Annotated in this window: 43 protein-coding genes and 5 pseudogenes (1 of these 48 running past the window's edge); 31 read left to right on the plus strand and 17 right to left on the minus strand. The window is 58.6% G+C overall.

The window, feature by feature from the left end; translation table 11 throughout:
- The 9 genes and pseudogenes from QA648_RS36560 to QA648_RS36600 form a co-directional block, all read left to right on the plus strand.
- Positions 1–535: the final stretch of a helix-turn-helix transcriptional regulator gene (locus QA648_RS36560; protein WP_283055089.1), read on the plus strand. It extends 578 nt beyond the left edge of the window; 535 of the gene's 1,113 nt are visible here — the last part of the coding sequence; the start codon falls outside the window, past its left edge; its stop codon occupies positions 533–535.
- Between the two features lie 255 nt (positions 536–790).
- Positions 791–1,084 carry a hypothetical protein gene (locus QA648_RS36565; RefSeq protein ID WP_283055091.1) on the plus strand — a complete coding sequence of 98 codons (294 nt, stop codon included), beginning with the start codon at positions 791–793 and terminating at the stop codon, positions 1,082–1,084.
- 35 nt (positions 1,085–1,119) lie between these two features.
- On the plus strand, positions 1,120–1,899 hold the full coding sequence (locus tag QA648_RS36570) for a hypothetical protein (RefSeq protein ID WP_283055092.1): 780 nt from the start codon (positions 1,120–1,122) through the stop codon (positions 1,897–1,899).
- A 508-nt stretch (positions 1,900–2,407) separates the two neighbouring features.
- Positions 2,408–3,536: pseudogene (locus tag QA648_RS36575) on the plus strand (IS5 family transposase).
- Positions 3,537–4,304: 768 nt separating this feature from the next.
- Positions 4,305–4,478, plus strand: coding sequence for a hypothetical protein (locus tag QA648_RS36580; protein WP_283055093.1), 174 nt, complete (start codon positions 4,305–4,307; stop codon positions 4,476–4,478).
- 152 nt (positions 4,479–4,630) lie between these two features.
- Entirely contained in the window at positions 4,631–5,107 is a 477-nt protein-coding gene (locus QA648_RS36585; protein ID WP_283055094.1) for a hypothetical protein, read from the plus strand.
- Positions 5,108–5,340: 233 nt separating this feature from the next.
- Entirely contained in the window at positions 5,341–5,802 is a 462-nt protein-coding gene (locus QA648_RS36590) for a transposase (protein ID WP_283055095.1), read from the plus strand.
- Positions 5,799–6,155, plus strand: a complete 357-nt coding sequence (tnpB, locus tag QA648_RS36595; protein ID WP_283055096.1) for an IS66 family insertion sequence element accessory protein TnpB — start codon at positions 5,799–5,801, stop codon at positions 6,153–6,155. The genes QA648_RS36590 and tnpB (QA648_RS36595) overlap by 4 nt, the downstream gene beginning before the upstream one ends.
- A 48-nt stretch (positions 6,156–6,203) precedes the next feature.
- Positions 6,204–6,392: pseudogene (locus QA648_RS36600) on the plus strand (transposase); the annotation flags it as partial.
- Positions 6,393–6,815: 423 nt separating this feature from the next.
- Here QA648_RS36600 and QA648_RS36605 read toward each other — a convergent pair.
- Positions 6,816–7,802 carry an IS110 family transposase gene (locus tag QA648_RS36605; RefSeq protein ID WP_283055160.1) on the minus strand — a complete coding sequence of 329 codons (987 nt, stop codon included), beginning with the start codon at positions 7,800–7,802 and terminating at the stop codon, positions 6,816–6,818.
- Positions 7,803–8,084: 282 nt separating this feature from the next.
- Positions 8,085–9,101: an IS110 family transposase gene (locus tag QA648_RS36610; protein WP_283055075.1), complete on the minus strand. Its 1,017-nt coding sequence runs from the start codon at positions 9,099–9,101 to the stop codon at positions 8,085–8,087.
- A gap of 317 nt (positions 9,102–9,418) precedes the next feature.
- On the opposite strand from QA648_RS36610, the gene QA648_RS36615 reads away from it, so the two are divergent.
- The 5 genes from QA648_RS36615 to QA648_RS36635 all read left to right on the plus strand — a co-directional run bounded on the left by QA648_RS36615 (position 9,419) and on the right by QA648_RS36635 (position 15,151).
- Positions 9,419–9,808 carry a transposase gene (locus QA648_RS36615; RefSeq protein ID WP_283055097.1) on the plus strand — a complete coding sequence of 130 codons (390 nt, stop codon included), beginning with the start codon at positions 9,419–9,421 and terminating at the stop codon, positions 9,806–9,808.
- A gap of 29 nt (positions 9,809–9,837) precedes the next feature.
- Positions 9,838–10,194, plus strand: a complete 357-nt coding sequence (tnpB, locus tag QA648_RS36620; RefSeq protein ID WP_283055098.1) for an IS66 family insertion sequence element accessory protein TnpB — start codon at positions 9,838–9,840, stop codon at positions 10,192–10,194.
- A gap of 48 nt (positions 10,195–10,242) precedes the next feature.
- A complete protein-coding gene (locus QA648_RS36625) occupies positions 10,243–11,814 on the plus strand; it encodes an IS66 family transposase (RefSeq protein WP_283055161.1) in 1,572 nt (523 codons plus the stop codon).
- 711 nt (positions 11,815–12,525) lie between these two features.
- Positions 12,526–13,212, plus strand: a complete 687-nt coding sequence (locus tag QA648_RS36630) for a response regulator transcription factor (protein ID WP_283055099.1) — start codon at positions 12,526–12,528, stop codon at positions 13,210–13,212.
- 10 nt (positions 13,213–13,222) lie between these two features.
- On the plus strand, positions 13,223–15,151 hold the full coding sequence (locus tag QA648_RS36635) for an ATP-binding protein (RefSeq protein WP_283055100.1): 1,929 nt from the start codon (positions 13,223–13,225) through the stop codon (positions 15,149–15,151).
- 323 nt (positions 15,152–15,474) lie between these two features.
- Here the strand turns inward: QA648_RS36635 and QA648_RS36640 are convergent, their stop codons facing one another.
- The 4 genes from QA648_RS36640 to QA648_RS36655 all read right to left on the minus strand — a co-directional run bounded on the left by QA648_RS36640 (position 15,475) and on the right by QA648_RS36655 (position 20,512).
- Positions 15,475–17,643 (minus strand): putative Ig domain-containing protein, encoded by a 2,169-nt coding sequence (locus tag QA648_RS36640; RefSeq protein WP_283055101.1) that lies wholly within the window; start codon positions 17,641–17,643, stop codon positions 15,475–15,477.
- A gap of 398 nt (positions 17,644–18,041) precedes the next feature.
- Positions 18,042–18,347, minus strand: coding sequence for a hypothetical protein (locus QA648_RS36645; protein ID WP_283055102.1), 306 nt, complete (start codon positions 18,345–18,347; stop codon positions 18,042–18,044).
- Positions 18,348–18,483: 136 nt separating this feature from the next.
- Positions 18,484–19,188 (minus strand): outer membrane protein, encoded by a 705-nt coding sequence (locus QA648_RS36650; protein ID WP_283055103.1) that lies wholly within the window; start codon positions 19,186–19,188, stop codon positions 18,484–18,486.
- A 184-nt stretch (positions 19,189–19,372) separates the two neighbouring features.
- Positions 19,373–20,512, minus strand: coding sequence for a helix-turn-helix transcriptional regulator (locus tag QA648_RS36655; RefSeq protein ID WP_283055104.1), 1,140 nt, complete (start codon positions 20,510–20,512; stop codon positions 19,373–19,375).
- Between the two features lie 301 nt (positions 20,513–20,813).
- Here QA648_RS36655 and QA648_RS36660 point away from each other — a divergent pair, with 301 nt between their 5' ends.
- Positions 20,814–21,488, plus strand: a complete 675-nt coding sequence (locus QA648_RS36660; protein ID WP_283055105.1) for a hypothetical protein — start codon at positions 20,814–20,816, stop codon at positions 21,486–21,488.
- A gap of 313 nt (positions 21,489–21,801) precedes the next feature.
- On the opposite strand, the gene QA648_RS36665 is transcribed toward QA648_RS36660, so the two are convergent.
- Together QA648_RS36665 and QA648_RS36670 are read right to left on the minus strand one after the other, a co-directional pair.
- Positions 21,802–22,545 (minus strand): hypothetical protein, encoded by a 744-nt coding sequence (locus QA648_RS36665; RefSeq protein ID WP_283055106.1) that lies wholly within the window; start codon positions 22,543–22,545, stop codon positions 21,802–21,804.
- Complete coding sequence (locus QA648_RS36670) at positions 22,536–23,390, minus strand: hypothetical protein (RefSeq protein ID WP_283055107.1); 855 nt, start codon at positions 23,388–23,390, stop codon at positions 22,536–22,538. Before QA648_RS36670 ends, QA648_RS36665 begins: the two co-directional genes overlap by 10 nt.
- Positions 23,391–24,302: 912 nt before the next feature.
- On the opposite strand from QA648_RS36670, the gene QA648_RS36675 reads away from it, so the two are divergent.
- The 5 genes and pseudogenes from QA648_RS36675 (at position 24,303) to QA648_RS36695 (ending at position 27,903) form a co-directional block, all read left to right on the plus strand.
- On the plus strand, positions 24,303–25,955 hold the full coding sequence (locus QA648_RS36675) for a transposase family protein (protein WP_283055108.1): 1,653 nt from the start codon (positions 24,303–24,305) through the stop codon (positions 25,953–25,955).
- 5 nt (positions 25,956–25,960) lie between these two features.
- Positions 25,961–26,838, plus strand: a pseudogene (locus tag QA648_RS36680) (TniB family NTP-binding protein).
- Positions 26,835–26,978, plus strand: a pseudogene (locus QA648_RS36685) (hypothetical protein); the annotation flags it as partial. The pseudogenes QA648_RS36680 and QA648_RS36685, both read left to right, overlap by 4 nt.
- A gap of 49 nt (positions 26,979–27,027) precedes the next feature.
- A pseudogene (locus QA648_RS37145) lies at positions 27,028–27,243 on the plus strand (TniQ family protein); the annotation flags it as partial.
- 285 nt (positions 27,244–27,528) lie between these two features.
- Entirely contained in the window at positions 27,529–27,903 is a 375-nt protein-coding gene (locus QA648_RS36695) for a hypothetical protein (RefSeq protein ID WP_283055163.1), read from the plus strand.
- Positions 27,904–27,905: 2 nt separating this feature from the next.
- Here the strand turns inward: QA648_RS36695 and QA648_RS36700 are convergent, their stop codons facing one another.
- The gene (locus tag QA648_RS36700) at positions 27,906–28,430 is read right to left on the minus strand and encodes a DUF6428 family protein (protein WP_283055109.1); all 525 of its coding nucleotides are present in this window, start codon (positions 28,428–28,430) and stop codon (positions 27,906–27,908) included.
- Between the two features lie 42 nt (positions 28,431–28,472).
- Here QA648_RS36700 and QA648_RS36705 point away from each other — a divergent pair, with 42 nt between their 5' ends.
- The 6 genes from QA648_RS36705 to arsK are packed head-to-tail and all read left to right on the plus strand — an operon-like array spanning position 28,473 to position 32,399.
- Positions 28,473–28,829 (plus strand): metalloregulator ArsR/SmtB family transcription factor, encoded by a 357-nt coding sequence (locus QA648_RS36705; protein WP_283055110.1) that lies wholly within the window; start codon positions 28,473–28,475, stop codon positions 28,827–28,829.
- Positions 28,826–29,356 carry an arsenate reductase ArsC gene (locus QA648_RS36710; RefSeq protein WP_283055111.1) on the plus strand — a complete coding sequence of 177 codons (531 nt, stop codon included), beginning with the start codon at positions 28,826–28,828 and terminating at the stop codon, positions 29,354–29,356. The genes QA648_RS36705 and QA648_RS36710 overlap by 4 nt, the downstream gene beginning before the upstream one ends.
- A complete protein-coding gene (locus tag QA648_RS36715; RefSeq protein WP_283055112.1) occupies positions 29,356–30,051 on the plus strand; it encodes an MIP/aquaporin family protein in 696 nt (231 codons plus the stop codon). Before QA648_RS36710 ends, QA648_RS36715 begins: the two co-directional genes overlap by 1 nt.
- A complete protein-coding gene (gene arsC, locus QA648_RS36720; RefSeq protein WP_283055113.1) occupies positions 30,048–30,470 on the plus strand; it encodes an arsenate reductase (glutaredoxin) in 423 nt (140 codons plus the stop codon). The genes QA648_RS36715 and arsC overlap by 4 nt, the downstream gene beginning before the upstream one ends.
- Positions 30,463–31,170, plus strand: a complete 708-nt coding sequence (gene arsH / locus QA648_RS36725) for an arsenical resistance protein ArsH (protein ID WP_283055114.1) — start codon at positions 30,463–30,465, stop codon at positions 31,168–31,170. The genes arsC and arsH overlap by 8 nt, the downstream gene beginning before the upstream one ends.
- Positions 31,167–32,399, plus strand: coding sequence for an arsenite efflux MFS transporter ArsK (gene arsK / locus QA648_RS36730; protein WP_283055115.1), 1,233 nt, complete (start codon positions 31,167–31,169; stop codon positions 32,397–32,399). Before arsH ends, arsK begins: the two co-directional genes overlap by 4 nt.
- Before the next feature lie 152 nt (positions 32,400–32,551).
- On the opposite strand, the gene QA648_RS36735 is transcribed toward arsK, so the two are convergent.
- Positions 32,552–33,037 carry a GNAT family N-acetyltransferase gene (locus QA648_RS36735; RefSeq protein WP_283055116.1) on the minus strand — a complete coding sequence of 162 codons (486 nt, stop codon included), beginning with the start codon at positions 33,035–33,037 and terminating at the stop codon, positions 32,552–32,554.
- 106 nt (positions 33,038–33,143) lie between these two features.
- On the opposite strand from QA648_RS36735, the gene QA648_RS36740 reads away from it, so the two are divergent.
- Positions 33,144–33,836, plus strand: coding sequence for a gamma-glutamyl-gamma-aminobutyrate hydrolase family protein (locus tag QA648_RS36740; protein ID WP_283055117.1), 693 nt, complete (start codon positions 33,144–33,146; stop codon positions 33,834–33,836).
- Between the two features lie 294 nt (positions 33,837–34,130).
- Here QA648_RS36740 and QA648_RS36745 read toward each other — a convergent pair whose 3' ends face one another.
- The 3 genes from QA648_RS36745 to QA648_RS36755 form a co-directional block, all read right to left on the minus strand.
- Complete coding sequence (locus tag QA648_RS36745; protein ID WP_283055118.1) at positions 34,131–34,820, minus strand: SMC-Scp complex subunit ScpB; 690 nt, start codon at positions 34,818–34,820, stop codon at positions 34,131–34,133.
- Between the two features lie 10 nt (positions 34,821–34,830).
- On the minus strand, positions 34,831–35,691 hold the full coding sequence (locus QA648_RS36750) for a DUF1403 family protein (protein WP_349254347.1): 861 nt from the start codon (positions 35,689–35,691) through the stop codon (positions 34,831–34,833).
- 561 nt (positions 35,692–36,252) lie between these two features.
- Positions 36,253–36,660 (minus strand): hypothetical protein, encoded by a 408-nt coding sequence (locus QA648_RS36755; RefSeq protein WP_283055120.1) that lies wholly within the window; start codon positions 36,658–36,660, stop codon positions 36,253–36,255.
- Between the two features lie 264 nt (positions 36,661–36,924).
- Here QA648_RS36755 and QA648_RS36760 point away from each other — a divergent pair, with 264 nt between their 5' ends.
- Complete coding sequence (locus tag QA648_RS36760; protein WP_283055121.1) at positions 36,925–37,047, plus strand: hypothetical protein; 123 nt, start codon at positions 36,925–36,927, stop codon at positions 37,045–37,047.
- Positions 37,048–37,391: 344 nt separating this feature from the next.
- Here the strand turns inward: QA648_RS36760 and QA648_RS36765 are convergent, their stop codons facing one another.
- Both QA648_RS36765 and QA648_RS36770 read right to left on the minus strand, forming a co-directional pair.
- Complete coding sequence (locus QA648_RS36765; RefSeq protein ID WP_283055122.1) at positions 37,392–38,177, minus strand: TniB family NTP-binding protein; 786 nt, start codon at positions 38,175–38,177, stop codon at positions 37,392–37,394.
- Positions 38,178–38,182: 5 nt separating this feature from the next.
- Positions 38,183–38,323 (minus strand): hypothetical protein, encoded by a 141-nt coding sequence (locus tag QA648_RS36770; RefSeq protein WP_283055123.1) that lies wholly within the window; start codon positions 38,321–38,323, stop codon positions 38,183–38,185.
- Positions 38,324–38,412: 89 nt separating this feature from the next.
- On the opposite strand from QA648_RS36770, the gene QA648_RS36775 reads away from it, so the two are divergent.
- Positions 38,413–38,604, plus strand: coding sequence for a hypothetical protein (locus QA648_RS36775; RefSeq protein ID WP_283055124.1), 192 nt, complete (start codon positions 38,413–38,415; stop codon positions 38,602–38,604).
- Positions 38,605–38,616: 12 nt separating this feature from the next.
- Here QA648_RS36775 and QA648_RS36780 read toward each other — a convergent pair whose 3' ends face one another.
- Both QA648_RS36780 and QA648_RS36785 read right to left on the minus strand, forming a co-directional pair.
- A complete protein-coding gene (locus QA648_RS36780; protein WP_283055125.1) occupies positions 38,617–38,820 on the minus strand; it encodes a Mu transposase C-terminal domain-containing protein in 204 nt (67 codons plus the stop codon).
- On the minus strand, positions 38,817–39,872 hold the full coding sequence (locus tag QA648_RS36785) for a DNA-binding domain-containing protein (RefSeq protein ID WP_283055126.1): 1,056 nt from the start codon (positions 39,870–39,872) through the stop codon (positions 38,817–38,819). The genes QA648_RS36780 and QA648_RS36785 overlap by 4 nt, the downstream gene beginning before the upstream one ends.
- Before the next feature lie 328 nt (positions 39,873–40,200).
- Here QA648_RS36785 and QA648_RS36790 point away from each other — a divergent pair, with 328 nt between their 5' ends.
- Both QA648_RS36790 and QA648_RS36795 read left to right on the plus strand, forming a co-directional pair.
- The gene (locus QA648_RS36790) at positions 40,201–41,238 is read left to right on the plus strand and encodes a site-specific integrase (protein WP_283055162.1); all 1,038 of its coding nucleotides are present in this window, start codon (positions 40,201–40,203) and stop codon (positions 41,236–41,238) included.
- 393 nt (positions 41,239–41,631) lie between these two features.
- The gene (locus QA648_RS36795; protein ID WP_283055127.1) at positions 41,632–43,197 is read left to right on the plus strand and encodes a hypothetical protein; all 1,566 of its coding nucleotides are present in this window, start codon (positions 41,632–41,634) and stop codon (positions 43,195–43,197) included.
- The last annotated feature ends 385 nt before the right edge of the window (positions 43,198–43,582 follow it).

The raw sequence follows: 43,582 nt of genomic DNA on the forward strand, positions 1-43,582 counted from the left end.
CTTCTTCGATCGACATGGGCGGGTAACGAGGATCAATCAACGCGCAGAGAAGTTGCTCGGAAGCGATATCCGACTATCGAACGGCGAATTCCTTTCTCGAACCACGGCGGAGACCGTCGCGCTCCGCAACCACCTGAAGGCTGTCCTCGATCGTCGTCCGCTGACCGATCAGGCGGCGTCCTCCCCGGTCATGTTCTCGCGGGAAGGAAAACGGCCGGTGGTGTTTCGCATTCAAAGGCTCGCCGGGGCGGCTGCGGGCATCTTCAGTCACACAGCCGCCGTGGCGGTCATCACCGATCTCGGAATGAAATCGACGCTTCCGAGCAATGCGCTGCGCCGGATGTTCTCGTTGACGGCTCAGGAAGAGGCGATGGCGAGCCATCTAGGAAACGGTGTCGGGGCGAAGGAAATCGCCGACGTACACGAGTTGAACTACGAGACCGTCAGAACCCATGTGAAGAGCGTCATGCGCAAGATGGGGGCGAGCCGCCAATCCGAAATTGTCGCGTTGCTCGCACGACTGAACACCGTATGACCAGGCTTTGGCTGCGCCCACCCGCCCCACAGCGCTCTATTTGAAACGCAACTGGTAGGCGCAGCTCTTTTCATTCCGACGGTCCTCGGCCAGTTATTTTCCGCCGTCTCCCCCGATCAGGGGATTTCCGCATCGTCCGCGTTGGTATCGTTGATCCGTCATTAAACCAGTTGCTAGCCGACCAGGTCGACGGAGCAGCCAGACGCGTCGGGTCCCCATGAACTCAGGCGTTTGGAACAACAGGATACGGCAAAGATGAGGGCGTATACGCTAATTGCGGCAACAGCATTTCTCTCCATACCAACCAGTGTTCTAGCCTGTGACGACAAAGCGCTGGGCGACGCGCTGGCGGCCAAATGGAAGCCGAAAATCGAACAACAGGCGGGCAGTATTTGCGGGTCGGCCAAAGTTATGATCGATTTCCTCAAGGACTCCAAGAAAGCCATGGCCGCGTGTCTCCATGGGAAGTCGCTGAACGACGCCGACAGCGCGTTGGATGCTTCGATCCAGCAATGGCAGCAGACCAAGAACGACGCGTGCTCAGGCTAACTGCGTGATACCCCTTGATGTCGGAGCGGTACCCTATGACAAAGTTGAAAAGCATGCGAGGCTTCTTTGCCAGAATATCACCCGCGGCTGGGAGCTCCGACATCAAGGCCCTCGTGCCATCCGTCGCGACAATTCTCGGAACAGCATTCTTCGCTGCGAGTACGCTTTCATCCTCCCCGGTCCAGGCGGCTTGCTCTGACAGCCAACGCCTGCTCGCGGCGTCGAAGGAGGATTGCGCGAGAGACAGCAGCTATTGCGAAGACGTCCCTCTCTACCAGGAAGACGTAAACCGAGACTGCGGCGTGAGCCTTCAGGCAACCCGCAACAGGACGGCGGCAATCCAGCATCGTCAATCGATTGAAAGATCTCAGAAGCTGGCCGCAACGTCAAAGTCAAAGACAACGCTGACCTTGAAGTCCGGTTCCAAGGCTAACAACAATGGGGCCACCGCCGGGACAAGCACGACATCATCCGGTCTGACCCCGAAGCCTTTCCCCGTCCCGGACCCGAGTGAAAACGCCGAGAAGAACCTGCCTGCCTCCTGCGCCTATTTTACGAAACCCCCAGTCGACGCCAGCTACACCCACGTGTACTACCACCAGCCGGGCGCTCTGGTCTGCTACAATGGGAACGTCTACGAATGCGCAGAAAATAGGGAATGGAAGTTCAAGATGACCTGCGATCATTACTGGGGTGACGTCAGGGATATCGACGTCAACAAGCTCGAGAACAGCTCGATCAACACCAACATCTACTCGTCGGAAGGATCCAATTCACCTCCCGACGGAGATGCGGGAGAGGGGTCGGGAAATTGAATTTGTTAGAGCACAACTATCCACGACCGTCCGGTAGGTGCCCAGGAGCACCTGCAGATATTATGCCGGCACCTGAAGCAGGCCGCTCCGATGTAGCCAAGACATCACTCAATGCGACGCCTGCCAGTGAACCGTCGATGGTCCCAGCAAACTGCTATGGTTCGTACTCACGGAGCTTTTCTGGCTTTCGGGCGCAGAAGCGGGATCTTGCACAACGCGTACAGACCTCTATTTTCCGGCTTGGAGGATCGTTGCATGGCAATTAGAGAAACCAATTTTAGGATGCTCTCCGAGGCCGTTCAAGCATGGTATCGCTTTTAGGAAGTCCAGCCCGAAGATACGGTGTCATACGCACTATGCTCGGCTGCCCTTGAATTTTTCAGCGGCGGGTACCGCACGCTCGACGATCTTTCGATGGTCTCTATAGGAACTTGGACGCCTCTAAAAACCTCCCCTTCAGCCAATTTTCGTGATCAATCCGGCTTGCGTGATTTGCAGGGATCGGATGATGCGCGGGCAGCCAGGCTTTTGGGATTTGGACGAGCGTTACGAGCTGCTGAGTGCGGTCGGCGACCCTCTGGAGAAGCTTCACAGCATCATTCCCTGGCCTGCGTTTGAGAAGCCGTTGGCCAAAGCGCTGAAGCGTTCCGACGGATCGAAGGGCGGGCGTCCGCCGTTTCCGGCTGTGCTGATGTTCAAGATCCTGGTGCTGCAGGCGCTCTACAATCTCTCCGACGAACAGGCCGAGTTCGTCATCCAGGATCGATTGTCATTCATGTCTTACCCGACAGGCGATGCACGCATCGCCGATAGGGCGGTTTCTCGGGCTCGGCCTTTCCGGCAAGGTTCCGGATGCTAAGACGATCTGGCTGTTTCGCGAAAGCTTGGTGCGGGCCGGTGCCATCGACAATCTGTTCGTCCGTTTCGACAAGCATCTCTCACGGTCGGGCTACCTAGCCAAAGGTGGTCAGATCGTTGATGCAACGATCATCCAGGCTCCCAAGCAGCGCAACAGCCAGGACGAGAAAGACGCGATCAAGGCGGGTGAGATCCCGGACGAGTGGAAGGACAAGCCCGCCAAGCTCGCGCAGAAGGATCGGGATGCGCGTTGGACGGTGAAGTATTCCAAGGCAAAGCAACCGACGGAAACGCCGACATCAGCCGCGACCCGGCAGCATGACATCGCCATTCCGATGTTTGGTTACAAGAACCATGCCGGCATCGACCGGGCGCATGGGTTCATCCGGGGATGGACGGTGACGAGTGCGGCCGCCCATGACGGCGCTCAACTCAGGAACGTCGTCGCAAAGGACAATACTGCCTCGACCGTCTGGGCCGACAGTGCCTATCGCTCGAAGACCAATGAGGAATGGCTGAAGCAAAATGGCCTAAAGTCGGACATCCACCAGCGAAAGCCGAAGGGCAAACCAATGCCGGAAACGATGTCGCGGGCAAACGGGCGACGATCGAAGATCAGATCCGCCGTCGAGCATGTCTTCGCCAGGCAAAAGGACAAGATGAAGCTCTTCATCCGCACGATTGGCATCAACAGGGCGACGGTAAAGATCGGTATGGCCAACCTCGCCTACAACATGCTCCGCTACGTCTTCCACGAAGGACGCCGTGCGGCCATATGACCCCGGCTGTCCCGAAAGGGCGGCGACACCACGAAATCCAGCATGATATCGGAGGCGAAAGCCGCCAACACACATCAGGACGCGCCGCCCATCACCAATTCACCGGTATTTCGAGGTCTCCACTTGCGTAGGTACCCTACGGCGTACCGTTGTCCGTGCGCAGGAATTGATCCTCCGTCAAGACGCCGGCATTCAGGAATTTTCCCACCAATCCTGTCACTGCCGGTCGGCAACGCATGTGCGCAGCCTGTCCATGAAATGGTGGCGATTGATGTTATCGAAACAGCCTTTTATGCCGCCTTTTGGTGCCGTCGACTATGGATCAGTTACACTTAAGGTTGCCGCTAAGATACTCGTCGAATCCAGGCGAATTCACAATGAGACGTTCGTCTGTGATTAAGGTCGACAGTCGTCTAGCGACATGCATTATGGAGCCGCATGGACTGCCTTTCGCGCGGGGGCCGCAGTTTTGATAGCTCTGTCTCGACACTCGTTCAATGAGTCTCGCAGGACATGACGGATGTGCCAGAATCCCAGTCACAGCCCCAGGTCTTATTGTAGTCGTTCACCGCAAAGTGGCATTCCTGATGGAGGGTGTAGCTTCCATTGCCAGAGTTGGTGACCTCCATCCGACTTGTTCGTCCGCCAGCAATTGAGCATCTACCGCTCACCTCCCCCATGAAGCCGCCCTTGCTAATTCGTTCCTGAGCGTAGGCTGCCGTTGATAACGAAATCGCCAATAAAGACAGTGTCAAGCACCTGTATTTCATGGAAGTTTTTTCCTCGAATTGGATGGCTTTTGAAGCGGCGTTGGCTCGCTTGCCGCTTGATTATGGTCGACGCAAACAATTGTCGCCTCCCCCGATCGGGGGAGGCGTGTTCGAGTTTCTCGGTATTAAATTCGGCAAGCGCATCCACCCCAGCATGATATTGATGGTCTAGTTGGTGGCCCGAAAATAGCTTGGAATTATTTGGGAGAGGTCATGAGATTGAAGACTGTTGGGGCTGCTTTTCTCCTCTTGTCTTGCGGAGACGCGTGGGCGCACGAATGCAATTGGGAAAAGAAAATCGGAAGTTGCTAAGGCGGCGTGCGCTTGGACCGATCCTATGGGTCAAAGCCAAGTTATGGCGCGGAATATACTGTCAATTCCAGCGTCGAATGTTCAAGGGTGTACTACTATATCGAAAATACTGCAAATATCGCAGTATTTGAAAATGAAACATGGATCTCCGAAAGTACTTTTGGCACCAAGCCAGCCTCTCAAAGCACTTTCACCTACCACAGTTGTGATGCCTTTGAAATCAAGGGCGAGCAGGCCTGTCAATCCCGCGCAAGTCTTCAAGAAGCGGCGTCGAAAGAACAGGAGCTCATGACGACAAATTCTGAACATTTGGGCATGGCCATAAAAAATAGGGACGACGAGGCAAACTCCGCCAATCCGCATAGGGACTACATTGCGCAAATGGGCGCCTTCATTCAAAAATGGTCCCCTGAGATTGAAAAAGACAGACAGGTCTTAGATAACATCAACAAATGCTTAGGCGACAGAAACTGCGTATGCGACGAATAGAATTGATCGAATCTCTCGATGCGTGTTCTTGTCGTTATGGATCTGTCGGTCGATGTATTGGATAACGGTCGAGCATTGCGGCTCGTCCTTGAAGTCGGTATGCGAGAGCGATCTCGCAGATTTCCGTAGCCGTGGTAGTCACGTCGATTGTTCGTGAGCGCAACGAACAGCCCACCTTTTCTTTCGTGATCTGAGCCGCGAGATAGGCTCGTTGATCGATAGGAGCGTGACGGATGGTTGGAGACCGCGCTAATGCCATGCTTGAAGCCATGGATGAAGCCAGGCACGAGGGCGATTACCGGCGAATCGAGGTGATTACCGGTAGGCGCCGGCGTCGGGATTGGAGTGACGAAGAAAAGGCGCTTATTCTGGCGGAGAGTTCGGAGCCTGGCGTGAACATCTCGGCCGTTGCGCGGCGGTGGAGCGTCAATCGAGGCCTCCTGAACACGTGGCGGCGGGAAGCAGGATTGATCCGCCGGCGACCCGAGCACGGCAGTACGCGGCAGGCAACGTTTGTACCGGTGACGGTGGTTGGCGATGCAGCGTCGTCCCCGCAAATCTCGCTTTCGAATGTTGTCGACACTGCCGCCGGTCGTATTGAGATCGAGCTTGCTGGTGCGCGCATGACGGTTATTGGCTCGGTGGCGCCCGAGTTGGCGCAGGCGATGGTGGCGGCGTTGCGAGGGCGCCGGTGATCGGACTTTCACCAAGCGGTGTGAAGATCATGGTTGCGACGCAGCCTGTCGACTTCCGGCGCGGCATGAATGGGCTTGTGGCCTTGGTGGCGTCAGCGCTTGCGGCCGATCCTTATTGTGGGGACGTGTTTGTGTTCCGCGCCAAGCGCCTCGATCGTCTTCGCTGCATCTATTGGGATGGCTCCGGCATGATCCTGGCAACGAAGTGGTTGGAAAGCGGAAAGTTCGTTTGGCCGCCGATCCGCGATGGCGCTATGCAGATGAGTGCCCAAGAGTTCTCGCTTTTGCTGGCCGGCATTGACTGGACGCGCGTCAAACGAAACGCGGTGAGGAAACCCTCAAAAGCAGGCTGATCCTATTGGTTTTGCTTGAAGATTCAGGCCCAAATGGTAGGGTCTGTCATGCCGCTTCGACCCGATCCCTTGCCCCAGGATGCTGCGCAATTGACCCGGATCATTCTCTCGCTTGACGAAGAGAATGCCGACCTCAAGGCGCGCGTGGCCTTCCTTGAGCGCCAACTCTTCGGGGCGAAATCGGAGAAGATGACGGTGCTCGATCCGACGCAGGCAATGCTCGATCTTGGCGATCTAAGGTGAGCGTGACGAACAACCCACCTTTCCTTTTGTGATTGAGGCCGCGAGATAAGCTCCTTCATCGATAGGAGCTGAATGGAATGGTTGTCTAATCGCATTGCCTTAGTCAAGGCGTCTGGGCATTGATGCATCATCACCGTGTTGCAGAACAGGCAACGCGGCGTAAATTGATTGGTTGGATCGACCCTTAGCCGCCTGTTCTTCGAGAGCTGTCCAGTGCTGGGAGCAGGGTTGTCTCCGCGGTCGACATAGAGTCGCCGCATAATGGGTTTTCGCAGGTAGGATCTTCCTATGTTGGAGGCGCAGTCTCAATGAGCTGCAGCCATTCAAGCGGAATGATCTAACCACGTCCACAGCAGGGACGCCCAGTGCCTCAAATCGGGTTTGACGCGCTGAGGTGAGAAGGCCGGCCCTTTTCGCCTATGCGGTGGTGCCGGCCAATGCGTTGAACACCTCTCCTGTCTTGAGCATGCTGTGCATGATGACCGCAAGCTTTCGCGCGACCGCCACCGCAGCGCGCTTGAAGCCGAGCCGCTCACGCAGCTTAAGCCCCCAGCTTTTGAGACCGCTGTCGCTCCTGGCACTGGTTCTCGTGAGGAGCACCATCGCGGCTTCATAAAGCAATCCCCGCAAATGGTTGTCACCTCTTCGAGAGATATGGCCGTCATAGTCGACCTCGCCTGATTGATAGCGCCGAGGTGTCAATCCGAGCCAAGCGCCAACCGAGCGCGATGTTCTGAAGTTTCCGGGATCTTCAATCGCTGCGACGTAGGAGACTGCTGTGACGGCGCCGATGCCCGGTATCGTCATCAAAAGCTTTGTCGCCTGACTTTGCCGCGCCGCTGCGAGCAGTTGGCGGTCAAGATCAGCCGCGCGTTTGCGGATGTCTCGCCACGCATCGAGCAGAGGCAAGATAATCCGTGCGAGGTTGTCATTCCCAGCTAGAAGCTCTCTCACATTGCCATCGAACGCCCGACCTGTTCCTTTAGGGACGAGGAGACCGAACGTCTTCATTAGGCCGCGGACCTGGTTGCTCAGCTGGGTTGAGACGCTCAGTAGCTGATTTCGAGCCCCGATTAAGGTGCGCGTAAGCATGCTGTCGAACGCTTTTACCCGGACCACCTTGTAGAAGCCGGCTTCAGCCAACTGGGCCAACCCATCCGCATCATTGGCGTCAGTCTTGTTGAGCGTCTCGTTCAATACCTTTTGCGCATGCCGCGTTTCAATGCAGATCGCGGGAACCCCCTCGGCCATCAGCGCATGATAGAACCACGTCGAAAGCGGCCCTGTCTCGAATAGAACGCGCTTGGCGTGCGGGGCATGTTTGCGGATCATCTGCGCTAAAAGCTTTGGGTCAGAAGGGCATTTTCCCCGCCATATCCGCTGCCCGTCCTGTCGGATTGAGATTGCTGTATCTTCTGTGGTTGCCGCCCGTGGGGCAAGAAGTTTCTAACCCAAATATGCGAGTGATCGAGTGCGGTCTTCTGTCAGGCCTTTAAATGCGGCATGTCAAAAGCCGCTGGCCGGTATGGTGATCTGCGGATAAGGCCCAACTCTTTCAAACGAGCTCAGATGCTCAAGATACTACACTGGTTTTCCTGATCCAGATCTGTTCGATCATTTTGCCCATTCGGGTCGTCGCCTTCTTACTCCCTCTTTATCCGAAACCAAGCAGCAGTGGCATATCGATCATGCAACGGCTGCCTGTGTCGGAACTCGATAATCCTCATTTTTCGTGAGCACGGCCCAAATCGTACGCGCCATTTTGTTGGCCAATGCTATCGCAACAAGCATTCGTGGCTTTCGCGCGGCAATGCGCGCGAGCCATGAGCCTTCAATGATCGCTTTGCGGGTCAGCCAGGTTAGGCGCGACATCGCGCCAATGATTAGGAGTCGGCGGATATCAGCTTGGCCCGCCTTAGAAATGCGTCCGAGCCGCTCTTTTCCACCGGAGGAGAATTGGCGCGGAACAAGACCTAGCCATGCGGCAAAGTCGCGCCCGCACCGAAAGCTCTCCATGGGCGGGGCAAAGGCCTCAACAGCCAGGGAGGTCAACGGGCCGACACCTGGAATTGTTTGTAGTCGCCGCGCTGTGTCGGCTTCAGCCGCCAGCGCCTTGATCTTCACTGTTCGTGCATCGATGCGGACCGTCTTCTCGGCAATCTGGTCCATCAGGTCGCGACACTCCTCGCGCATCAAATTTGGCAAGTCGCTATTTGGGTCATTGAGGATCTCATCAACGCGTTTCAACTGATGCATTCCCTGCGCAATAACATAGCCATATTCATAGAGGCAGCCCCTGAGTGCGTTGGCCAGTTCTGTGCGCTGATGCACAAGGCGCTCTCGAGCGCGAAACAAAATTGCCCTGCTTTGTTGCTCGGCAGACTTTGGATCTACGAAGCGCATTTCAGGTCTCTGAGCCGCGATTACGATCGCTTCGGCATCTGCCGCATCGTTCTTCTGACGCTTTACAAAAGGCTTGACGTAATGCGGGGCGATCAACTTCACCTCGTGGCCATACCTGCTCATCTCGCGGGCCCAGTAATGCGCGCTGCCACAGGCTTCCATCACGACCACCGCTGGAGGCTGCTCGGCCATAAATTTGGCAAAACTCCCCCGTGACAATTTCTTCCGGAACTTCAGCTCCCCAGTCATCGACGCACCATGAAGCTGAAAAGCCGTCTTTGCCAAATCCACCCCGATCATTGTATCTTTCGTCACGGTTGCCGTCCTTTCCGCTCAGTGGCTGTAAACACCACTATCCTGGCACATTGCGATGCCGTCTGGGGAGGGCGGCAACCACTCCATCTTTCAACGAAACGTCGAGCCCTATATATTGGTCCATGGTTGCCTCCACTTGATGTTTGGGCCCGGTGCCAATCGTGAGCCCGTTTTTCCATCTTATCGGGGGCAACCACCCCCGCCAGCCATCATTTTTTAAAAAGGGGCCCGGGACGATCGCGCCGCGATTACCCCATGTTGGAGATCGCGCTGAAGCCATGCTTGAAGTCATGGATGAAGGCATGCATGAAGCCAGGCATGAGAGAAACTATCGTCGGATCGAGGTGATCACCGGTCGGCGGCAGCGGCGGAATTGGACTGACGAGGAGAAGGCTCGGATCCTTGCGGAGAGCGCAGAACCTGACGTGAACATCTCGGCGGTTGCCCGGCGCTGGGGCGTCAATCGCGGCTTGCTGAACGTCTGGCGTCGGGACGCTGGGCTGACCTCTCAACGAACCGCGAAGGCCGGCGCACAGCAGACGATGTTCGTGCCGGTGACGGTGGTTGGCGATCGAACGCCTCCCGGAAGCTCGCCGTCGGATGTCGCCCACTTGGCCGCAGGTCGAATTGAGATCGAGATTGCTGGCGCGCGCATGACGGTTATCGGCTCGGTGGCGCCCGAGTTGGCGTAGGCGATGGTGGCGGCAATGCGAGGACGCCGGTGATCGGAGTTTCGCCAAATGGCGTGAAGATCATGATCGCGACGCAACCTGTCGACTTCCGGCGCGGGATGAACGGGCTTGTGGCCTTGGTGGCGTCAGCGCTTGCAGCCGATCCCTATTGTGGCGACGTGTTTGTGTTCCGCGCCAAGCGCCTCGATCGACTTCGCTGCATTTACTGGGACGGATCAGGCATGATCCTGGCAACGAAGTGGTTGGAAAGCGGAAAGTTCGTTTGGCCGCCGATCCGCGATGGCGCGATGCAGATGAGTAGCCAGGAGTTCTCGCTTTTGCTCGCCGGCATTGACTGGACGAGGGTCAAACGAAACGCGGTGAGGAGGCCCTCAAAAGCAGGCTGATCCTATTGGTTTTGCTTGAAGATTCAGACCCATATGGTAGGGTCTGTCCTGCCGCTTCGACCCGATCCCTTGCCCCAGGATGCTGCGCAATTGACCCGGATCATTCTCTCGCTCAACGAAGAGAATGCCGACCTCAAAGCGCGTGTTGCCTTCCTTGAGCGCCAACTCTTCGGGACGAAATCGGAGAAGATGACGGTGCTCGATCCGACGCAGGCAATGCTCGATCTGGGCGATGTAAGCGACACTCCCGTTGCTGCCAATGACGATGTCGCGCCGGTCGATGACAACAAAACGCAGGCGCGGAGATCGCCAGCCCGCAATATCGGCCGTTTGCCCAAACACCTTCCGCGGTATGACGAGGTCATCGAGCCGGAGAGCAAGACTTGCCCCTGCTGTTCGTTCGAACTTCATTGCATCGGCACGGGCGTCAGCGAGGCACTCGACATCGTGCCCGCGATTGTCCGGGTCAAACGGACGATCCGGCCGCGCTATGCATGCCGGGCTTGCGAAAGTGTTGTTGTGCAGGCGTCCGCACCGGCACGCGTCATGGACGGCGGCATGGTGACCACGGCGTTTGCCGCGCATGTCGCCGTTTCGAAGTTTGCTTGGCATCTCCCGCTTAATCGCCAGGCGCAAATGCTGGCCTCCTGCGGCGTCATCATCGATCGCGGCACGCTCGGCGCCTGGGTGACGCGGGTCGCCTGGTGGCTCGAGCTTCTCTATGATGAGCTGCTTGCCTTCATCCGCTCGCAGCCGCGGATGTTCTGTGATGAGACGCCGTTGCCGCGGCTTGATCCGGGGCGCAAACGCACCAAGCTTTGCCAGTTATGGGCCCAGGAGGTCGACGATCGGCCATGGAATGGTCCGGCGCCGCCGGCGGTTGCTTATATCTTTGCCGAAAGCCGCAGTGCGCGCGAGATCGAGGGGCAATTGTCGTCGTTTACCGGCGTGCTGCAAGTTGATGGATACCAAGCCTATAAAACCATGGTCAAACGACGCGGCAAGAGCAATGTTGCCCCCATGCGGCTGGCCTTCTGCCTGGCCCACGCCCGGCGAAAGTTCGTTGATGTCGTCAAACTAACCGGCTCTTCGGAGGCCTTGTCGATCCTTGCCAGGATTGCCGAAATCTATCGCATCGAGGCAAACCTACGAGGGGAAGATGAAGATACCCAGCTTAGCGGCAGGCGTCGTGAGGCGGCTCCCATCATGAGGGAGCTGAAGATCCATCTCACCGAACTGAGCGACGAGGTGTCGTCGAAATCGGCGCTTGGCAAGGCAGTCACTTACATGCTCAACCACTGGGGCGGCCTGACAGCCTTCCTCGATGGTGGCCGGATCGAGGTGGACTCCAACGTCGTCGAGCGTTCAATGAAATCGGTGGCCTTGACGAGAGAGAACTCATTATTCGTGGGCAACGAGCGGGGTGGCCAGACCTTCGCGGTCCTGGCATCGCTCGTGAACACGGCGAAGCTTAACGGCGTGGACCCCGACGCCTGGCTTGCCGATGTGCTGGAATGCATCATCTCCGGCGAAGTCAAAGCCAACGAAATGGAGAGCCTTTTGCCTTGGGCCTGGAAGGCGGAGCGGAGGAGCCCTTGTCATCGGCAATTTCGGCTCTGACAATCCCTCACGCCCCTACATGGAAATCATCGGGCAGTGGTTTCTTATACATAGAGATATCGAAAACCTTAGATCCCTGTGCTTCGATGTCCAATTCGACGCCTGTGAGGTCTCGGTGTTTTCCGACGAAACCGGGGTCAATCTGTTTCTCCGCCTTGCCAAGCCGCGGGAAGTGCCATGTACGGCTGACCACGCTTCAGAGCATATGCGGCAGGAAGCGTGAGAGGGAAAGACGATGCGCGTGACAGCAACGATATTTTCATTTCCGCCATGGCGATGCCGGTTGTCCAGATGCCGTCCATCGCGCTCGCTGCAACGATCGTCGCGTTGGGGCCATCCAAACCTACTGACGTGGAGTTTCAAGGGTAGAAGACTATCCATTGCAGCATCAGACGATACTTAGTGCAAACGGTATGTGCATCACCGTTCAGAACGTTGGAAGATGGGGCGGCAGCGCGAAATCTACAATGCGCTCGAAACTTGAGTTCAAGCAGTTTCCTCGACAATCCGATCATCAGCGTCTGACCGCAGAGGCTACCAGGGCGCATAAGCTGCTGTGATGATCGAAAGGATCGGCATTGGGTAGGAGGACCCTTGAAGCGCCATAAACTTCGTAGGAACGGCCTTTGATGAAAATCTGCGTTGAAATATTGTTGCGCCGGCGCGAAAGTCTCATTCAGGCTACTTTGGGCAATCCTCAGGGAGGGAACGATGCGACTCTTCGTGGTTGAAGACGATCCGTATTGGCAGCAAGCGATTGAGGCCATTGTCAGCCATCGGCCCGAATTCCGCATTGTCGCCCTTTGTAGCAATCTTCGCCAGGCGTTGCGCAGTATGCGGACGGAGCTCTTCGATCTGATGATCGTCGATCTCGGTCTGCCCGACGGATCAGGCATCGAGGCTATCCGAGCAGCGAGGCAATATCAGCCAGACGCCGATATCCTCGTCGCGACGGTCTTTGCTGACGAGGCAAACGTTGTTGCCGCAATCTTTGCCGGAGCGACGGGATACCTGCTGAAGGAGAGCACGCCAACGCAATGGAGCGCTGCGATTGACGATCTGCGAGCAGGACACTCGCCCATCGATCCGAAAATCGCTCGTCACATTCTCGCTGCCGTGCAACGGCGAACGTCCACGGCTCAGCTCTCTCCCAGAAGCGATCTCCGTCCATCTCCGGTAAACGCGGTTGCAGGTGGTTTCGAAGATCCAAAACTGTCGCCGCGTGAGATTGAAGTGCTCCAACTCGTCGCCAAGGGATTTACGCTTGTTGAGGTTGCTCGCTTTCTCAAGCTATCTCCGCATACGACGCGTTCGCACGCAAAGGCGATCTACCGAAAGCTCGAAGTCAACACGCGTGGAGAGGCCGTCTTCGAAGCCTCCCTTCTCGGGCTCATCTGAACAGGCGAAAATGGAAATATCGACGAACGCGCCCGTCCTGCAGCCCACAAGCCGGCATTTGGCCCTTGTTGCAATCATTATCGCTGTCGTGGCCATCATTCCGCTAGCGGTCGTGCAGATGATGCCGTCTCTCGCCCTGGCCAAATGGCGTCTCGACGAGGCGACGCTCACGCTGCTTTCCCCGGACGATACCCCGGTTCGCGGTGGAATCTCCGGGGAGCCTTCGGAGGCTGCATCGATCAGCCTGCCTGACGCATGGAACAAGACCCATCCCGACTTTGGTGGCATCGGGCGTTACCGCTTCAAAGTGTCCTTGGACCAGAACGTAATCGCCGACCGGGCTCTCTACATTCCCCGTGTCAGCAATCGCTGTGTCATCATAGTCAATGGCGTCCCGCTCGCCGGACTTGCCAGCGGCGACAGTGCTTCCTGGCGTTGGAATCGACCCCTCTATCTTATGATTCCTGCCGACAAACTCCATCCTGGCGACAACGAGATCATCATATCGGTCACCGGCGTGGCAAACAGCAGAGCGGGGCTTTCGGAGAGTTTCTTCGGACCACGGGATGCGCTTCATCAGGCCTATCGCCTCCGATGGTTCTTTCAGGTCGACTTGTTATGGATCGCCAATCTGACGGTCATCGTGCTTGCCATTCCATTGCTGTTCAGCTGGCTCCGCGATCCGGCCGGTTCGGTCAACTACGGATTATTCGGCGCCGGCTCGATGCTGTTCGGGCTGCGCAACTTTCACGGTTTTCTCGATTTCCTTCCGATGTCAGTCGAGTATTGGTGGCCGCTCGTCAGTGCCACCCTGGGCTGGTCCCTCAGCTTCATTTGCGTCTTTTTGCTGCGCTTTTCCGATTGTCGCTGGCGCAGGTTCGAAACTGCGCTAGCGGCATTCACCGTTGCTGGGTCGATCGTTCTCTTTCTCTTGCCGACCGGTCGCTTCATGGCGCTGTCGCCATGGCTCTGGTATCTTCCGCAGGTCCTGATCGGCCTGTTTTGCGTTGGCGTATTTACTCACCGCACGATCTCGAAGCCGACGCTCCATCGGGTCGTCCTTTTGATCGGCGTTCTGGCACAGATCGGACCTGCTATTCATGATGTCCTTTGGATTGGAGGTTTTGGCTCTTTTTCGAGCGTACTCTGGATGGCGCTGAGCTTTCCTGTCACTCTGATCCTCACGAGTGTGCTTCTCGCTGACGATATGGCGCGGACCAGAGCAACACTCAGCGGCGTGAACAAGATTCTCGAAGCACGCGTTGCTGCTGCCCGCCAGGATCTCGAAATGGTCTATGAGAGCAGGCGGATCGCGGAACGGGAAGCTATCGGTGCGGAGGAAAGGTTGCGGCTGATGCGCGACATGCATGACGGTGTCGGCACGCGGCTATCCCTGCTGCTGAGTGGTCTGACACGAGGCGAAATTTCGGCGATTGAGGTCGAGCATGCCGTGCGCGCGTCGCTTGAAGAGCTTCATCTGCTCCTCGATGCGCGCGGTCCCAGCACTACGACGCTGATCGACGCACTGGCAAACCTCCGCTATCGGCTAGGTCCGCGTTTGACGGCGGTCGGTGTCGAAACGCGCTGGGAAATCGATCCGGGCGCAGAAAATCTCACGCTTTCCGCCGAGGCGACCCTGCATGTGCTTCGCATCATACAGGAATGCATCACCAACTCCGTCCGGCACGGACAGGCAAGGGTCGTAACCCTCAGGCTCGCATGTCCCGACAAGGCTCAAGAGCCAAGCGCAAGTGATGCGAAAGTGGAGTCTTGCGTCGTAATGGTAATCGATAATGGGATAGGCATTGAAAATGCTACGGCCGCCACAAAGGGTGGAGGGCGCGGCCTCGTTAACATCAAAGCAAGGGCCGACGCCCTTGGCGGGACGTTCACGCTATATTCCAATGCGGCAGGAACAGTGGCGCGCCTGAGCTTGTAGGCCATCCGTCCGGCGATCTATCTCTCGACCATGGCGGTGTGCGGGCAGCATAGCGGCAAACCCGCAATGGAATATGCGGCGGCGAGATCGGTCGGCGTCCCAAACGTCTCGGTCTCGTCGTGACCGATCCGGAATCTAGCTATTTGCCGCATTCGTCGACTGGAATTTCAAGAAGGACGCTTTTGCCGACCCCATCAGCCGCAACGGTATTTCAGGCTCGAGTCCGGTTCGATCATGGAGCATGCCGCAACGAAAATAATTTGCGATCTATCTCATAGGATCCGCCGGGTGTGATCGATCCCGACCGATCTTTGAGGCATCGCTTAAAACTTCTTCGCTGCAGCGACCTTGGCGCCGACGGATTTCTTACCGTCGCCCTCGATATTGAAGAGCAGGCTTGTATCGAGCATCCAGAAGTTCATGGTCTGCAGCGACACTCCGGCGGTAACCGCACCAAAGGCGCCGGCGCCGTCAATACCAGAGAAGCCGCCGGTAAGGCCGAGCTTCGGTTTCAGTTTGGTGCCGTTTTCCAGCACGAAGGAGCGGGCGATCTCCGCTCCCAGGCTGACACGGAACTGATCCTCGTTGAAGCCGTCGATGGTTATGGCGTCACCGGAGCTATTCTTGACGGTATAGTCGTCGACCTTTTCCGAAAAGTAGATCGCCCGCAGCTTCGGTGAGATCGTCGTCTCCTCGTCGAGGTTCCACTGACCCTCGAGTGAGGTATCGGCCATCCAGCGCGTCGTCTCGAAATTTCCGTCCCAGAACTCGGTGTTGATCGTGTTGCTGGAGCCGCCGTAGCTCAGGCTGCCGTTCCAGAACACGCCTTTGCCGATCTCCAGCGAGGCATAGGGACCGACGAGCCAGCCGTTGCCCGTCAGCTCGGCATCCTCATCGGTCGGATCCGTCATGCGGTCATAATGGAGGGACAGGCCAATCAGTGCGCGCTCGGAGAGCAGATAGTCCGCCCCCATGTTGACCATGGCAAAGCTACCCCACTTGCCGCTGCTGTCGTTCTTCTTGTCATCATAGGCAAGGAAGGCACCGCTGACCCAGACGTTGAAGGTCACAGAAGCAGCCTCCGCATCGCCGTCGGCCGCCTGCATCTGCGACAGGCTGGTGGAAAAGCCGAACATCATGCCCTCTTGTGACGGCGTCATGCGTGCACTGATCGGATCGGTCGCCTTTAGCATCTGCCGACGCTGCAGCAGGCCCGGTACTTCGATCGTGTTTGCGATCATGTTCTGGCGGGACTGGACGAAGCCATGCACGAGCCCGTCGATGTCCTCGGCAACCTTGCCGGCGTCATAGCTGAGGTTATAGGTGACCGTGCCCGTGTTGGAGGCTCCGAGCGCGCTGAGGAGCTTGTAGCCGACGCGGGCCTGGCCGGAATAGGCCGGGTTCGGCGTATAGTGCAGATACCAGCCGACCGGGGTCGTGACGGGTCCTGCCTGCGCCAGCTCGCCTTGGATGATCATCGCGGTGCCGGCATTGGCCGGTTCCACAAACGCAAGGACCGCGGAGGTAAACGGCCCGCCGGTCGCGCCACCATTGAGATAAACGTCGGCGGGCGTCGATCCCGCGGGCACGTTGATGACCTTATCCAAGACACTGATGGATCGGGTCCGCACCTTCAGCGTATAGGAGGCCGTTCCGGTTGCGCCGTTGCCGTCGCGACCCTGGATGGCGAAGCTGTAGTCGCCTTGCGTGTCAGGCGCCAGCGGGCCGGTCAACTCTCCGGTCGAGATATTGAGCACCAGGCCGTTCGGTAGGCTGCCGGAGGCAAGACTGTAGATCTTCACTCCGGTGCCGCCGGTTGCCGAGATCTGCTGGCTGTAGGCTTCGCCAGCCATGGCATCGGTCAGTGCGGCGCCGGCCGGCGAGAAGACGAAGGTGGTCGGCGGCGGTGTAATCGCGATCGTATAGGCGGCAGACGTCGTGGCGCCGTTGGCGTCGGCGGCTGTGACGGAGAAACTGTAGTCGCCTGAGGTCGTCGGCGTGCCGGTGATCGCACCGGAAGAAAGGTTGAGCGTCAGCCCGGGCGGCTGCGTACCGGTGGTGCTGTAACTGTAGGGGCTGGTTCCACCCGAAGCAGTGACCGTCTGGCTGTAGGCGGTGCTGACAACGCCGGCGGGCAGTGCTCCGCTTGCCGGCGAGAATGACAGCGTCGGCGGCGTGATCGTCACGCTCACCGTTGCGGGCGCAGAGGTGCCGGAGCCATTGGTTGCGGTATAGGTGAAACTGTCCGAACCGCTGTAGCCTGATGCCGGCGTGTAGGTGACGGATGTTCCCGATGCGATCGCCGTCCCATGGCTGGCGCCGGTTGCAATCGCAACCGAGGCCGCTACGCCGCCCGTGATGTTCAGCGTGATCGCATTGTTCGACGAATTGGCTGGGACTGTGGCAAAAACGGCATTGGAGATAGGGATAGCTTCACGCACGATCAGCGTATAGGTCGCGGAGCCAGTCTCGCCGGTAAATATGTTGGTCACAGCAAATGTGAAACTATAGCTGCCCGCCGTTGTTGGGGTGCCGGACAACGAAGCGGTCAGGTAGGCAGTTGAGCCAGAACAAGCTGCTCCTCCGAAGGCAGCGGGTTCGCAACCAGAAATGTCGATGCCCGGCGGCAAACTGCCGGCGCTGAGGGAATAGCTGTATATCTGACCAGCTATCGCCGTGTAGGTGAAGGTTTCGCTGTACGAACTGCCTACAATACCGGAAGTTAGTGCGCCGCCGGTGGGAGAAAATGAAAATTCGAGCGTGTTAGCAAAAGCGGGCGACAGAGAGATCACAAGCGCTGCCAGAGCCGTAAAAGCACTTGTCAGCGTTTTGAGGATTTTCCTGGCGGCGCAAATTTGCAAGATGCGTCGCTGCGGCGAGCGGCAAGGTGTCAACTGCAATGCCCTTTGCCGGTGTCATCGAATTTGCAAATCGAGCCGTTTGCCAGCTTGACCGAGTGGGCATCGAGCATCTCGCCGCGGATCGTTGGCTTGCCTTTGAATTCTGGGGGGCACGATGTTCCTTGCACGACGATTTTTCCTGTCGCCTTCCAGGTCTTGCCCGCTTTCGTCGTGAATTTTTTGCATCCGTCGATCTTGGTGTCCTTGAGTTGGAGCACAGAGGTTGCTGCCTGCGCCATCGGCGTCGCAACGGTGATGAGAAGGGCGGCGATGATAGGTAGTGCGGTGGGTTTCATGGAATCCTCTTCTGTTGGAGCAATTACTTGGAGTTGAAAGTAAAATCGTCGCGAATGCGTCCCCGCATCTCAGTTAGAAGATGCGAGGATGCTCTACGGTCCGATAGACCGAGGCAGAGACAGTGGCCCTTCGCGGTTAGAATTTGTAGGAGAGCGCTACGCGGACGGTGCTCTGATCGAAGCTGACCCTGCGGTTGGCAAACGAGCCAGGCAATGACTGGAAATCATAGGTTTTCTTGCCGAAGCCATCGTAGATGTATTCCAAGCGTCCGATCCAATTGGGGGTGAACGCGTATTCCGCTCCGGCGCCGACGTTCCAGCCCACCAGATCCCTCGTGATCGAATTGGAGACGCCGACGAAGTTATTGGTTTGGGTCACCTTGTCGTCGGCAAAGGAAACGCCGCCGGCTGTGTACAGCAACAGATTGTCGATGGCATAGCCGACGCGGTCGCGAACGCGGCCGATGTAAGAGCCTTCGGATTCAGCGTGGCGGGTTCCACCGCGGGCGTTGAGATAGTCTTTGCCTTCCTTCCAGCCGTCATAGCCAAATTCACCTTCACCGCCGAAAACGACGGAGCCCACCTGATAGTTGAAGCCGACAAGACCACCGCCGGTGAAACCGTCAGGCGAGAGGGAAACGCTCGTCGATCCGCCGAGGCTTTTTAACTTGTTGGTTCCAAAGGAACCGCCAGCATAGCCCCCGACGTAGAAACCCGTCCAAGTGAACGGCGAAGTTGTCGCCGCCAGTGGCTCGGGAGATTGAGAGCTAAGGTCAGCGGCGAGACCCGCTACTGGAGAAAAGAGAAGCAAGGCGGCAACAAGAATGGCATTTTTCGTCATGGCGATCCTTCATTCAGCAAGAGATTTTCAACAGCGCCACGGGACGTGCACGATGTTTCGCATGACTATTTTTTGGGATGACGGGATGTACTCGCATCCCGCATTTGAGGGGTCTTGCTATTTGATTGCGCATCGCCATGGAGGTCCGTTGTAATTCCGCAACAGAACGGTGCAGGATCCGCACCTATAAAGCGCCAATAAGGGGGTGAAGGACGGCGACCAACTCGCTTTGACGGTGCACGCCAAGCTTTGCGAAGACGGCTTTCAACTGCGACCGGCTCGTCTGATAGGTAATCCCCAAAAAGATAGCCGTTGCGGACAAAGAAGCGCCTTTCGCCAATCCGATTGCCAACCGTGCTTCCGCTGCGGTCAGTCCAAACGTTGCGCGCAATACCTCTGAAGCACTTGCCTCTAATGCGAGCAATGGGCGAATGATCAACAAAAGGCATGGCTCCGGAGATGCGAGCAGATCGAAACCAGCCCGTGCACTTGGCGCCATCGGATGAGCAGCAATCGAGTAAAGGGCGCCTTCATGACGAGCTTGTATGGTCTCGTGACCAACAGGGAGCAACTGTCCGCGCATGACCTTCGCCACCTGCTCCGTAACGGTTGCAGCCGTTTGTGGGAATAGGAACTGTAGGCGGTCGCCAGGTGCTATGCGCAAGAGCGTAGCTTCGTCTGCGAGTGCCCGCGCCGCTCTGTTTGCCGCCAATACGCGACCTTTGGAAGAAAGCACAAAAGCCGGATCGAGAATCGCTTCAACAATGTTTGCGCGGCTGGCCGCCCTTCCATCAGCCACTCGGATGCGCAGCATTGACAGAGCTTGCTTCATCGCTGGCGCCAGCGTTCGCATCACTGGCTCAACGGCCAAGTTGATCCGCTCGTTATCCTGTGCGGCATAGTGCACGACAAATTCGGCACTTCGTTCGCGATCAGCACTAAGCTTAATAGCCGTTGCCGCGTCACTATCGGGCAGGTGTCGTAGAAAATCGGTGTAGAATTCGGTGTTGCGGAACGAGGAGGATGGAAGATAGTCCTCGGTTCTGCGCAGCGTCATCACCGGAAGCGCGAGATTGAACGGCGTCCAGCCGCTAATCGTACCATAGTGTTCAGCAAACTTCTTTATCGCGTCGTTTTCAAAACCAGAATGAACCAGAGGTAAATCGCGGTAAGCCTGTCGATCATTGGCGAGGAAAAGGGCTTTTGCGCCAGGGATTAGTTCGCAGAATCTGTCGGCAAAAACTTGCCAATGATCGGGATTGAACGCCGCCTCCTCGATAATAGTTGAGAGATCGTCGATGATACGTCTGCGATGATTGTTCAAGTTCAGCACTGTCTCCGTAAGGCGGTATCTGCGTCAAAGGGGACGTGCCTACTGTAAGTGCAGGAACACTCGAACAATGCCATGCCGATAGCAGAGCCGATGTTTCAGAAGGTTGTCTACCCAGGTTGGATCCCGAAATCTCCTAGCGCAGCGGCTATGGACATACCTCATTTAGGGGATGCGTCCTGCTACTCTGGTCTTGCATTGTTGGAGACTGATCGGTCGTCGTCATTTTGAAACGATGGATGATGCCGCACGATGTTGTGGGGAATGCCCCGGAAATAAATGCTAGGAGGGGTTCGTGGGGTCAAAATTATATTTGGTAATGATTGCGTACAGCGTTGCCATGGTGGCGAACGCTGCCGACTGTGATTTCGGTAGACCGATCGGTAAATGCACACCAACGATCACGCTCGAGCGGGCATATGGCTCGGCACCAAGTTATGGCGCGGAGTTGTTAGTTAGAAGCTCTGCCCGTAATTGTTCCAAGGTCGAATATTTCGTCAATTCGACCCCCTACGAAACTGTGCTGAAAAATAAGAATGCGGACACCGAAAGCCTTTTTGGAACCAAGCCTGTCTCAAGCCGGGACATTCGGATCAGCGGATGCACGGCCTATGCGAATAAGAGCGATTCATCCTCACACGGTGCAGCGCCGGCGACCGGCATGGTGGCAAGCGGATTTTCCGGTCATTGGGCGGGGCAGGTGCGCTGGCTATTTGTTGCCGACCCCGCAGACATCGTCATAAGCACCCGAGGTTCTACTGTAACCGGTACATGGCATGATGGAAAAAGCGGCTTCAACACGCCGTTCTCTGGGTCCGTTAACGGCAATACTCTGACGTTCAACTATGTTGCGCAAGGTGACGGGTCGCACGGGACCGCGACCATGACGATGACGGGACAAAACACCGCGACCATAAGGTTTGCGGCCGCTCCCGCTACATTCTCGGGAGCGCTCACACGCTCTCCGTGATCGCCTCTGGTTCATTTCCGCCAGGAATTGAACCGAGGTTAGAATGTCGTGAAACTCGACAGGCAGGGCTCGTGCCGAGCCTTTAAGTGGCGATGGCTAATCGGTATCGTAGCGGCCTCGGAGCTCGGCGATTACTGTCGGATTACCCGCGCCACCGTCTCGGCCAGATTCAACAATCGCAATTGCATTCTTCAGCTTGGCAACATCGGTTCCGACGAAAGCGGAGTATCCGGACCCGATCGGAATTGATGTCAGTGCCTGCGGCGCGTTCTGACAAGATCAGGTTCCTTGTGGAGCGACGCCGGCTGCGCTCTCAAAATTTCATCGACTTATGGGTTTGCAACGATTTCTTTCCCGCCCTGTCCGAAAAGAAGGTGTTCATATTGCTTAGAAGAAGCTTCATTTCGCTGATCGAGCCTGCGGGGAAGGAATTTGCCTGACAATAGGCAATTGCGTTCTTTAGCAGCGTAATTTGACGCGCCTTCAGATCAGCGTAGTTTTCGAATATGTTGGCCTTCTTGCTTGCCTTATACTTTTCAAGAAGATCGTTGTTGACTCGCATGAACGGCTCTATCACCGTATCAAAGAACTTTAGCCGCTGCGCTGCATATGCATATTTATCGGGGTCCGACAGTTTTGGATTCTTCTCGGCGAATGAAGCTTGATTGCGAAAATACCAATTGTGAAGCTGATCGATTTCGATATCAGACCTCACCTTCTTCATAGCTTGGCATAGATAAAAGACGTCGACGTGCTGACCGAATTCCGGTTGGTAATGCATAAGGACTTCGAAGCTGTAACGTATTTGGATCGCACCACAAAGTGGTAGATAGTCCGGCATGATACGATCTTCGATGTCAAATAACTTCACTGTATTTCCGGTATCGTTCTCACGTAGAAATTCGCCCGGCATTGTGGCGTGACCGTGCGATGGCAGTACGACAACGGCTGAAATCGTCCAGATTGCGAGGAACGCCATATGCGCCAACCCAAGCAAACAAGATAAGCGCTTTTTAACTTGGCGGCTGCCAGGCGCGCCCTGCAAGGTCATTGACATGAGTACCTTCTCGCGTTGATGTATTTCGGGATGCCGGGCGCCTCGCAGGCCATGGTGATCAATTCAAAGGGATCGTCGCTTTCGGGAACGCCGGCGCCCATGATGGCCGCCGTTTTGCCAGGCGCGATAACGTCGCCGCCCCATTGGTTGTTTCCACAGGCAAAGGCACCTGTGTTCCTCGCACTTCTGGTACAGAATCCAACTGACACCGCAAATGAACACGTGTTTTGCAGGATGTTGCCCAGCATCTCAGGACCCGCCTTGACGACTGTCACGCAAGCTTCCGCTGCTCGGTAGTGAGGCTTCTCCTTAGCATCTTCCGCCCGCGGAGACTGCGCGGATCGAGCCGACATTTTTCCAAACGGATTGAGGCTTGGATCGGCAAGCGCGGCAATTTGCGCCGCCTTCTTGATGGCAAGGCCTCTCTTCAACACGGACGGATCTTCGAAAGGTGCGCCATCTGCTGAACTTGGGTTGTTTTTCTGCCCGTCTGATGGAGGTTCTGCGGTTCCCGATCCGCGATCTTGCGGAACGGCAATACCACGTGCCGCAAGATTTTGTCGGCACTGGAAGGATTCAATCAACTTCAAACCGAATTCGCGAAAATTTCGATCGGCCCAATCGGGGTTATGAATATCCGTTCCTGCTCCAGCAATACCCCTTCTGACCTGTTGGATGATTGCTGAATAGTCGGATGCGGTCCAATCTTTTTCCGGTTTGCCTTTGAGATATTTCACGCCGTCATCAGGCGCACCGAACCCCAGCAGGCCAACGCCACCGGCGTTTCCGGTTGCGATCTTGTCCACGACATGGTTGACCGAACCGTCACCGATGTCGCCTTCCATACGATGATACGTGAAGTGATCGAAGCACCCAGCGGCGTGACAGGAACAAGCTGAGATGACCGCAAATATGAGTGCAAGAAAAGTGGTTCTTCTACCTATTGGCTTCACAGCCTACCCTCAGAAACCTTGCTAGCGAGAGGCGCTGTTAACGTAGACTTGTCCCCTGTAGGTCGCCACGTGGTCGCCATGATGACAGTCGTAAAAGGTCGTACCGTCGCTGTTGAAAGAGACACGTGGCGTGTCGTGGTAACAATCGAGACACATTCCGATGAACTCACTCGGCCCTCGCTGAATGATGTGATCTTCGCAAGATCCTGCCAATGCTAGGGATGGCAGCGCTGCTGTTGCGGCGAGGAAAACGTAGTACGTGGTTTGTCTGAAATAGCTCTTTACCGACGACATTTTGTTGTCCTCCTTGAGGTTGCCACTAACCGAAAATTTGATCAAATCCCGGGCTAGCGAAGAGACTATATGGAAGACACCCCTGACAGACATACCGCAATTGGGGGATGCACGCTCCCGCTGCAGAAATTCCCGCTCGCCAGAATGCATGCAGTAAACCCTATTAAGGGGGACCGCTTTCTCCTTAAAAATGACCGATGAGGGGGTCAGATCAATCGTCGTCCGATCGGATCGCGGCACACCGGTCAGGTTGAATTCAGCCGCCGTCGATGTAAACTCGCCGAAGGCAGCCTATGCTTCCTCACACCCATGACGGTCATGAGAGCGTACGATTTCGCACTTCTCTTGTTCCGCCCCCCAATTGCCTGACAAACCGGCACCGCCAACAAATCTGCCCCACGTTGTGGCTTTTACTTTACGATTTCAATCTGGAAAATGTCATACTGCAGTTAAGGTTTAGCCGATAAAAAGGAAACGATTTTCCGCTAACGATTTCAATGAAGTCCACCTTTGCCAAAGCGATTGCACGATCGAACGTCAGCTGGTGCTCGCGCGATTTCGGGCGAGCAATGGACGACGGCGCGCCGTATAGCCCGCGAGCTGGACAAGATTCTCGATGAGGACGGTCCGAGGCAACCTGCTATCGCGCGCGCGGCGGCGGAACTGTGCCTATCCTCACGGCAAGTATACAATCTTCTTGCACGCTATCGCGCCGATCGGAGGGTGACCGCCTTGCTCCCCCGCGTTGCCGCGACCCGGCGCAAGCGGCTTTCACTTGAGATCGAAGGCATCATCAACGAAACGCTGCGCGAGCAATGGTTGACACTGGAGGCCCCGCCGCTTGCCCCAGTCGTCGCCGAGATCCGCGCCCGCTGCGAGGAGGCTGGCCTTGCCTCGCCTTCTCAGGTCGCCATCGCAAGACGCATTCCGGTGTTGTTTACGCCGGAAGAGATTGCCAGGAAGCGGTCGGCCAATCCGAAGCACCTGCTGCGGTTAAAGCCGCGGCCGGGCTATATCCACGCCGAGCATCCGCTCGACGTCTGTCAAATCGACCATACCCCAACCGATATCAATTTCGTGGAGGTGATCGACGGAGGCGGGGTCTTCGTGGGCCGTGCCTACCTCACGATTGTTACCGATGTTGCGACACGCGCCATTGTCGGATTCTGCTTGACGCTGGAAAAGCCTTCCGTCCTGTCCGTCGCGCTGTGCCTGGCGCAGGCGATCTGCCCCAAAGGCCCATGGCTTGCCGTGCGAAATCTCGATCACGTCTGGCCGATGTGCGGCCGGCCGCGGCTGCTCGTCACGGATTCTGCGAAAGAATTCAAGGGACATGCGTTCCAACGAGGCTGCGATGACTATGGCATCCGGATCCGCTATCGCGATCGCGGCCGCGTTCATCAGGGCGGCGTGGTCGAGCGATTGCTGGGTAAGCTCAACGGGATTCTCGCCGCTTATCCAGGTTCGTCGGGCCGCTCGGTGGTCGACCGTGACGAATATCCGGCCGAGCGCCGTGCACGCCTAAGCTTTGCGGATCTGGAGCGTTGCGTCGCGCTGGCGGTGATCGATCACAATCTTCAGCAAAATTCGAAAACGTTGAAGGTGCCGATCACGGTATGGCAGCGGAGCAGCGCGAACCTGCCTCATTCCGACGACGATCCACAACGGGTATTGCTGTCGTTCCTGCCTGGGGCGGAAAGGCGACTGTCGCCGCAAGGAATCAGTCTATTCGCCCTTCATTATTATTCGCCATGGCTGGGCGTCCTGGTTCCACGGCGCGACCGGCTCGCAAAGCTGGACGTGCGATACGACCCGCGGGACATCAGCCATGTTTATATCCGGGATCTGGAGACCGCAGAATTTCGGCCGGTCGAACGGCGCGACGGTTATCTCGCGCCTGTGACGCTTTGGGAGCATGAGATCGAGCGCGCGAACCGACGCGTGGCAAACCATCGCTCCAATGTCGAAAAGGTCGCGTTTCGTCGCGAGATCGCAACCATTGTCGAAGCAGCAAAACCCTCCAAAAGCCAGTTGCGGGATGCGACGCGTAGCGCGCACGCCGCCGCGGCGGCAAAGCCGTATGCGGCCGTGCGGTCGCAAGCGTCTGTTCCTAGCGAACATCCCAAGCGCCAAAAGCGCAGGCTGCCAGTCGAAGATTGGTAGCCAGTATGTCGGATCATCTGCTGGACCATGTCCGGCCCTATCTGGATCGTGATCCAGAGGAACGGATCGCCTATATCCGCGCCCCGCGATGGATCGGGCATCACGTCGCCAAGGACGCCCATCGACGGCTAACGGAATTGCTATCACGGCCTCAGTCGTTGCGGACGCAGGGCCTGATGCTGCTCGGCCCATACGCCAACGGCAAGACGATGATTGCGGAGCGCCTTGCGGTCGAACACTTAAGAACCGCGCCTAAGCAAAGAGTGTGGATCGTTCAAACGCGCGAGGGTGCCGGGCTTGGCTACTTCTACGCGAGTATTCTGCAGGCGCTGCGGGCGCCGGGCGCCGAGATGCGGGATATCGGCCGCAAGGCCGAACAACTCGATCACTTGCTGGCAAGCCTCAAGCCGAGGGTGCTGATTTTCGACGAGTTTCACAATGCATTGCGAGGACGTGATCGCGACATAGAGGCGGTCTTCGCTTTCCTGCGCCGCATCGGCCGCCAATATGATGTCTCTCCGGTGCTGATCGGCGAAGTGGCCGTCTATGACCTCGTCAACGCCACCAGTGAAATGGCGAGCCGCTTCGACCTCGTCGCGGTTCCGCGCTGGCAATATGACGAGGACTATTCATGCTCCTCGACAGCCTGGAAGCAGCGCTTCCCCTAACGCGAAGCTCGGATTTATCGGATGAACGATTGGCCCGTCGCATATTCGCCCTGTCGGAGGGACTGATCGGCGAGATCGTCACCATCGTCACCAAGGTGGCGATCCACGCGATAAGATCGGGGACCGAGCGCATCACTAAGGCCGGAATCGACGAACTCCGCCACGTCCCGCTTTCGCAGCGGCGCACTCCAATCTTGCGCGAGACGCTTCTATGACGGAGGCCAAGGCATCTGGCTTGATCGTACGCATCCAGGAGCGATACCGTGACGTCGTCTCGGACCGGTGGCCGATCATTCCCACATGGCAGCCTGACGAATTGCTGTCGAGCTGGTTGCATCGGCTCGCATTCGCAAATGGCATCGCGCCCAGAACCTTCGCTCGCGTGCTAGGCCCTCCGTTCGGGGATGTGGTCGGCGTCGCTCGACCTGAAGCTCCCGACCGATGTGGCGAACCTGCTATGCGCGCGCACCGGTGTTACGCAACGCCAGCTCACGGCGATGTCATGGACGTCGTCACCGTTGCGAGCGCTCCTGCTGCCGCTTGGCAGCCAAGGACGTCGCGACGGTTCAACTTGGCTGCAGTTTTGCCCACGCTGCCTTGCCGGCGACACAGAACCATATTTTCGGCGGGAGTGGCGGCTGGCAACCCGAATTGCATGTGCAAAACATAAATGCGGGTTACGCGACCGATGTCCATCCTGCCGCAGCCGGATTGCGGCTTTCAGCCAGGTTGAACTCGTCCCGCAACATCGCTGTGCCCGTTGCGGCTACGATCTGCGTCGGGCGTCGACAACCATTGTCAGCCCGGCGGCACGACGGCTCAACCGTTGCCTCAACGACATCTGCAAGCTCGAGGCGATAGCCGGATCCGCCGGCAGTAATATTCTCGTTCGGCGTCTGCTGAGCATGCCCAGCATCGTCGGGCTCTATTCAATGGCGCCCCTTAACCGCCTGTCGACATCAGCGCGCATCCGATGTTTCGAGCGGCTTACCCTGCGACCGAATGATTGGCTGCCTGCTGTCGACGACGCTGCGACCGCACATTGGCGACGCTCTATCCTGCTGGTAGGTGGTCACGGCCGTTTGATCGGGCTGCTCGCCCATGCTCTCGAACGCCGACGGCACAGGCATCGCGCCACCGTGCGCTGCCCGACGAGAGTCCAGCCGCGGGTCGCTACGCTTTCCGCGTTGCTGGCCGCCTATGTGCGGATCATGCAAGAGCCATCCCGGGCGCCCGGTCGAAACGACGGTACAACCGGCCTGCCGCCGGGCGATCCGTGAGTCTATGGGCAGCAGGCAGTCTTTCCGGCCGACGGACCACAGCATGATTGTGATTGGGCCTGCTGCTCGGCCAGCCAGCGATCACGCGGCTTGCAGCTTGCCGGCCGCGGCGACAGTTCAACGTGGACGGCGCCGGCGCGCAGCGTTGGCATGGCAGCGCAGTAGAGCTGCATGGGCTGAACACCGTCGCTGACTTCAAAGGTCAGTTTGGCAGTATCATCGAGCTTCACGTGCTCGGTGACCTTGCGGATGATCGCGTAGAATTTGCCGGCCTGCATGTGTGTGCGATCCCCCTCCTCGATATCCCAGAGCTGAATAAAGATCTCGGACCAGGCTTCCGGATTGGCGCCGCAGTCGAGGGCGGAGAACTGGCCGGCCTTGACCTCGGTGACGTGATAGCCGGGCTTCACTGGCTGACCATTGAAATAAAAAACCAGCGGCGAATCCTTGGCGCCCGCAAGCACGCCCATGAGGTCGCCGAGGCTGATGTCGTCCCTCTGCATTTTGCTGTTGTCGATGGCGTTCATTTACGCTAATCCTCGTTTCAATGATTCAAGGATTGTTGAAATATGGATCGACGTCAAGCCCTCATCTCATTCGGCGCCTTGTCGCAGGAGACCCGTCTTCAGATCGTCCGCATGCTGGTGGTTGCCGGCCCCGACGGGTTGGCAGCAGGCGCGATCGCCGAAAAGGCCGAGGTCTCGCCGTCGAACGTCTCCTTCCATCTGAAGGAGTTGGAGCGTTCGGGGCTGATCGACCAGAAGCGTGAATCCCGCTCGATCATCTACACCGCGAATTACGAAGCGCTCGGCGGCCTGGTCCGCTTCCTGATGGAAGACTGCTGTGCCGGCCGCCCGGAAATCTGCGCACCGGCTGCGGAAGTCGCGGCCTGCTGTACCCCTAAAATGGAGGAGAAACTGCAATGACCACGGACCGCATCTACAACGTACTCTTTCTCTGCACGGGCAACTCCGCCCGCTCGATCCTGGCGGAATCGATCCTCAATGCCGAGGGGAAAGGCCGCTTCAAGGCGTTCTCGGCCGGCAGCCAGCCAAAGGGCGAGGTCAATCCGCATGCCCTGAAGGAGCTTGAGGCGCTCGGATATCCGTCGAGCGGTTTCCGCTCGAAGAGCTGGGATGAGTTCGCCGAGCCTGGCGCACCGGAAATGGACTTCATCTTCACGGTCTGCGATAGCGCCGCCGGTGAAGCTTGCCCGGTGTGGATCGGCCATCCGATGAGCGCCCATTGGGGTGTCGAAGATCCGGCCGCCGTCGAAGGCAGCGACATCGAGAAGACCCGCGCCTTTGCCCAGGCCGCCCGCTACCTGAAAAATCGGATCACGGCCTTTGTCAGCCTGCCGCTTGCGTCGATTGACCGACTTGCGCTGGAAACGCACCTGCGACAGATCGGCGCCATGGAAGGCGCAACCGTAAAACCGTCGAAGGCAAGCTGATGGCCGGGTTCGATCTGCCGCGCCGGCTTGTCGCCGAGGGCCTTGGCACCGCCATGCTGGTTGCGACGGTGGTGGGATCGGGCATCATGGCGACCTCGTTGACGCAGGACGTTGGTCTGGCACTGCTTGGCAATACGCTGGCAACCGGCGCGATCCTGGTGGTGCTGATCACCGTGCTCGGGCCAATCTCGGGCGCCCACTTCAACCCTGCGGTCTCGCTGATCTTCGCAATCTCGCGCGATTTGCCAAGGCGCGAGCTCACCGGTTATGTACTCGCGCAGATCATTGGCGGCGTGCTCGGTACGATCGCCGCCCATCTGATGTTCGCGCTGCCGCTCATCGACCTGTCGAGCAAGGTTCGTACCGGCGGGGCGCAGTGGTTCTCGGAAGGTGTGGCGACCTTCGGCCTGGTGGCGGTGATCCTCGCTGGCATCAAGTTCGAGCAGAAAGCCGTGCCGTGGCTGGTCGGGCTCTATATCACGGCCGCTTACTGGTTCACCGCCTCGACCTCCTTTGCCAATCCCGCTGTTGCCTTGGCTCGGTCGCTGACCAATAGCTTCTCCGGCATTCGCCCGGTCGATCTTCCGGGCTTCTGGATCGCCGAGGTCGCCGGCGCCGTTGCAGCCCTTCTGCTGTTTACCTGGCTCCTGCAGCCAAATGCTTCGTCAACCCTATCGTCAGAGGCTAAACTATGAATGCCACGATCTATCACAACCCCGACTGCGGCACCTCGCGCAACACCTTGGCAATCATCCGCAACGCCGGGATCGAGCCGACCGTTATCGAATATCTGAAGAACCCGCCGAGCCGCGAACAACTGGTGACAATGATTACTGAGGCCGGCCTGACCGTCCGGGAAGCGATCCGCGAGAAGGGCACGCCCTATACCGAACTCGGACTCGACAATCCGGCGCTAACGGACGATCAGTTGCTCGATGCCATGCTAAAGGACCCGATCCTGATCAACCGTCCGTTCGTCGTGACGCCACTCGGCACGAGGCTGGCGCGGCCATCGGAAGCGGTTCTCGACATTCTGCCTGACACCCACAAGGGCGCCTTCACCAAGGAAGACGGCGAACAGGTGCTTGACGCCGAGGGCAAGCGCATTGTCTGACCTGCTCGCATCGTCGCCGGCGTATCTGCGGCAGGTGGATCTGGCGGCGCTTCGCCCGACCTTTTCGACGCACAAGCCCCGGATCCTCATCCTTTACGGGTCGCTGCGCACGGTATCGTATAGCCGCTTCCTGGCGCACGAAGCGGCACGGCTCCTCGAACACTTCGGCTGCGAGGTGAAGATCTTCAATCCGGAAGGCCTGCCGCTCCCGGATGCCGCCCCGGTCACGCATCAGAAGGTGCAGGAACTGCGCGACCTGTCGGCATGGTCGGAAGGCCAGGTCTGGGTGAGCCCGGAGCGTCACGGCGCCATGACCGGCATCATGAAGGCGCAGATCGACTGGATCCCGCTGTCGGTCGGATCGGTGCGGCCGACGCAGGGCAAGACGCTCGCCGTCATGCAGGTTTCCGGCGGTTCGCAGTCCTTCAATGCGCTGGGCCAGATGCGCATCCTCGGCCGTTGGATGCGGATGATCACCATCCCGAACCAGTCGTCGGTGGCAAAGGCGTTCTTGGAGTTCGACACCGACGGCCGGATGAAGCCGTCCTCCTATTACGACCGTGTCGTTGATGTCTGCGAGGAGCTGGTGAAATTTACCTGGCTGACGCGAGACGCCTCCGCTTACCTCACCGACCGCTACAGCGAGCGCAAGGAAGAGGCCGAAAAACTCGAACAGCGCGTGAGCCTCAAATCCATATGACGACGATCCGCACCGACCGGCCGCCTGTCGCAGCGATCCTCGCCCTCGGTCTCACGCAGATCATCGGCTACGGAACGCTCTATTACAGCTTCAGCATCCTCGCGCCTGGCATGGCGCGGGATCTGAACTGGTCGTCGGAATGGATTTTTGGGTCGCTGTCCGCCGCTCTGCTGATTGGTGGTCTCGCTGCACCGACGATGGGAAAATGGATCGATCGCTTTGGCGCCGGTCGCGTCATGACCGGTGGATCGGCAATTGCCGCCGCGGCCCTTGTCGCCTGCGCCTTTGCGCCCGGAAAGATTGCCTTCGTTGCGGCGCTGATCGCCATCGAGACGGCCTCCAATCTGGTGCAGTATGGCGCCGCCTTCGCACTGCTCGTGCAGATCAACCCCAAGGTCGCGCAACGCAGTATCACGTACCTGACGCTGATCGCCGGCTTCGCCTCGACGATCTTCTGGCCGATCACCACGGCGCTCAACGCACACATGGCCTGGCAGAATGTCTATCTGGTCTTTGCCGTACTCAATGTCGCCGTCTGCCTGCCGATCCATGCGTGGCTGTCGTCCAGCGTCAGTAGGAGCCGCAAGGACTCATCGGGCGAACCTGCAAAGCATGTGGCGCCAAGTCTTGCGCCGTCGATCCGCGCGCCGGCGTTCATGCTGATGGTGACAGGTTTTGCCCTGGAAAGCTTCGTCAATGCTGCGCTCCTCGTTCACATGGTTCCGGTGCTGTCGGGATTGGGGCTAGGAGCGATGGCAGTCATGGTCGGGACGCTGTTTGGTCCGTCGCAGGTGCTAAGCCGGTTCATCAACATGATCTTCGGAGGCGGACTGTCGCAGTTGGTGCTGGCGCTGATCTCCGCCGTCCTGTTGCCGGCGGCGCTGGTCATCCTGATCGTCACCGCCCCGTCCGTACCAGGCGCGCTGCTGTTCGCGGTGGTCTTCGGCCTTGGATCGGGGTTGAGCAGTATCGTCCAGGGAACCTTGCCGCTGGCGCTGTTCGGCAGTGAGGGTTACGGACGGCGACAGGGACAGGTGCTGGCGATCCGTCTGGTGGTCTCATCGACAGCACCCTTCGTGCTTGCCTTCCTGATGGAGAATATTGGCGTCTCATGGTCGCTCGCGATCGCGGCCGCCGTCGGTAATATCGCAGTACTGGCCTTTATCGCCATCGCCCGGCTGAATCTGGCTCGCCGCCCGCATCATGCGCTCGGCCGCGCCGGCAGCTAGAGGGACAGAACAAGAACTGTTGCCCCCAGACAGGCTAAGACCGAACCAGTCGTGACAATGGATCGCTAGCATCTGCCTTAAGCGGATTGCGTACAGTTGAATTGGAAAACCCTCGCCCTAAAATATCGCGGGCTTCGAACGCTCCGAGGGGTCTATAAAGGACGCTCCATCAGGTTCATCATTTTGCCGTTCATGAGCGTCGTTCCCACGGAAGCGAAGCCGTTTCGCTCATAATAGGCAATCAGTCTCGAGCTGGAGAGGGAGCAATCAAGCCTGATATTCACCAAGTTTCGTTTTCTTCCCATTTCCACGATTTTGTCGATCACAGTCTCGCCAATTCCGTGGCCGGCCTTATCGCGGCGCACTGCAAATGTATGCAAGTAGATGCTTTCGCCGGTCTCCTTCGCCCCCCAATATGGGCGGTCCTCCCAAAGTATCCGGAATGCCGCGACCGGTAGCTCCTCCAAATATGCAAGAAACAACTCGCCGCGCTCAATCCGCGGCAGCATCCATTCGTCGTCGAACGGATAGTTCCAACCTTCGGACCCGTGCTTCTTTTGCCACGCACTGGCCTTCTCCAAAATGTCTGAGAAGTGCGTCCGCGTCTCAAGATTCACCGGCTGAATATCAATTTCCATGCTGGTATCACTCGTCAAACTCGCCATGAACCGCCGCTTATGGTTTCATGATCCGAAACATGCTCAAAAATCGTTTGAAAACGCCTAAGGCGGAAAGCCAGATCTTATGCGGCAACCTCGCATCGCCGTAATTCTTGACGAGAACACCAGCACCGGTGGGACGCGCTATGAGGCGGCCAAAGGATATTTCCGGGGGGTGAGAGACGCCGGAGGACTTCCTTTTGGCATCCCATATCTGCCTGAAGTCGTGAACTCCGTTTTGAACGAGTTCGATGGGCTGGTCTCCGTGGGCGGCCGATTTGCCTATCCCGACGACTGGTACATCGCTGGTGAAGTCTCCAAAGCCCCGCCATCAGAACGTTTCGACGTCGAAAGGGCTATCGTGGAGGGCTATCTCGAGCGGGATAAGCCCGTCCTCGGCATTTGCGCCGGGATGCAGATGCTCGCATGTTTGAACGGTTGCCGTCTTTCTTGCGATCTGCGCTTGTCGTTTCCAGCCGCCGATGAGCACGACAAGCGGGACCATCTTCACGCGGTTGAGATTGTTCCTGAATCACGGCTGGCACGGATAATCGGAAAGCATCGCATCAGGGTGAACACATTCCATCGTGAAGCGATCGCACAATTGTCACCAGCCGTCGTGGTAAGCGCTCGAGCTGACGATGGGATCGTAGAGGCTATCGAAGTTGCTTCCAGCTCCTTTGCAATCGGTCTTCAATGGCATCAAGAGCTATTTGCCGACACGGTCCATCCCGGTAACGCTGTATTTCGTGGTCTTGTAGAAGCAGCCCGACTGTGAAACTGCGCCGGTTACCAAACGCGATGAAGCCGAGGGTGACCGCCATCGAGGCATTGAAGCCCATTCATCACATCAGCCAGCACGGTGCGGTCCCGCTATTCCGTCGCCCGGAGCGGGCAGTTCGAATACCTCCAGAGGGCCGAGGCACGGCTTTTAACAACCGCTTGCTGAGCTGCAGGAAAAGGCGGCCGCGTTCACATTTTCGGCAGATTGCCGCAAAGCTGTCGACGCAACCTCGGTTCCAGACACCGACTTGCAGTGAACGGTTTCGATCACGTTCGCTTCGCGACGGCTTCAGTCATCCTCTGCCTCGTCGATGTCAGCCTCTTGCCCGACGAACGCATCCGGCATCGGCGCTTGCCGGCTCAGCAGCCCGGCGTCCTCCAGCCGCTCGATATCTGGCAGATCACGCAGCGTCCCGAGACCGAAGATCGACAGGAACTGTTTCGTCGTCACATAGGTATAGGGTGCGCCGGGCGTCGGACTGCGCGGGCCTGGGTCAAGGAATGCGGCAGCCCTCAGATTGGCGATCGTGTCGCGGCTGACTTCCTTGCCGAAGATTTTGCTGAGCTCGGCTCGGGTGACCGGCTGGAAATATCCGACCGCCATCAGAACCATCGCCTCGAACTCCGACAGCGCCGCCGCCCCGCCGCGCGTCGGCGCCGACGAGGCGCGGATCGTCTCGGCGAAGCGCGTCCGGGTACGGTGCTGCCAGCCACCGCCGACTGACACCAGTTCATAAGGCCGATCGCGCAACTCTTCCCGCAAATCGTCGATCAAGAGGTCGACACTGCAGTCTTTTCCGACGACCCGCGCCAGCGTCTCGCGGCTGACCGGCTCGACCGAGGCAAAAATCACCGCCTCGACCCTGAGCATCCACTCGCGCCAGCGCAGGTCCGCCGGCAACTCCTCCAGTTCCCGATCAAACAGGACATCGTCCTGCGGAATTTTTTTGGCGTTGCGGCGTGGCTGCGTCGCGCTCATCCAGGCCGCCTCACAATCCGTAAATCCGGAAGGACGACCGGCCGGACAGCTCGCGCACGGCCTCAAAACTTGTCAGCCGCTCGAACAGCCGCATGCTCGCCCACCGCGACAGATTGCTGCCCGGTGCGGAAGCCGGCATGGCATCCTCGTCGAGCAACTTGCGGATGACGGCGCCGGCGCCCTTGGTGCGTAGTTTCGCCGCCACGTCCACCAGCCGCGCAGCGCGGCGATCGATCTCGGCGGCTGAGCGCAGCGCGGCATCAACCGCGGTGAACAGCGCCAGGCAGACGGCCCGCGCGAAGCCTGGATCGCCGGGCCGCACGCGTCCCCTGCCGCCGAGCGTCTTGAAGGCTGGCCCATACCGTTCGGCCATCAGCAGCGGCACGGGCCGGTCCCATGCCAGCAGCGCGGCGATCAGACTATCGGCCAGCGCGAAGGCCAGCACCTCGGCATCCGGCCGTTTGGCCACAATCGCCGCCACCAGATCGGCCGCGGCGAACGGTGGCGATCGGCCGGACTGCAGCGATGCGTCGGCAAAATCGACAGCAGCCGCCAGCCGGTCGTCCCAGGCCAGACCGAGCAGATCGGCCAGTTCGGCGATGGCTTTCGAAGAAAAACTCGGTTTCCGGCTGGCCAACCATTTGAAGGCCGAAAACACCTTGCCGGCCGGTCCGGGATCGTCGCCTGGACGCGCCAGCAAAACGGCATCGCGCAGCGCTTTCTCGTCCTCGTTGCGACCCATCAGGCGGACGGCTGTCGCGGCGCATTTCAGCGCTTGCCGCGCGCGACAGCAACCGGCGTAGACGCGCTGCGATCGAACAAAATCATCGAGTGATTTCAGCGCGATGCCGGCGGCGACGGCGGCATCCACCTCCGTCACCTCGCGCCCACGCGGAACCGTCCACGCCGGCAATGGGGCCGGCGCTACAGCGATCGAAGCAGCTGCGAGGGCGAACGAATCCATGCCGGGAGCTTATAGCATGCGTGCAGTTTATGCCAGTATTTTCGGCTATAACCGCACAGCTTGTCGTTAAACAAATACGTCCGATAATCTTGCCTTATCGGACGTATTTGACACAGATCCGGAACAATGGTATGTCGCTCGCATTTGATCGCCGGACAGCCCGTTTTGGCGTTTCTGGTTTCGAAATTCGCAGTCATTAAGCGGATTGGTCTTGCGCTTGATCGGTGGACTGCAGCGGTCCAGCGCCTCGCCCTCGATCCGAACAGCGTTGGCGTCGGCCGCGGCAACCGACGGGGTGTTCGCAGGCGCCTCTTCCGAAAAAATCACCGCTTTCGCTGATTTCGGCCAGAGAAGCCCGCTCAGCGGTTTTTTGCTTCGGACGATCGACGCCTCATCCTGACCCTCGAAACGCGTTCCACGGCCTTCTGTGTGGCTCGATTTTTTCCGCCTTCTTTGTCCCTCTTGCGGCTACGACCCGGCTGCGGGCCGTACATTTCTGGATAGCGCTGCATCGATCAGCCGTGCGCGAGCCCTATCGCGTTTGCGCCGCGGTAGGCGTTGTGCGTCGATCCAGCCTGGGTCCGCCAGGATCTGGTTGGCCAGACGCTCATATTCGGCCGAACTGCGCGGCAACGGGTCCGTGACGATTGGGCGGGGCGGCGGAAGCACGGAGCGTATCCGCCGCGATGCCGCGCGGCGCGTCAGACGACCGGCGATCTCCGAGATCGTACGGACCTCATCCGGATCGGCGCCAAACACATCGTTCAGAGCAAGCAGCGTGACGAAGCGCCAGCCCACCGGCAACTGGCCGAGCGGCGCCTTGGCGCCGACGACATGCCGAACCTCGTAAGGGCAACGCCAACCGGATTCGTTCAACCAGAGCGCCAAGGTCGGGCGCGCTGCCGTCGGACGATCGAGTGGCGCCCAGAGCGTCGCAAGCGCCCGCGCGAGCTGTTCACGCGCGCGGCTTTTCGCCGTCGGCGCTTTGTGCGACCTGTCTCTGGATCGATAGCGCTGTTTCGATCAAAGCGACATGCCGCGGCGCCGAGTCCTCCCTCCCCTATCGACAAGAGGCGCTTCACACCAGCGGCAGACCGCGCATGCACGTCCTTCGCGCAGGCGGAACGTGACGGAAAGACGGTGACCACATCTGAGACAGCGATCGTAAAGGAGTTGGCCGTGCACGGGGCAAATGCAGTGCTCGGCGAGCGCCCAATCGGCCCGCAGCCTAGCGTCGCAACCGGCGGCATGATCGGCCGCTAAACAGGCCAGGCAGACCGGCGGGGCTCCGATCGTTGGTGACGGCGGCCAGTCCGGTCCGCTGCTCACGTACCATGAATTGGGACGTTGCGGATGCCGCCGGCTCAGGGATAATCGGTGCAGCCGCTCCGGATCGACACCGCAGTTCCGGGCCCATTGTCGAACCTGTTCAGGGGTCGGCAGCCGGTCGTCGATGGATTGAATTGGCGAAAGGCTTTCGCCATCGTCGGCCAACCAGCCAACGAGTGCTTGATGAGTAAGACCGTAGCGGCAGGCTACCCGTGCGAGCCACGACGATAGCAGTTCGTCGCGATAGGGTCGCGGCGCCACAGGCAGATGCCGGGCCATCATGCGCCCACCTGTTGAGGCCTGCGAGGCGCACGTCGTCCGGCGGATTGGGTCATCGAAACGAGCGGCAGAACCAGGTCATCACCAAAGCTCATCAGGTCGAGCCGCTCCTTCCCCGATCGGACCGCTTCCTCGGCCGCCGTTTCGATCAGCCGGAAAATCCGTGCGGTGACGCCGCTGGTGAGCATATGGATTCGCTCGCGCACCGCGTCGCTTTCGAGATCGGAAGGCGCGCGCAACGGCAGGATCTGGGTCAGGCTCTTCAACAGAGCCGCAAACACATGATCGTTTTTCCATGGCTTGAGATGCAGCGCTTCGAAGCGCTCGGCAAGCTGTGCGTCGGTCAGCAGCGCCTGCCGCGCCAGGTCGGTCCCGGCACAGACAAGCGGCACTTTTAAGTCGTTGGCGAGAAACCGCAGTGCATTCAGAAAAATCCGCTGCTGCCGATAGGTGCCGGCCAGCATGCCGTTGACCTCGTCAAGCACAATGATCCTAGCGCCGACGGTGCGCAGCAACGAGCGGCAAATGTCTTTCTCGCGGGCAAGGGTGCCGCCGGCGAGCGCGGGAGCCCCGAGGCTTGCCAGCAATTCCCGATAAAGATCGCGCTCGACCGGCTCCGAGGGCACCTGCGCCACAACAACCGGCCTGTTGGTTACGCCGGTTGCCTGGCAGAACGTGGCCGGATGCGAGCGCTCGAATTTGCGGACGATCTTGGTCTTGCCCATGCCGGTGTCGCCATAGATCAGAAGGCAAGGCATGCGGTCACGCGGCGGATAGGCAAGCAACGCATTCAGACGCGCAATTGCTGCTCCAGCTGATCGAAACCGATCCAGCGGTCGGCCTTGATCCAGGCAACGCGTTCATCGTCGGGGAGCGCGGCGTAACGGCGGTAGTGGTCGTCAAGATGATCGTAGGTCCCCTGCCCGCTCACGACCATTCCTCGACGGGAAAGATCGGCACCCTGCTCCAATCGATCGGCGGCTCGTCGTGAGCTTGTAGCGGTTCAGCAGGAGCGGCCGATTGGTTTGGCTTGACGGCGCCAAGCGCCCGATCGCGTTTCTCCGCCAGTTGACGGGCTGCTTTGGTGTGCCGGGTCGCCTCATTGACCAAGGCCCGTTGCGCCTCGATCGTCTCGAAAATCAGCTGCTCGTCGACAAGCGCCAGGCCGCGCTCGCAAAGCTGCCTGGGCGCGGCGGTGCTCGCCCAGCGTGATCGGTGGACGCCTTAGGTCTGCAAAGCGGATCGGCCATTGCGCGCCGTCGGGCCCCGCACGAAAATCGTCGAGAGGTCGCGCGGATCGTAGGAAGCACGCAGCGGCCGATCGAGCCGGCCGGCCCAGATGCTCAGCACGTCATCCCAGTAGCGCAGACCGAATAGGTGAATGCCGTCCCGTCGCAGCCGGTCGACGCTCGGCAGGAAATCGATCATGAAGCCGGCGAGATCGTGGGGCTGCCGGACAGGCCGGACGCGCCGCGCGACGGCTTCACGCCACGCTGCAAGCGGCGGATCCCCAAGGCACTATGCCGATCGGCGTGGTAGCGCGTGATCTCAAGCGCCATCCACCGCTCCAGTTCGTCCAGTGTCATCGCCGCGTTGGCGGCTGAATCGTAGTCACCCCGCTCGTCGATGTCGCTGAAGGTCGTACCGGGCAGGAGATGGACGGCGCCCATCATGGTGCCGATCAGCCGTTCGATATGGCCGCCATAGTGCGGTGTGGCGACCGGACGGTGGATGAGGTCTACGCCATACTCCTGGGCGCCGCGCTTCAGGGCGCGGGAGCGGAATTCCTTGGCATTGTCGAGATGGATCGCATCGGGAAACCCGGAGACCGGCCACTCGGCGCCGATGTCCAGCCCGGCAAGCCATGCCTCTTTTGGGAGCACGCAATGCTGGACCGCGAGCGCCACCGAAACCGTCGACGGCGGCTCCAGCGTCAGGTAGAAACCCGCGATCATGCGGCTTGCAATATCGATGGCGAGCGTCAACCATGGCCTCTGCAGCGGCTTTCTGTATTGGCGATCGACCACGATAATATCAGCCAACGTGTGGTCGATCTGGACAATGTCGAAGGCGTACGCGGCCTCGTATTGCCCGGGAACCGGCTGGAAGCGGTCGCGTGCTGCTTTCAGGCCATTCCTCGCCGCAATGAGTGCGGCGGGAGCGATCCGGGCCTTCACCGTATGCCAGGACGGCACCCGCACGCCACGCAAGCGGCAAAGCCTACGGATTTCCTTGTGTAGCTGATTGATGCTCGGCTTCTGACGCGTCTTATAGAAATCCCGCAACGCTTCGCCGATGACGGCTTCGGTCTCGTCCGGCAGCCGCCGGCTCCCACGTCTCGTCCCCGCCGGCTGCGGTAGCAGCGAACTTGTGAGCGGATGCTCACGATACGCCCTGATCAACTCATAAAGACGGGTCCGCCTAAGACCGAGCTCGCGGCAGGCGCGAAGAAAGTCAGAGCGGCTGGGTCGCTGAAGCAACACCAGCCTCCGGATGACAGCCTCTCTTGCGACCGCCTCGCTCCAGACAGCGTCATCGACAGCATTCCTGTCAGGCTCATGAACCACAGCTGCCTCGCTGCAAAGTTCGTCCGCCTGAACACTACAAAAAGTCCCGCGATTCGGCTAGAATCCGCCCAATCACCTCGAACGTGACTTGGAGTATATCAATCAGTTACCGTCCGTTGACGAACCTCGAAGGATCATCGAGCAGAACAGCGAAAATCACGTCGAGGAGAGGTCCGCTCCGCCAGAGAGCACGGCGTCCGGCGACGCTATTTCGGCGCCGCCGTCGTCGGCCGGCATCTCGATGCACAGCGCTGGCCTCCCCTCCCCTCTTCCGGAGGCGAACGCCCCGCTGCCGGCGCATCTCGAGCGCCTCGCCGATAAGGCCCGCACCTATGTCGAGGCCGCCAACTCCGCCAACACCCGGAAAGCCTATGCCTCCGACTGGAAACATTTCACCGGCTGGTGCCGGCGCCAGGGCCTGGCGCACCTGCCGCCCGATCCACACACCGTCGGCCTCTACATCACAGCGCTGGCCTCGGGCGCCGCCACGACCGATCGCAAGCCCCATTCGGTGACGACGATCGAGCGTCGCCTGTCCGCCCTCACCTGGAGCTACGCCCAGCGCGGCACGCCGCTCGACCGCAAGGACCGCCATATCGCCACGGTGCTCGCCGGCATCCGCAACACCCATGCCGCCCCACCGCGGCAGAAGGAGGCGGTGCTGCCCGAACATCTGATCGCCATGCTCGAAACATTGGACAGGGGAACCCTACGCGGCCTGCGGGATCGGGCCATGTTGCTGATCGGCTTCGCCGGCGGCCTGCGGCGCTCGGAGATCGTAGGATTGGATTGCGGCCGTGACCAGACCGAAGACGGCCGCGGCTGGGTTGATATCCTCGACAAAGGCCTTCTCGTCACCCTGCGCGGCAAAACCGGCTGGCGCGAAGTCGAGATCGGCCGCGGCTCATCGGATGCCACCTGCCCGGTCGTCGCCGTCGAGACCTGGATCAAGTTCGCGCGGATTGCAAAGGGTCCCCTCTTCCGTCGCGTCCGCGGCCAGGGCAAGGATGTTGGACCGGACCGATTGAACGACCGGGAGGTGGCGCGTCTCGTCAAAAAGGCGGCACTGGCCGCTGGTGTTCGCGGCGACCTCAGCGAGGGTGAGCGCGCCGAAATATTCTCGGGCCATTCACTGCGGGCCGGCCTCGCCTCCTCGGCCGAGGTCGACGAGCGCTATGTCCAAAAGCAGCTCGGGCATGCCAGTGCGGAAATGACCCGCAAATATCAGCGCCGGCGTGACCGTTTCCGCGTCAATCTCACGAAAGCATCGGGCCTTTGAACGGCCCCTCCCCTTGCGGGTATGAAGCCGTTAGGTAAAAACTGCGTGCCAAATTTTTGCCTTAGGACTTCAATTGAAATCGGTAATTAAAAGCCACAGAGTACGACAACCAGCCATCGAAACGCTCGGTCAGCGCGTCTGTCACCTTAGACTTTGCTCTCAAGCCGTGTATTCTATCTTGTACACTGGCAGTTGGAGAGGGAGTCGAACTCCCCAGGGGGATGCAGAGTGTCCGTCGATACCTTAGTTGTTACAGCGCTTGAGCTCGAGCACGACTGTTTTAGGGACGCCGCAAACCGATTAGTCGATCCAACGGTACGATGGACCACGGTAGACCCGTCGACGCCAACCCCCTATCTTTTGGGAACAGCGACTTTCAAGGACGGCAGGGCTATGACATTGGCGCTGGCGCGCCCAACCAGAATGGGTGCGGATGCCACGGGTGTTGTCGCCTCTAGTCTCGCAACCAAGCTCGGTCCAAAGTCTGTCGCTATGTCGGGGGTGTGTGCGGGGAATCCGAAGGACGTTTCGTTGGGAGACGTCATCGTTGCGGAGCTTGCTTACAACTACGAAGAGGGGAAGGCAACAACGGCAGGCTTCAGCGCCGACCCACGTCAACAGCCCCTTCGCGACTCGTTGGTTCGGTTCGCGCAAAATCTGGATGCTAGGACGATTCCGAGTTACGGACCTCCGACACTGTCGGATCGCGAATTGTGGTTTTTGGAGGTGCTTGATCGAAACGTCGATCCTCGAAAGCATCCGGCAAGGTCGCGCTATATTGCCGACGGGGATTGGCCTCAATTCGTTCAGGCTCTAATAGCCAGGGAACTTATTCGAAACCAGAAATCTACATTCAAAATAACGGCCAAAGGAAGAACGCGCGTGAAAGACGCCGCGCTTTTAAATGTCGCCTCGCCGGATTGTCTTCCTCTGAAAATCCACGTTGGACCGATCGCCAGTGGTGCCTCAGTGAACAAAACCGGGAATGCCTGGGAAATGATCGTCGAACGTGGTTTACGCAGCGCGCTCGGCCTCGAAATGGAAGCGGCGGTGATTGCGAATATTGCCTACCGCCTCGAGATACCGGATTGGATCGTTGTGAAAGGCGTTATGGATTACGCGGACCCAGACAAAGACGATCGCTACAAGGAGTTTGCAGCGAGGGCGTCTGCAGAGGTTTTGCTGCGCATACTTTTCCGCGAGGGGGCAGCAACTGGGCAGCAGGCTGAAAAGGAGACGCTCTCTGCAATGTCTGCCGCCAATGTCGAAAAGCGTTTTCCACGTCTGCTCGAGGCCCTGAGAGGGATGGGTTCGCAATGGGTTCAATTGCTCAAGTCCGTGCAGCAAGCAGAGATGCAGGCGCTTCAAAAATCTGGTGAAGCGACCAGACTAGCTCAACGGGCATCTGATCTGTTGGTTGGTGAAGTCGAAGAAGTTCGGTCCAGTTTCGTGGACAACGAAGATCCGAAACGAAGGGGGATTCTTACCACGTCGGAACAATCTTCGTCTGGCAAACACCTTGGTTTCATTCGGTGGTCAAGCGGAGATGAGTTTTTTGGCGAACATGTAAATGGCGTTGCGCAGGGCCTCGGTGAGTACAAAATATATACAATCACTGATTTCTCGACACCCAATTTAATCAACTACTACTCCGGTGAGGTGCGCAACAACGCAATCGGAAAATTCGGCGTATATGTGTTCGCTGACCGCAGTGTATTTTCTGGAGAATGGCTCGATAATCATCCGGCCTACGGCTACAAGTTCTTCGATGGCGAGCGATTTGGATATTTGGAGTTCTTCGGAGCGTTCGCATCGGTCCCCGATCCCGATCGCAAGGCACCAAATCAGTGGCTTCCTCACGGCATCGGGATCGGCATCAGTCACGAGACGAATGAACTTTTATATGGCCACTTTGTCGGTGGATATCCGGGCCGCACAGTCGAATATGTTGCGCTATGATCATCCACTTCCGAGGCGCCGCGCACTGATGTTGGCGGTGTAGCTGGTTGCAGCGCGAATCGGAGGAGTTGTAATGTCTTTGTCCGCACCGACAACTCTATTGCAGAGGCAAATATTGCGTTGGCGCTGCGCGCTAAGATTTTCACTCACAGTTTTTCAGCGGGCAAGGCTGGCATGCGTTCTGCCAAGGCGCTGACATAATCTCTTGTTTTTGTTTAACTCTCCGGTTGTCAGCACTGAATCTTTGCGAGGAACCAGACAATCCGTTAGCAAGTCATTAACCAAAAATCTCTTGCCCGACGCACAGAATCGGCGCCTATTGCCACCGGCGGAAATCTTTGGATTTTTCGCTTTAAACCGCCACTGGCAAAAAGCAGGTTACGAG

This window comes from Rhizobium sp. CB3171, assembly GCF_029714265.1.
Classification (GTDB): Bacteria; Pseudomonadota; Alphaproteobacteria; order Rhizobiales; family Rhizobiaceae; genus Rhizobium.

Coding starts and splice junctions, on each gene's coding strand:
- QA648_RS36565 (WP_283055091.1), top strand. CDS start 791: ATGAGGGCGTATACGCTAATTGCGGCAACAGCATTTCTCTCCATACCA.
- QA648_RS36570 (WP_283055092.1), top strand. CDS start 1,120: ATGACAAAGTTGAAAAGCATGCGAGGCTTCTTTGCCAGAATATCACCC.
- QA648_RS36580 (WP_283055093.1), top strand. CDS start 4,305: ATGGAAGTTTTTTCCTCGAATTGGATGGCTTTTGAAGCGGCGTTGGCT.
- QA648_RS36590 (WP_283055095.1), top strand. CDS start 5,341: ATGGTTGGAGACCGCGCTAATGCCATGCTTGAAGCCATGGATGAAGCC.
- QA648_RS36610 (WP_283055075.1), bottom strand. CDS start 9,101: ATGATCGGGGTGGATTTGGCAAAGACGGCTTTTCAGCTTCATGGTGCG.
- QA648_RS36615 (WP_283055097.1), top strand. CDS start 9,419: ATGCATGAAGCCAGGCATGAGAGAAACTATCGTCGGATCGAGGTGATC.
- QA648_RS36630 (WP_283055099.1), top strand. CDS start 12,526: ATGCGACTCTTCGTGGTTGAAGACGATCCGTATTGGCAGCAAGCGATT.
- QA648_RS36635 (WP_283055100.1), top strand. CDS start 13,223: ATGGAAATATCGACGAACGCGCCCGTCCTGCAGCCCACAAGCCGGCAT.
- QA648_RS36645 (WP_283055102.1), bottom strand. CDS start 18,347: ATGAAACCCACCGCACTACCTATCATCGCCGCCCTTCTCATCACCGTT.
- QA648_RS36650 (WP_283055103.1), bottom strand. CDS start 19,188: ATGACGAAAAATGCCATTCTTGTTGCCGCCTTGCTTCTCTTTTCTCCA.
- QA648_RS36665 (WP_283055106.1), bottom strand. CDS start 22,545: ATGTCAATGACCTTGCAGGGCGCGCCTGGCAGCCGCCAAGTTAAAAAG.
- QA648_RS36670 (WP_283055107.1), bottom strand. CDS start 23,390: ATGGAAGGCGACATCGGTGACGGTTCGGTCAACCATGTCGTGGACAAG.
- QA648_RS36695 (WP_283055163.1), top strand. CDS start 27,529: ATGCCCAGCATCGTCGGGCTCTATTCAATGGCGCCCCTTAACCGCCTG.
- QA648_RS36700 (WP_283055109.1), bottom strand. CDS start 28,430: ATGAACGCCATCGACAACAGCAAAATGCAGAGGGACGACATCAGCCTC.
- QA648_RS36705 (WP_283055110.1), top strand. CDS start 28,473: ATGGATCGACGTCAAGCCCTCATCTCATTCGGCGCCTTGTCGCAGGAG.
- QA648_RS36710 (WP_283055111.1), top strand. CDS start 28,826: ATGACCACGGACCGCATCTACAACGTACTCTTTCTCTGCACGGGCAAC.
- QA648_RS36715 (WP_283055112.1), top strand. CDS start 29,356: ATGGCCGGGTTCGATCTGCCGCGCCGGCTTGTCGCCGAGGGCCTTGGC.
- arsC (WP_283055113.1), top strand. CDS start 30,048: ATGAATGCCACGATCTATCACAACCCCGACTGCGGCACCTCGCGCAAC.
- arsK (WP_283055115.1), top strand. CDS start 31,167: ATGACGACGATCCGCACCGACCGGCCGCCTGTCGCAGCGATCCTCGCC.
- QA648_RS36735 (WP_283055116.1), bottom strand. CDS start 33,037: ATGGAAATTGATATTCAGCCGGTGAATCTTGAGACGCGGACGCACTTC.
- QA648_RS36740 (WP_283055117.1), top strand. CDS start 33,144: ATGCGGCAACCTCGCATCGCCGTAATTCTTGACGAGAACACCAGCACC.
- QA648_RS36745 (WP_283055118.1), bottom strand. CDS start 34,820: ATGAGCGCGACGCAGCCACGCCGCAACGCCAAAAAAATTCCGCAGGAC.
- QA648_RS36780 (WP_283055125.1), bottom strand. CDS start 38,820: ATGATCGATTTCCTGCCGAGCGTCGACCGGCTGCGACGGGACGGCATT.
- QA648_RS36790 (WP_283055162.1), top strand. CDS start 40,201: ATGCACAGCGCTGGCCTCCCCTCCCCTCTTCCGGAGGCGAACGCCCCG.
- QA648_RS36795 (WP_283055127.1), top strand. CDS start 41,632: ATGACATTGGCGCTGGCGCGCCCAACCAGAATGGGTGCGGATGCCACG.